This is a genomic window from Streptomyces sp. col6, from assembly GCF_008042035.1.
GTDB lineage: Bacteria > Actinomycetota > Actinomycetes > Streptomycetales > Streptomycetaceae > Streptomyces.
Map to the genome: position 1 here is coordinate 397,882 of NZ_RDBL01000006.1, position 54,965 is coordinate 452,846.

Sequence of the window (54,965 nt, forward strand, 5' to 3'; positions counted from 1 at the left end):
GGTCTATGTGTTCGAGCTGGAGCCCGCCACCGGCGCCTACACCTCGACTGGAATCTTCCACGACCGGATGAAGGTGTCGGTCCCGTTCACGGTCGACCTCGACCTCGGTGCCATCACGCCGCGCCGCCGGGCGGCGGACCTACTGCGGGTCCGCCGCCCGGCGGCGCGGCGTGATGGCACCGAGGTCGAGGTCGACCGTGAACGGGACCGACACCTTCATCCGGTCGTGGAAGATTCCAGTCGAGGTGTAGGCGCCGGTGGCGGGCTCCAGCTCGAACACATAGACCACGGCACGGCCGTCGTGGTTCTCCACCCGCCAGAAGTGCGGAATTTTCGCCCGCGCGTACTTCATCGGCTTGGTTTCCCGGTCACGCGACCGTGACTCCGGCGACACGACCTCGATGGCCAGCTGGACGGACGTGGCGGGGAAGCGGGTCTGATTCGGATCCTGGATGATCTCGCCGTCGACGACGATCACGTCGGGTTCGGGCCGGTTGTAGCGGTCGATGTCGATCGTGAACTCACGCACGACCTCCAGGCCGGGCGGTGCCAGTGACTGCAACTGCCAGTTGAAGAAGTCAACCGCCCGAGTATGGAAAAGGGTCTGCGGACTTACGAAGACAAGGCTCCCGTCGATCAGCTCCGTGTGCGGAGGCAGATTCGGGAGTGTGTCCAGGTCATCGGCGGTCCAGCCGCCCTCGGGCGGGACCGCCCACCGCGGTTCCGGGACCTCGGGTTCGACGCTCATCAGTGCTCCCATGGACGGAGTCTCGCGGGAGCTTTCAGCGTATCCGCCGGGAACCGGAAGCGGCTCCCCTGAACGTGTGAACGACTCACGCGCCCTTGACCGCCACCCCCCGCCCCGCATAAGCCCGCACATCCGCGTCCGGGTCCGAAACCGCCCCCGCCAGCGCCTCCCGGGCCCCCGGTGCGTCCCCGTGACGCAGCAGTGCCAGGACCGCCGCCTTGCGGACGTCCGCGTTCGGGTCGGCCAGCGCACCGGTCAGCGGGCCCACCGCGTGGGCCGGGTCCGCCGGGGTCAGGGCCCTCGCCGCGCCCGCGCGGACCTGCCAGGCCGGGTCGGTCAGGGCGGCCACCGCGCGCGCCGCGTACGGCTCCGGGCAGCCCGTCTCCGCGAGCGCGCCCAGGGCCGCCGCGCGGACCAGCGCGTCCGGGTCGTCGAGCAGCGGGGCGAGCGGGGCCGGGGTGGGGGAGTGGACGGCGGCCAGGCCCTTGGCCACCGCGACGCGCACCTCGCGGGCCGGGTCGCCCGCCGCACGGGACAGCTCGTCCACCGCGTCCACCGAGACCAGTGCCCGTACGGTCTCCACGCGTACGTCCAGGTCCGGGTCGTCCAGCGTGTCCGCGTACAGCTCCGCGTCGCCCAGGCGCAGGGCCCGCAGGGTGTCCAGGGCGGCGGCGCGGACCACCGCGTCGGGCGAGGAGAGCGCGGCGACCAGGGGGGTGCGCAGCTCCGGGGACGGGGGCAGGACCTCGACCAGTTCCCGCAGGGACGCGGCGACGGCGGCCCGGCGGACGGCGGGGTCGGGGTCGTCCAGGTAGGGCGCGAGGGCGGCCAGTTCGGCTTCGCCCTCGCTCAGGGCCAGCAGTTCCAGGATGCGCGGCGAGGTGGAGACGGCGGCTTCGGAAGCACCGGGCGCCGCCACCCGTACCGACGCCGACACCGGTGCCGCGTCCCGCGCCCCCGCCGTGCCCACCCCCTCCGGCTCCACCGTGCCGATCCGCCGCACCTGGCCCCCGGCCGGGGCGAAGCCCTCGACCGGGACCAGGTACGGCGCCACCGGGCGGGCGGTGAACTCCATCGCGCCGGACGGGGACTTGTACAGGTCAAGGTGGTGGAACCAGTCCGCGTCGTCCCGTTCCGGATGGTCCGTGCGCTCGTGGTAGAGCCCCCAGCGGGACTCCGTACGGGCGAGCGAGGAGCGCGCGGCCATCTCCGCGCAGTCCCGGATGAACGACACCTCCGCGCACCGCATCAGCTCGTGCGGGGTCGTCGCGCCCATCTCCGCGAGGTCTGTCCGCATGCGCTCGAAGGACTCCAGGGCGATCGACAGCCGGGCGCCGGACTTCGGCGGGGCCACGTAGTCGTTCACGAAGCGGCGCAGCTTGTACTCGACCTGGGGCTGCGGCGGCCCGTCCGGGTTGCGCAGCGGCCGGTAGATCAGCTCGTGGGCGTCCCGCAGCTGATCGGCCGGCAGCTCGCCCTCGTACGCCGTGAAACGGGCCGCGTCCGCGCCCGCCAGATCGCCGAAGACGAACGCGCCGATCATGTAGTTGTGCGGGACGCACGCCAGGTCACCGGCCGCGTAGAGGCGGTCCACCGTGGTGCGGGCGTGGTCGTCGACGCGGACGCCGGACGCGGAGTGGCCGCCGCACAGGCCGATCTCGGAGATGTGCATCTCGATGTCGTGGGTGCGGTAGTCGTGCCCGCGCCCGGCGTGGAATGTGCCGCGCGTCGGGCGTTCCGTGGAGTGCAGGATCGTCTCCAGCGCGCTGACGGACTCCTCCGGCAGATGGCTCAGCTTGAGGTAGACCGGCCCCCGGTCGGAGGCCACCTCGGCCGCGAACTCGGCCATCATCTGGCCCGACCAGTAGTCGGAGTCCACAAAACGCTCGCCGTGCCGGTTGACCTGGTAGCCGCCGAACGGGTTGGCGACGTACGCGCAGGCCGGGCCGTTGTAGTCCTTGATCAGCGGGTTGATCTGGAAGCACTCGATGCCGGTCAGCTCGGCGCCCGCGTGGTACGCCATGGCGTAGCCGTCGCCCGCGTTGGTCGGGTTCTCGTACGTACCGTAGAGGTAGCCGGAGGCGGGCAGGCCGAGGCGGCCGCAGGCACCGGTCGCGAGGATCACGGCGCCCGCGCGGACCGTGACGAACTGCCCGGTGCGGGTGTTGAAGCCGGCCGCGCCGATCGCCCGCCCGTCGTCGCCGGTGAGGACGCGCACGGGCATGACGCGGTTCTCGATGCGGATGCGCTCGCGCATCTCGCGCCGCCGCAGCTGCCGGTAGAGGACCTTCTTGACGTCCTTGCCCTCGGGCATCGGCAGCACGTACGAGCCGGAGCGGTGGACCTGGCGGACCGCGTACTCGCCGTGCTCGTCCTTCTCGAACTTCACCCCGTACGACTCCAGGCGCCGCACCATGCCGAAGCCCCGCGTCGCGGTCTGGCGGACGGTCGACTGGTCGACGATGCCGTCGTTGGCGCGGGTGATCTCGGCGACGTAGTCGTCGGGTTCGGCGCGGCCCGGGATCACCGCGTTGTTCACGCCGTCCATGCCCATGGCGAGCGCGCCGGAGTGGCGGACGTGCGCCTTCTCCAGCAGGAGCACGGAGGCGCCGTGCTCGGCGGCGGTGAGGGCCGCCATCGTGCCGGCCGTGCCGCCGCCGACGACCAGCACGTCGCAGGAGAATTCCTCGGCGTCGGCGAGGGCGGGGATCTGCACGGGGGTGCCTTTCAGTGAGATGTCAGAGGGTGGTGAGGGATTCCAGGACCTCGCGGCGCAGCGCGACCGTCGCCGGATCGGTGTGCGCGGCCCGTTCGCGCGGACGCGGCACCGGCAGCACCCGGCCGCCCGGCAGCAGGGCCACCCGGTCGCCGAGGAACAGCGCCTCGTCCACGTCGTGCGTCACGAACACCACCGTGGCGCCGCTGCCCCGGAGCACGTCGACGAGCAACTGCTGCATCCCGGCCCTGGTCTGGGCGTCCAGCGCGCCGAACGGCTCGTCCATCAGGACCGCCCGGGGCCCCGCCGCGAGGGCGCGGGCCAGCTGGACGCGCTGGCGCTGCCCGCCGGAGATCCGGTGCGGCAGCTTCGCCGCGTGCTCGGCCAGACCGACCCGGGCCAGCCACTCCTCGGCGCGAGTCCGCCGCTCGGCGCGCCCCACGCTCCGGATGGCCAGGGGCAGTTCGACGTTGGCGCGGACCGTGCGCCACGGCAGCAGCGCGTCGTCCTGGAAGACGAGGGCCCGTTCGGCGCGGGGCGCGGTGACGGGCTCGCCGTCCTCGGTGACCTCGCCGCCGAGGGCGGGGAGCAGTCCGGCCAGGGTGCGCAGGAGCGTGGACTTGCCGCAGCCGGACGGGCCGACGACGGCCAGGATCTCGCCGGGCACGACGTCCAGGTCGATGCCGTCGAGCACGGGCGCCCCGGCCCGGCCGAGCGCGGCGCCGCGCAACGTGAGCCGCAGCCCATGAGTCGTGTCAGCGGTCATGAGCGCACCCGTTCCTGTGCCGTACGGACCGTGGGGGCGGCGGTCGCCGCCGGGGCGGGGCGGCGGCGCACCGGGGCGGCCGGGCGGCTCTCCGTACGCGGCAGCCAGCGGGTCAGCCGGCGGCCCAGGAGTTCCACGGCCGTGGAGGTGAGCCAGCCGAGCAGGCCGATGGTGGCCATGCCGACGAAGACCCCGGGGTAGTCGACGACCGTGTAGTCCTGCCAGGTGCGGTAGCCGACCCCGTACTCGCCGGAGATCATCTCGGCGGAGATCACGCAGATCCACGACACCCCGATGCCTACGGACAGGCCGCCGAGGATGCCGGGGAGCGCGCCGGGCAGCACCACGGACCACAGGACGCGCCGCCGGCCGCCGCCCATGGTCAGGACGGCCTCCTCCCAGACCGGGGTCAGCGCCCGCACCGCGTGCCGGGTGGAGACCATGACGGGGAAGAACGCGGCGGTGCAGGTGATGAAGACGATGCCCTGCTCGTTGCTGGGGAAGAGCAGGATCGCGACCGGGACGAGCGCGATGGCCGGGACGGGCCGCAGCACTTCGAGGACCGGGCCGAGCAGATCGGCGGCGATCCGGGAGCGGGCGACGGCCGTGCCGACGGCGACCCCGAGGACGGCGGCCAGCGCGAAACCGGTGACGATCCGGGTCAGGCTGTCGGTCAGGTCCTGCCAGTACGCGTCGCCGGACACCCGGTCCGCGAAGGCGCGGGCGACCTCGGTGACCGTCGGGAACTGCTCGAAGCGCAGCCACAGATTGATGTCGTAGGAGGTCAGCGCCTGCCACAGCCCGAGGGCCGCGACCAGCGAGAGCACCCGCCGTACGAGGGACCACCGCCCGCTCATGACGCGGACCCGGCGCGTTTCAGCGCGGTGGCGTACGGGACGGTCCGGGCGCCGGGGTGGGCCGCGATGTCGGCGCGCGCCGCCGACTCGGTGACGTACGGCCGCAGTTCCGTCCCGTCCGCGACCCACACCGCGCGGTCCGCGAACCACAGCGTGCCGGTCTTCGCGTCCGGGACGTAGGCCGCCCGGACCGTGTCGCGGTGCGCGGCCACGTACCGCAGGACTTCGGCGGAGGTGGTGAAGGCGGTGGTGGTCTCCTTGCCCTTCAGCCACACCTCGCCCCCGCGCCGGGCGGGCGGCCCCGCGGCCAGCGCCTTCGCGTAGCCGGAGCCGTACACCCGCTTGATGTACCGGTCGTCGACGAAGGCGTCCACATCCACGTCACCGACGAGCTTCGCCGAGGTCAGCACCGGGACGTCCTTCTTCAGGGCGGCGATCAGCGCGGGCTTGAGCGTGGTGTCGAAGGTGGCGATGCCCTGGGCGCCGTTGTAGAGGTGGACGACCTCGGCGGGCAGGCCGGTGGCCTTCGCGACGGACTCGGATGCGGCGACCGGGTGCCCGTGCAGATAGGCCGTCGCCCGGCCCTGGGCGCGCAGGAAGTCCTCCACCACGGCGGACCGCTTCTCGGCGAAGTCCTCGCTCACGGTGACCCCGTGGAAGGTCGGCAGGTTCAGCTCGGCGCCGTCGTACAGCGCCTTGGCCCGGCCCTGGAAGGCGAGCAGCCCCGGCCAGGCCACGAACTGCGACAACGCGTCCGCACTGCCGGCCTGGAGCGCCGAAGCGCCCACGGCGGGCTGCTGGTTGAGCTTGCGGATGTCCTTCTCGGGGTCGAGCCCGGCCTGTTGCAGGGCGCGTACGAGGGTGCCGTCGGCGGCGGAGCCGACGCTCGTGGAGACCTTCTTGCCGCGCAGGTCGGTGAGCGTGCGCAGCTTCGAACCGGGGCCGGTGACCACGGTGTTGAGGCCGCCGGACAGGTTGTAGCCGGTGACCGAGACGAGCCGGGTGGGCCGCTTCAGCTGGACGCCCCGGGCCGCGTTGATCAGCAGCGGGAAGTCACCCATCGAGCCGATGTCGATCTTCCCGGCCGTCATCTGGGCGGTGATCGGGGCGCCGGTGGCGTAGTCCTGCCACTCCACCTTGTACGTGACACCGTCCCGCTTCCCGCGCTTGCGCAGCTCGTCCTCGAAGTAGCCGAGGGAGCGCAGCAGGGTGCCCGCGGTGACGGTGTTGATGGTCCGGGACTGGTAGCCGACGGTCACCGTGACCGTACCGCTGTCGTCCGCGCTGGCCCCGCCGCCGCAGCCCGTGGTGAGCGTGAGGAGCAGCGCGGCCAGGGCGCCGGATGCTGTGCGTCGCATGGGAGTCGGGGCCTTTCAGCGCAGGAGGTAGGGCATGCTGACGGTGACCGCGCCGGTGGGGCAGCGGGCGGCGCACGGGCCGCAGTACCAGCACTCGTCGACGTGCATGTACGCCTTGCCGCTGTCCTGGTGGATGGCCAGGGAGTCGAGCGGGCACATGTCGACGCAGAGGGTGCAGCCGTCGATGCACTTCGACTCGTCGATGGTCACGGGCACGTCGGCCCGCTGGGGCGCCAGAGGCATGGCGGGGCTCCAGGGAAGGGTGTGCGGGAGGGTGGGGTGGGTCAGCGGGACCGGTGCAGGACGCCGTCCATGCTGATGCGGTCGCCGCGGAAGCGGATGAACTCCAGGTCGACCGGCCGGCCGTCGGCGAGCCGGGTGAGGCGCTCCAGCATCAGGACGGCCGAGCCGCGCGGGATCTCCAGGACGGCCGCGGAGTGCGCGTCGGCGTTGACGGCCTCCAGGGTGATGTCGGCGTCGCCCAGCCGCTGCCCGGTCAGGGACTCCAGCAGCCGGAACACGTCGGTGTTCTCCAGGTCGGCGCCGAGCAGCCCGGCGCCGACGTCCATCGGGACGTAGGTGAGGTCGAGGGAGAGGGGCAGCCCGTTCAGCAGCCGGCGGCGCTCGATGTAGAGCACGTCGGTGTGCTCGGCGAGGCCGAGCCGCCGGGCGACCGGGGCCGGGGCGGGGACGGGGCCGACGGTGCGGACCTCGTTGGTGACCCGGCCGTGTTCGCGCAGGGTCTCGGCCAGGCCCTGGAGCCGGTCGAGCGCGTGCGGGTACTTCTCGGCGACGACGACGGTGCCGACGCCCGGCTGCCGTTCGACGAGCCCTTCGCCGCGCAGCAGGTCCAGGGCCTGGCGCACGGTGTTGCGGGAGACGCGGTAGTCGTGGCCGATGGTGTCCTCGTAGGGCAGGACACCGCCGGGGAACGCCCCCGTGCGCACCTGGTGGCGCAGCAGGTCGGCGAGGAGCCGGGCACCGTCCGCACGCAGCCGGCGCCGGCGGGCGGCGGCGACGGGCACGGTGTGCTCGCGGGTGCGTTCGGCTGGCATGCGCTGGACCATACCGACGGGGTGCGGGAGTTGGTGTTGCCGGAGTGTTGCGCCATCAAGGAGACCCGGCGGAACGCCTCTGACCTGCGGTGACGGGACCGGCCGAGGGAGGATCCGCCACCCGCCGGTCCGGCATGCGGACCGCGCCCGGCCGCACCCGGGACCGGGCGCGGCCGGGGCGCCGGGTCAGGCCGCCGGCACGACCCGGCCGGTGACCTCGCCGAGGCCGACGCGGGTGCCGTCGGGTCCGGGGGCCCAGGCGGTGAGGGTGACGGTGTCGCCGTCCTCCAGGAACGTCCGCTTGCCGTCGGGCAGTTCCAGCGGGTCGCGCCCGTTCCAGGTGAGTTCGAGCAGGCAGCCGCGCTGGGAGGGCTCGGCGCCGCTGACGGTGCCGGAGCCGTAGAGGTCGCCGGTGCGCAGCGAGGCGCCGTTGACCGTCATCTGGGCGAGCTGCTGGGCGGCCGTCCAGTACATCGTGGAGAACGGCGGCTCCGCGACGACGTGCCCGTTGACCGCGACGGAGATCCGCAGGTCGTAGCCGCCGGGCTCGTCCTCGTCCGCGTCGTCCAGATAGGGGAGGAGCGGGAGGTCGCGGGCGGGCGGGGCGGTGCGGGCGGCGTCCAGGGCCTCCAGCGGGGTGACCCAGGCGGAGACGGAGGTGGCGAAGGACTTGCCGAGGAACGGGCCGAGCGGGACGTACTCCCAGGCCTGGATGTCGCGCGCCGACCAGTCGTTGAGCAGCGAGACGCCGAAGACGTGCTCCCGGAAGTCGGCGAGCGGCACGGCTGTGCCCTGCGCGGACGGGGTGCCGACGACGAAGCCGACCTCCGCCTCGATGTCGAGCCGCACGGACGGGCCGAAGACGGGCGCCGGGTCGGCGGGTCCCTTGCGCTGGCCCGCCGGGCGGACCACGTCGGTGCCGGAGACCACGACGGTCCCGGCGCGCCCGTGGTAACCGATGGGCAGGTGCTTCCAGTTGGGGGTGAGCGGCGTCTCGGCGTCGGGCCGGAAGATCTGGCCCACGTTGGTGGCGTGGTGCTCGCTCGCGTAGAAGTCCACGTAGTCCGCGACCTGGTACGGCAGGTGCAGGGTGACCGCGTCCAGGGCGTGCAGCAGGGGCTCCATGTCCGCGCGGTGGGCGGGGACCGTCACCCACGCGGTCAGCGCGCGGCGCACATCGCGCCAGGCGGTGCGCCCGGCGGCGAGCAGGGCCGTCAGGTCGGGCTGCGCCAGCAGTTGGGCGTACGGCGAACCCAGGGCGAGCGCGGCGGCCCCGGCGTCCAGGACGTGGTCGCCGATGCGGACGCCGACGCGTGGCTCCGGCCGGTCGGGGGTGGAGAACACGCCGTACGGCAGGTTGTGTGGGCCGAAGGGATCGCCCTCGGCCACATCGAGCGGGCTGCTCTGCTCGGGCATCTGTCGCTGCCTCGCTTTCCGGTTCGCTTGGGTGACACGTTACGTCGGGGCCGTTGACCGGGCGGTGTGCCTGACGGCCGCCACCCGGACGGTGCCCCAACCATCCCCAGTGCCCCGGAAAGTACGCCTCACCTGTCGTGTCACCCGGACGTGCGCGGAATGCTCTTCTCCCAGGTCCGGTGGAAGACGACCTCGCCGCCCTCGGTGCAGACGACCTCGTTGACGGTGTGGAAGTCGTCCGCGTCTGCGGTGATCTCCGAGCGGGTGTCGATCTGCACGTCCCAGGACATCTCCGGCCGGTGCAGCCGGATCGTCCAGTCGGACCGGGTGCGCGCGGAGAGCGGGTCGTCCTCCTGGATCGTGTACGTCTCCAGCGCGTCCTCGGTGAATTCGAGACCGTCGGGGTAGACGCGCGTGCCGCCGTAGCGGGGGTCGACCTCCAGCTTCCACTCGCCCGCGGCGACATCGCGGACGACGAGGCGTTCGGGGCGCGGCGGGTCCAGCGTCTCCGGGAAGACCACACCCAGCGGTTCGGACTGCTCGGGTTCCTCGAAGCGGATCGCGGGGTCCTCGGTGTGCCGGCGCACGGGGAGTTCGAGGAGGCTGCCGTCGGCCTCCAGGGTGAAGCCCGCCGAGCCCGCCTGCGGCCAGATCCAGGGCCAGTACGAGGAGGAGAGGGCGAGCCGGATGCGGTGGCCGGGCGGGAAGGTGTGCCCGATGCCGTTCAGCTCGAAGGTCACGTCCTCGGTGGCGCCGGCCGGCCAGTCCTCGGTGCGGTCGCGGCCCTTGCGGGCGGCGAGGTTGAGGGCGCCGCGCGTGACGAGGGTGGAGGAGCCGTCGGGGGCGACGTCGCAGAGCCGGGCGACGGCCTGGCCGCGCTTCCCGTCCATCGTGATGCGCAGGCTGACCCTGGGCCGGCCCAGGATCTCGATCGGCGCGTCCGCGACGGGGAACTCGAAGCAGAGCGACTTGGCGTCCTCGTCGCGCTGGTCCGGCGGCAGGTCGGCGTCGTTGCCGAAGGGGAAGAAGCGCCCCGCGTCGAGCCCGGTCTGCTGGGGCGAGCGGACGATCTGCGGCCCGCCCTGGAGGGCGTACGCCACCGGGGTGACGTTCTCGGACGGCCAGCTGGTCTCCCCGACCCAGCGGCCGGGCAGCGTCTCGTAGACCGTGGCGGGCCGGTGCGACTCGCTGATCCAGGACCGCAGCAGCGGCTCCTCCATCACTCCGGTGTCCTCGTCCTTGAGGTGCTGGTCCCACCAGCGCAGGGTCTCCTGGAGGAAGCCGATGGCCGGTCCGGGCGGCAGCCCCCGGTCGGGGTACTGGTGCGACCAGGGGCCGATGATCCCGCGCACCTTCGCCGGGTCCAGGTGCTCGACGAGCCGGAGCACGGTGTCGCGGTACGGGTCGTGCCAGCCGCCGACCGCGAGGACGTTCGCCTTGATCGCCGAGTAGTCCTCGCAGACGCTGCCGTGCTTCCAGTAGGCGTCCCGGGTCTGGTGGGAGAGCCAGGTGTGGATGAAGGGGTCCACCGCTTCGAGCCGGTCCAGCCACATCTGCCGCCAGTCGTCGCCGACGTCCGCCGGATCGGGCGGGCGGCAGACGAAGGCCAGCATGGTGGCCGCCCAGGCGTGCATGTCCACGGCGAGGACCGAGCCGCCCATGTAGTGGACGTCGTTGTCGTACCGGTCGTCGGCCGAGCACACCGTGACGATCGCCTTCAGCGGCTCCGGGGCCAGCGCGGCGATCTGGAGCGAGTTGAATCCGCCCCAGGAGATCCCGAACATGCCGACCCGGCCCGAGCACCACTCCTGCTGGGCCAGCCAGTGGACGACCGCCACCCCGTCGGCGAGCTCCTGCGCGTCGTACTCGTCGCCCGGCATGCCCTCGCTGTTGCCGTGGCCGCGCACGTCCACCCGGACGGAGGCGTAGCCGTGTCCGGCGTACCAGGGATGGCGCTGCCAGTCGCGCGGCGCCGTCCAGTCGCTCAGCCGGTACGGCAGGTACTCCAGCAGGGCGGGCACGGGTTCGTCCGTGACCGGCCGCCAGATCCGCGCGTACAGCTGCGTGCCGTCCGGCAGCGGAATGTAGAGGTCCTCGTGGGTCGTCTCGTACGGGAACGCGGTCTGGATGTGCATGGGCGTACCTCAGTGGACGGGGTGCATGGTGCGCTTGAGCCAGGGGGCGGCGGCGATCACGGCCACACCGGCCGCCACCGCGACAGCGCCATTGACACCGAAGTAGGCGGGGTTGGACACCTCGCCGTACAGCTTCACGATCTGGGCCTGGATGCCGTTGGCGAGGGCCAGCGAGAGGAACCAGAGCGCCATGGTCTGGCTGGCGAACGCCTTCGGCGCGAGCTTGGTGGTCGCCGACATGCCGGAGGTCTCCAGCAGGATGTCGCCGAGCCCGAGCAGCAGATACGAGCCGACGATCCACCAGGCGGCCATCTTGTACGTGTCCGAGGCGTGCCCGGAGGTGGGCAGGACCATCAGCAGGAACGAAAGACCGCCGAGGATCACCCCGATCGCGATCTTGTTGGACGCGTGCGGCTGGCGCGGCCCCATCCTCGCCCAGACGGCCGCGACCACCGGAGCGAGCAGCACCTCGAAGGCGCCGAGCGCGGAGGCGTACCAGCTCGCCGGGAAGTGGAAGCCGAAGATCTCGGTACGGGCGTTGGTCGACGCGAGCAGCATCATCGTCGAGTACGCCTGGAAGAGGATGAAGTTGAACACCACGGAGGCCAGGAACAGCACCACGTACGGGCGCAGCCTGCCGCGCTCCTCGGGGGTGACCCGGGGGCTGCGGAACATCACCACGAAGTAGACGACCGGCGCGATCACCGAGATCAGCGTGAGCACGTCGACGAACCGGTCCATGGTCAGCCAGCCCGCCAGGGCCAGCGCGGTCGCCACCGCCGCGACCACCACGGCCCCGACGGCGATGAGCAGGACCGCGCGGCGCATGGGCCCGGGGGCCAGCGCGTATTCGGCGGCGTGCTTTCGCCCGGCCAGGTGACGGCGGCCCGCCACGTACTGGATGAGGCCCAGCGTCATGCCGAAGGCGGCGGCCGAGAAGCCCCAGTGCCAGCTCGCGTGGTCACCGAGCCAGCCGGTGATCAGCGGGCCGAGGAACGCGCCGATGTTGATGCCCATGTAGTAGAGGGCGAAGCCCGCGTCCCGGCGCTCGTCGTCGGTGCGGTAGAGCTTGCCGACCATGGTGGCCACGTTCGGTTTGAGCAGGCCCGTACCGGCGCTGATCAGCCCGAGGCCGACCCAGGTCATCGCGTCGGTGGGCACCGCCATGGCGTAGTGCCCGCAGGCGATCAGGATGCCGCCGTACAGCACGGCCCGGTACGAGCCCAGGATGCGGTCGGCCAGCCAGCCCCCGGCCACCGAGACCAGATAGACGAGCGTGCCGTACGCGGCCGAGACGGAGGCGGCGGTCCCGGCCTCCATGCCCATGCCGCCGTGGGCGACCGTGTCCGCGAAGTAGAGGACCAGGATCGCCTGCATGCCCAGGAACGAGAACCGCTCCCACACCTCCAGGCCGGACAGGGTCATCAGACCCCGTGGCTGGCCGAAGAACGCGTGGTCGTCGGCCGGGGGCGGCTGCGCCGGTTCGGTGTCTGCTGCTGTGTGGGACAAAGCGGCAACTCCTGATCGTATGAGCTGATCCCGAACATACCGGCGGTGGCGGGAAGGCGCCCACGGTGATCCAAAGGGGACCGGATACGCTGACTTGAGTGATGACAACGACACATCGACATTCCGTGTGATCGTCAGCAGACAGGAGATCCCCTCGTGACCGTCGTCGGGCCGTTCGGACTGAGCGTGCGGGACCAGGCTCTTGAAGCCGGTGTCCAGGCCGGTTTGGCTGCTGTCGAGTCGGGCCTGCTCGATGCCACCAAGAGCGACGTGCCGTTCATCACGGAAGCCGCCCAGCACCTGGTGCGCGCGGGCGGCAAGAGGTTCCGGCCGCTGCTCGCGATGCTGGCCGCCCAGTTCGGCGACGCCGACGCCCCGGGCGTGGTGCCCGCGGCCGTCGTCGTGGAGCTGACCCACCTCGCGACGCTGTACCACGACGACGTCATGGACGAGGCCGACGTGCGGCGCGGTGTCGCCAGTGCCAATTCCCGCTGGGGCAACTCGGTCGCCGTGCTGACCGGCGACTTCCTTTTCGCGCGCGCCTCGCACATCCTGGCCGACCTCGGCCCGGAGGCCGTCCGCATCCAGGCGGAGGCCTTCGAGCGCCTGGTCACCGGTCAGATCCTGGAGACTGCGGGACCGCGCGACGGCCGCGACCCCGTCGAGCACTACCTCGACGTGATGCGCGGCAAGACCGGCTCGCTGATCGCCGTCGCCTGCCGCTTCGGCGCGATGATGGCCGGCGCCGACGAGTCCACGACGAACATCCTCACCCAGTACGGTGAACGGCTCGGCGTCGCCTTCCAGCTCGCCGACGACGTCCTGGACATCGCCTCCGACTCCCACGAGTCCGGCAAGACCCCCGGCACGGACCTCCTCGAAGGCATCCCGACCCTCCCCGTCCTCCACCTCCGGGCGCAGGCCGAGGCCGACGGCAAGCCGGACGACCTCGCCCTCGTCGAACTGCTCGACGGCGACCTCAGCGACCCGGACACGCTCACCGAGGCGCTGCGCCTGCTGCGCGCCCACCCCGCGCTCGCCCGGGCCCGCCGGGACACCGTCCGGTACGCCCAGGAGGCGCGGGCCACGCTGAAGCCGCTGCCCGAGTGCTACGCGAAGCTCGCGCTGGAAGAGATGTGCGACGCGGTCGTCCACCGCGCCGGCTGAGGCCCCGGGGTCCATGGCGCCCCAACCCCTACTGGACGGCGGAGAATCGGGCCTCCGCCGTCATACCGAAGAGGTACGCGGAGTTGCTCCCGGGGGCTGACGCTTCGGGCCGCCCGATTTGGTCAGATGGAGAACAACCACTCCTGACCAAAACGGGTGAGAATGGCGGCACGGAGTGGACGAGTGCATCCCGACGGAAGCCGCCGACCACGGAGGTAGGGCACACATGGCACCGAACGACAGCGCGGAGACCAACGGCACGGCCGCCCGGCCCGGCCGCCGCAAGGCGGCGCGCTACATCGTCCCCGTAGCGGTGGCGGGGGTGGCGGCCGCGACGATCGGCCTGGTCCCGGCGCTCGCCAGCTCGGGCGACCCCGATCTGCCGAAGATCACCGCACAGGAACTCATCGAGAAGATCGCCGCGTCGGACACGGAGCAGTTCTCCGGCACGGTGAAGATCAGCACGGACCTCGGCATCCCGTCCATGGGCGGAATGGCCGACTCCTTCCTGTCCGGCGCGGCCAAGGGCGGCGACGGCGGCAAGGACGCGTCGAGCGCCGACCCGCAGGCCAAGCTCACCGAGCTGGCCTCCGGCACGCACACCCTGCGGGTGGCCGCCGACGGCCCCGACAAGCAGCGCCTCTCGGTCCTGGACGACACGTCCGAGTACAGCCTGATCCACAACGGCGACCAGGTCTGGGCGTACGACAGCGCGTCCAACGCGGTCTACCACGCCGAGGGCAGGGGCAAGGCGCCCCACGGCAAGGAGCAGGCCGCCCCCGAGGGCGTCCCCACCACGCCGAAGGCCCTGGCCGAGGAGGCGCTGAAGGCCGCAGACGGCACCACGTCCGTCACGGTGGACGGCACCGCGCGGGTCGCCGGGCGCGACGCGTACCGGCTCGTCCTGAAGCCCGAGCAGAAGGGCTCCACGGTCGAATCGGTCACCGTCGCGGTGGACGCGGAGAACGGCGTGCCGCTCAAGTTCACGCTCCGGCCCAGCAGCGGCGGCAAGGCGGTCGTCGACGCCGGGTTCACCTCGGTCGACTTCGGGAAGCCCGCCGCGTCCTCCTTCACCTTCACCCCGCCCAAGGGCGCGAAGGTCACCGAGGCGGACGACGCGAAGGCCAAGGGCCACGAGAAGGAGGCCCGGAAGGCCGCCGAGAGGGCACAGGGCGACCTGGGCACGTTCGAGGGCGAGGGCGCGCCGAAGATCATCGGCAAGGGCTGGAACAGCATCGCCGAGTTCAGGACCCCCGGCGGGGCGGCCCTGCCGTCCGAGGCGTCGAAGGACGTCCCGGCCGAGGCCCGGCAGTTCCTGGACGCGCTCGGCGACAAGGTCACCGGGAAGTTCGGCTCGGGCACGGTCTTCAAGACCCGCCTGATCAACGCGCTGATGACGGACGACGGCCGGGTCTACGTGGGCGCGGTCACCAAGGACGCGCTGGTCGCCGCGGCGAACGCGGGCTGACGCCGCGAGGTTCCTCCGCCCGCCCCGCCGTGCCCCGTGCACGGCGGGGCGGGCGCGACCGTACGACCAGTGGGGAGCACGTATGGCAGGGTCCGACGCCGAGCCCATCGGGCAGCCCGGGGCACCCGGCACCGTGCCCGTCATCGAGACGCGCGGGCTGACCAAGCGCTACCGGGGCGGGCAGCTCGCCGTGGACGGGCTCGACCTCAGCGTCCCCGACGGCAGCGTCTTCGGCTTCCTCGGGCCCAACGGCTCGGGGAAGACCACCACCATCCGGATGCTCATGGGCCTGATCGCCCCGACCTCCGGCACCGCGAGCGTCCTCGGCCGCCCCATGCCGGACGCCACGCGCACGGTGCTCCCGCAGGTCGGCGCGCTGATCGAGGGCCCGGCCCTGTACGGGTTCCTGAGCGGCCGGGACAACCTCCTGCGCTACGACAGGGCCGACCCCACCGCCGACCCGCGCACCCGCGCCGCCCGGGTCGGCGACGCCCTGGAACGGGTCGGGCTCGCCCCGGCGGCCGGCAAGAAGGCGCGCGCGTACTCGCTGGGCATGAAACAGCGCCTCGGCCTCGCCGCCGCCCTCCTGCGGCCGCGCCGGCTGCTCGTCCTGGACGAGCCGACGAACGGCCTGGACCCGCAGGGCATGCGCGAGATCCGCGCCCTGGTCCGCGAACTGGCGGCGGACGGCACGACGGTCTTCCTCTCCTCCCATCTCCTGGACGAGATCGAGCAGGTCTGCACGCACGCGGCGGTGATGGCCCGGGGCCGGCTCCTCACCCAGGGCCCGGTCGCGGGCCTCGCAACCGGCGGCCGGCTGGCCGTCACCACACCGGACCCGGCCGACGCCGCGCGCGTACTGAAGGAGCACGGCGTCACGGGCATCACGCTGGACGGTGACCGGGTCCGCGCCGACGCCCCGCCGGGCACGGTGGAACTGGCCGACCTGAACGCGGCCCTGGTACGGGACGGCGTACGGGTACGCGCCTTCGGCGTCGAACGGGCCTCGCTGGAGGACGCGTTCGTGGCTCTGACGGGAGAGGGATTCGATGTCGCAGGCTGAGGGGGCGGCCGGGGCCGCCGGGGAGCCGGCCGAGGGGGCCGGCGGCGAGGCCGCCGTGCGCAAGGGCGCCGTCCGCAAGCCCTTCCGGACGTTCGGCATCCTCCGCTCCGAGTGCACCACCACCCTGCGCCGCTGGCGCACGCTCGCCCTGCTGGGCGTGCTGGCCGCCGTTCCCGTACTGATCGGGATCGCGGTGCGCATCGAGACGGCCGACGGGTCGTCGGTGGGGGCCGGTGGCGGGGAGGGCGGACCGGCGTTCCTCTCCCAGGTGACCAACAACGGCCTCTTCCTGGTCTTCGCCGCGCTCGCCGCGACGCTCCCCGTCTTCCTCCCGATGGCGGTGGGCGTCATCGCGGGCGACGCGATCGCCGGCGAGGCCAACGCGGGCACCCTGCGCTATCTGCTGGTCGCCCCGGCGGGCCGGACCCGGCTGCTGCTCGCCAAGTACGCCGCCACGCTGGGGTTCTGCCTGGTCGCGACGCTCGTCGTGGCCGCCTCCGCGCTGGCCGTGGGCGCGCTGCTGTTCCCGGTGGGCGAGGTCACGACGATCTCGGGGACCACGATCGGTTTCGGCGAGGGACTGGTGCGGGCGGGGCTCGTCGCGGTGTGCGTGGCCGCGTCCCTGACCGGTTTCGCGGCGCTCGGCCTGTTCGTATCGACGCTCACCAACAGCGGCATCGCGGCCATGGCGGCGACGGTCGGGCTGCTGATCACCGTCCAGATCGTGGACACCATCCCGCAGCTGAGCGCGGTCCACCCCTACCTGTTCCCGCACCACTGGCTGTCCTTCTCGGACCTGCTGCGCGATCCCGTCCGCTGGGACGGGGTGGTGAAGAACCTGGAGCTTCAGGCGTTGTACGCGGCGGTGTTCGGCTCGGCTGCCTGGGCCCGGTTCACGACGAAGGACATCACGACCTGAAGCGGAGGCGGCACCCGTACCGTCGGCCGGCGAGCCGTCCCCCGATCGGCTCGTCGCGGCACGAACGGCACGAACGGTGCGAAAACAGAAGGAACGAGCCGACACGGTACGTTCCGTTTCCGCCAGAGCATTGTTCGACTTATAGCGACTACCTGTCAATAAGGTTTGGCTCAAACGCACCTATGCTCACCGAATGAACACATCGCCGAGTTCACTGCGCCGGAGCGAGAGCTCACGCAGGGCGACCCTGGACGCCGCCCTCGACCTCTGTACGGAGAGGGGATACGGGCGGGTCACGATCGAGGCGATCGCCGCGCGGGCGGGCGTGAGCAAGAAGACGATCTACCGCTGGTGGCCCTCGAAGAGCGCGGTGCTGCTGGAAGCGTTCACGGAGATGCTGGTGTCGGCCACTCCGTTCATCGACACCGGCGACATCGCGCAGGACATGCGCACCCACATCACGGGCGCGGTCCGCGTCCTCGCCGTACCCCCTTTCGGTCCGGCGTACGCGGGCATCCTCTCGGAGCTCCACCACGACGACGAGCTGGCCGAAACGGTACGCACCCAGCTGATCGATCCCCGCTTCGAGGAGGCGGTGGGCCGGCTGCGCAGCGCCCAGGAGCAGGGCCAGATCCCGCCGGGCGCGGATCTGCGCCTGGCGGTGGAGATGCTGTACGGCCCGGTGTACTACCGCCATGTCCTGCGCAAGCCGATGCAGGACGAGGAGGAGGTGGGCGCGCTGGTGGACCACGTGCTGCGGTCCCTGGGGGCGGTGGGCCGGCCGGCGTCTCAGCCGTAGAGGCGCTCCAGGACGACCGCTATGCCGTCGTCCTCGTTGGACAGGGTGACCTCGTCGGCCGCCGCGCGCAGCTCGGGATGGGCGTTGCCCATGGCGACGCCGTAGCCGCAGCTGCGGAACATCGGCAGGTCGTTGGGCATGTCACCGAAGGCGATCGCCGTGCGCGGGTCCACCCCCAGCTCCTCGGCGGCCAGCGCGATCCCGACGCCCTTGTCGATGCCGTACGGCTGGAGTTCGACGGTCCCGGGCCCGGAGTGCGTCACGGTGGCGAGGTCCCCGACGACCGCGCGGGCCTCGGCGGTCAGCGCCTCGTCGCTCAGTTCCGCGTGCCGGATGAGCACCTTGATCACGGGCTCGGCCCACAGCTCGTCGCGGTGCCGGGTCCGCTGCGCGGGCAGCGCGGGGTGCGGCAGCCGGTAGCCGGGCTCGATGAGTGTGCGCCCGTCGGCCCCGTCCTGGTCGACGGCCGCGAAGACCTGCCCCACCTGGGCCTCGATCTTCCCGAGCGCCGCGTCGGCAGCCTCCCGGTCCAGCGTGACGGCCCGGACGGTACGCCGCGCCCCGGCGTCGTACACCTGCGTCCCCTGCCCGCAGACGGCCAGGCCCTCGTACCCGAGCCCGTCCAGCAGCTCCCGCACGCCGGGCACCGGCCGCCCGGTGACGACGAGGTGCCGGGCCCCGGCGGACCGAGCCAGGGCGAGCGCGGCGCGGGTCCGGGGGCCGACGCTGTCGTCGCCGCGCAGCAGGGTGCCGTCCAGATCCGTGGCGACAAGGGCATATGCGGGTGGGATGGGCATGCGATCAAGCGTAGGCGCCGGCTCCCGGAGCCCGGCCGGAGTTGTGGCGGGGCGGGGGCGTGAGGTAGGGCGGCTACGGGACGGTGAGGACGACCTTGCCCCGGTTGAGCCGGTTCTCGACGGCCGCGTGGGCGAGGGCCGCGTCGGCGAGCGGGAACGCCGCGTGGACTGCGGGCCGCAGGCTTCCCTCGCCGCGCAGCGCCCACAGCGCCGCGATCCAGCCGGCGTACCGCGCGGGGTGGTTGCGGGCGATGTGCGCCACCTGGAAGCCGATGACGGACTTGCCGCCGACGAGGAGGTCGTACGCCTCGATCGTGCCGCCGCCCGAGCTGTACGCGACGAGCCGGCCGCCGGGAGCGACCGCGCGGACGGCTCGCGGGAGGAGGTCGCCGCCGACCGCGTCCAGCACGATGTCGCAGGGCTCGCCCCAGCTCTCGTCGGTGTACGTCACCACCTCGTCCGCCCCGAGCGACCGTACGAAGTCCGCCTTCGCCGGATCGCCCACGGCCGCCACGACCCGGGCGGCGCCCCGCAGCCGGGCGAGCTGGAGCGCGAGGTGCCCGACCCCGCTCGCGGCGGCCGTCACGAGCACCGACTCGCCCTTCCCGGGCCGCGCGGACTCCAGTGCCCCGAGCGCGACGACCCCGCTGCGGACGAGCGCGACGGCGTCCCGGGCGGTGGCCCCGGCGGGGACGGCGGACGCCATCGCCCGGTTCAGCACGGCGTACTCGGCGTACCCGTGCCCGAAGCAGAGCCCGGTGACCCGGTCGCCGACGGCGTACGCGTCGACGCCCTCCCCGAGCGCCGCCACCTCGCCGGCGACCTCGCCGCCGAGCGGGACGGGCTCCCGGCTCCCGCGGACCTTCCGCACCACGGGGAGGGTGACGCCGACCGCCTCGACCCTGACGAGGAGTTCGCCGGGGCCGGGCGTGGGGACGGGCGCGTCCTCCTCGAACAACACCTCGGGCCCGCCGCTGTGTTCGTACCGAATGCGCCGCATGGGCGATGACCTCCGACCGGCCGGGATTCGTTGGGAGTCCCAACGATAAGCCGGAAGTCATGGGGAAGTCCAACGATTTCCCGTTACGATGCGGCCCATGGCAGACAAGGCAACGGCGGCCCCGAGCCGCATCCGCCCGCTCCCGAGCTGGCTCCTGGGCCGGGCGGCGGCGAGGGGCCGGTCCCTGGTGGCCGACGCCCTGGCCGGGCACGGCATGAAGATGTGGCACCACGTGGTGCTGGCAGCGGTCGAGGACCTGGAACCGGTCGCCCAGGCGGACCTCGGCCGCGCGGTGGCCCTCGACCCGAAGGACCTGGTCGGCATCCTGAACGACCTCCAGGACGCGTCCCTGCTCGTCCGCGCCCCGGACCCGAAGGACCGCCGCAAGAACGCGGTCAGCCTGACGGCGGCGGGCCGCCACCGCCTGGAGGAGTGCACGGCGGCGGGCGACCGCGCCAACGCGGAACTCCTGGCCCCGCTGACCCCGGACGAGCGCGCCCGGTTCCTGGACATGCTGCGGCGGATCAGCGGCGTGGGTCCCGGCGGCGGGCCGGTGGGCTGACGGCGGTCGGGCCGGGCGGCCGTCAGACGCGCTGCCCGACGGCCGCCCGCCCCGCCCCGCTCGTTTCGCGGAGGAGGAGCAGACCGGCTGTCACGAGGAACGCAGAGGTCAGGCCATGGATGCCGAGGGCGGCGGCGAGGGGGCCGTGGTGCGCCAGCACGTTGAGCATGTCGCCGAACGGGGCGACGGCCTCCATGAGCAGGACCCAGCCCAGGGCGCGGCGGTGGCCCGTCAGCAGGAGGACGCCGAGGACCAGGCCCATCGCCAGTTCGCGGGTGCCCTTCATGATGAGGAAGCCGTCGCCGGCGCCTGCGGGCCACTTCGGCAGGCCGACGCCTTCCGTGGACGCCTCGGGGGCCAGGACGAAGGTCAGCCCAAGCCAGAGGACGAACAGGACGCAGATCGTGGTCAGGGCGGTGTTGACGTTCTTCAGTGACATGGCGGTTCTCCAGGGGGCCGGGGTGGTCCGGGCGGGGTGGGCGGCAGTCACGAACCGGCCCGGCCCGCGGTGAGGATTTCCATCAGGTGGCCGTCGGGGTCGCGGAAGTACGTGCCCCTGCGGCCCGGGGTGCGCTCGCTGCGGTAGATCTGTCCGGCCTCCCGGCACGCAGGGTCGGCGTAGTGGGCCGTTCCGCCCTGCCGGACACGGGCGAGGGCGGCGTCGAATTCCTGCTCCCCGAGCAGGAAGGCGTAGTGGTGCGGCTCGAAGTCGTCGCGCCGGTCGTATTCCAGGGTCACCTGGTTGGCCAGCTCGACCGGTGTGAAGTGTGCGAGCGGCGGGTCGACGCGCAGTCCGAGGATCGCGGCCAGGAATCCCGCCGACGTTTCCGGATCGCGGGCGGGAACGATCGTGTGGTTCAACTGCACGGTCATCGTTACTCCTCTTCGCCCCTTCGGGGGGCGTGGTACGAGTGGCGCCGGCTTTGCCAACACGTGTTGGCCAACGGGTGTTGGTCAACGTAGAACCGTTGCGCCTGGATTGTCAACGAGTGTTGGCCTACGCTTGTTGGCGTGACGGAGACCTCGGAGAACCAGCAGGCTGCGCGGCGTTCCGACGCCACCCGCGCCGCGATCCTCGCCGCCGCCCGCGAGCGGTTCGCGGCGGACGGCTACGAGAAGGCGACCATCCGGGCCATCGCGCGCGACGCGACGATCGATCCGTCGATGGTGATGCGCTACTACGGCAACAAGGCGGGCCTGTTCGCGGCGGCTGTGGCGATCGACCCGGGGCTGCCCGACCTGCCCGTCGAGTCGCACGAGGAGATCGGCCGCACCCTGGTGCGCCACTTCCTCGCCCTGTGGGAGGAGAACGAGGAACTCACCGCGCTGATGCGGGTCGGCGCCACCGACCCGCACGCCGCCGAGCGCATGCAGAGCGTGCTGCGCGAGCAACTGATCCCACTGGCCCGGCGCCTCGGCCCCGACCCGGAGCAGGCGCCGGCGCGAGCGGCCCTGTGCGCCTCCACCGTGCTCGGCCTTGCGCTGACGCGTTACGTACTGCGGTTCCCGGCGAGCGTGGCGCTCCGTCAGGAGGAGATCGTGGACTGGCTCGGCCCCACGCTGCAGCGATATCTCACCGCGCCGACCCCCTGACGGAGTCCGGGTGTGTGAACGCCCTCGCCGGATAGGCGAGTTGCGACATGACTACGACGGTGGCGCGGGTGATGGGGATGGTCCTGCTCCGGGGCGTCCTGATCGCGGTCCCGTACGGCTTCCGCAGCGCGGTCCTCGACTGGCGGGGCGAGCAGGTGACGGCCACGGTCGTCGAGGTGGAGCACGGGCCGCCCGCGTACAGCGGCAATGAGGACCACCGCTGCAAGGTCGAGGCGCGGGGGGACACCTTCTGGCTCAGGAGCACCGGCGGGTGCGACTGGTCCTCGCGGCCCGGCGACCGGTACGAGGTCCTGCGCGACCCCCACGACCTGGTGGGGCCACGGCGCCCGGCCCGCCGGTCGGCTTCCGGGTCCTCGTGCCGGTCGTGGCCGTGGTGCTGGTGCTGCTGGGCGTGGCGGGGGCACGGAGCCTGAGCCGCAAGCCGTCCTGACCGGCCGGCCGGCCCCTCGCCCCGGCGGCCCCTACTCCACGCAGAACTCGTTGCCCTCCGGGTCCGTGAGAACCGTCCACGTGCCGCCCTGCTCGGCGACCTCGCGCTGGACCTTCGCGCCCAGGCCCTCCAGCCGGGCCACCTCGGCCTCGCGGCGGTCCGGGCCCGCGTGGAGATCGAGGTGGAGGCGGTTCTTCACGGTCTTCGCCTCGGGGACGCGCTGGAACAGGAGGCGGCGGCCACGACCGGCACCACTCTGCTCGTCGTACGGGTCGTCCGGGTGCCGGACCGCCGCGAGATCGAGCCAGGCGCGGCGGCCGTGGGCCGTCGTCGTGACCGCTTCCGGTACGGCTCCGAGGCCCAGGAGGTGTTCGACCAAGGGGCTGTTGTCCTCGATCTCGTAACCGAGGGCCTGCGCCCAGAAGCCGGCCTGCGCGTGCGGGTCGGCGGCGTCGATGACGACTTTCCACTCAAGAGTCATGAGCGGCATTCTGTCCCGGAATAGTGGATTCCGCCCAGATTTCGGTCCCGCTCAGGTAGGCCGTGACCGCCTTCGCGTCGTCCGCCTCCGCGATCAGCCCCACGTGGTTGTCCGGCCGTACGAGAACCAGCAGTTCGTCGTCCGGGCCGATGCCGTACGCCGCCCGCGCGTGCCCCTCGTGGTCGGTCAGGCCGCCGTCCGCGTCGATCCCGTACGCCCGCAGGTCGTCGCCCCGGGCGGCCGCCGCCTCGCGCAGGGCCCCGGCCGTCCCCGTACCGAAGCCCAGGAGCGTGAAGTGCGGTCCGGCGAAGACCTCGAAGAGGCGGCGGGGTTCGCCGGTCGCCGCGTCCAGGCAGGGGGCGTCCGGGGCCCGGTCGCCCGCGCGCAGAAGGGGCGTGGCGAGCGGAGAGGTGGCCAGCGAGCTCCAGCGGTAGCCGCCGCACAGGCCGTTGGTGCCGGGGCCGACCGCCGAGTCGAGGCCGCCGCCGGGCTTCTTGATCGCCTCAAGCGTGGCCCGCAGGCGCTCCGCGCTGATGTCCAGGACCTGTGCGGCGACCGGCAGCCGCTCCTCCTCGTACGTGTCGAGCAGGGCGGGTCCGGCGAGCCCGGCGGCGACCCGGGCGAGCTTCCAGCCCAGGTTGTACGCGTCCTGGATGCCGGTGTTCATACCGAGGCCGCCCGCGATGGAGTGCACGTGGGCCGCGTCCCCGGCGAGGAGGACCCGGCCCACCCGGTAGCGCGCGGCCATCCGCTCGTTGACCCGGTACGTGGAGAGCAGCGTCGCCTCGGTGAGCCGGTCGCCGGGCAGGCCCGTGTGCTTGGCGAACAGGCGGCGGAACCCGGCGAGCGACGGCGCGAGCGGGGCGCCCGACGCGTCGGTCTCGGGCCCGGCCTGGAACCACCAGCCGGACCGGGTCCCCGGGATCGGGCAGAGCATCACGGCGCCGTCCTCGTCGAACCACTGGTGCCAGAACCCCCGGTCGAGCCCTTCCACCTCGACGTCCCCGCACACCATCAGCCGGGTCTCGTCGGTCTTCCCCTCGAAGGGGATGCCGAGCAGCTTGCGCACCGCGCTGTGGCCGCCGTCGCAGCCGGCCACGTACGAGGCCTCGATCGGTCCGCCGTCGGCGAGCGTGGCGGTCACGGACGCCTCGCCCTCGGCCAGGCCCACGAGTTCGGCGCCGAGTTCGACCCGTACGCCGTACTCCGCGAGCCGGGCCCGCAGCACCTCCTCCAGGCGCCACTGGGCCATCATGTGCGGCCGGTCGTACGGCGCGTCCGGGGTCGGCCGCTGGTCCGCGAAGGGCTCGGCGTCCGCGACGGCGACCCCGCCCCGGTACTTGCGCATCGGCAGCGGCCGGGCGCCGGCGGCCAGCACCTCGGCCAGGACGCCCAGGTCCTCCAGGACTTCGAGCGAGCGCGGGTTGGGGCCCTTGGCGCGGGACGTACGCGGGAAGGCGGGGGCCTTGTCGATGATCCGGACGCCGGCGCCCCGGCGGGCGAGGTCGATGGCCAGGGTCAGCCCGGTCGGGCCCGAGCCGACGACGAGTACGGGAAGCGGGGAGGAAGCGTGCATGGGTGCTCCTGGGGCCGGTCCGGCGTGACGGACCTCCAGGAAAACGTAACTGAGTTAAAAAAGCAACTAGGTTGTGCTTGAGGGGGTCTGGGTGCGGTCGGAGCCCGCGGGTGCTGCCGTGGCCACGGCGGCCAGGCGGGCCGCCTGCGCCTGGGCCCTGGTGCGGCGCGCGGTCCGCAGCGCGTCCCAGGTGAGCACGATCAGAGCCGCCCACACCAGGCCGAATCCGGCCCACCGCTCCGGCGGCATCTCCTCGTGGAAGTAGGCGACGCCCAGGATGAACTGGGCGACCGGGGTCATGTACTGGAGCAGCCCGATCGTCGAGAGCGGGATGCGGATCGCGGCGGCCCCGAACAGGATCAGCGGCACCGCCGTGACGACACCGGTCGACGCGAGGAGCGCCGTGTGCCCGGCGCCCTCCGAGGTCAGGGTCGCCGTGCCCTGGGCGCTCAGCCACACCAGATAGCCGAGCGCGGGCAGGAAGAGGACGGCGGTCTCGACGGTGAGCGATTCCAGGCCGCCCATGTCGACCTTCTTCTTGACCAGCCCGTACGTCGCGAAGGAGAAAGCCAGGATCAGCGAGATCCACGGGGGCTTCCCGTAGCCGACGGCCAGCACGAGCACCGCGGCGACGCCGGTGGCGACCGCCGCCCACTGGGCCGGGCGCAGCCGTTCGCCCAGGAGCAGGACGCCCATGGCGATGGTGACCAGCGGATTGATGAAGTAGCCCAACGACGCCTCGACCACATGGCCGCTGTTCACGGCCCAGATGTACAGGCCCCAGTTGACGGTGATCGTCAGGGCGGCGACGGCGAGCAGGCCCAGCTTGCGCGGCCGGCGCAGCAGCGGGCCGATCCAGGACCAGCGGCGCAGGGCGAGCAGCAGGAGCAGCACCACGCCGAGCGACCACACCATCCGGTGGGCCAGGATTTCGACGGCCCCGGCCGGCTTCAGCAGCGGCCAGTACAGCGGGACGAGGCCCCACATGCCGTACGCGGCGAACCCGGAGAGGAGCCCCGCCCGCTGGTCATTCGTCCCCTGCACGGGCCCTCCTGGTGGTGTCTGTCGTACGACCGTCAACCACACGAAGGTAGCGCCGCCGGGGCCCGGTGTCATGGCCGTATCGTCATACGGTCATGACACCGGGTGGGGTACGGGTCAGAGCGCGGCGACCGCGGCGGCGACGGTGTCGGACACCGGGGTCGTCGGGCGGCCGATCAGGCGGGACAGGTCGCCGCTGGTCCCGGCCAGGCGCCCGCGCCGGACGGCGTCGTCCACGTCGACCAGGATCGCCGCGAAGAACTCCGGCACGCCGGCGCCGGTCAGGATCTCCTTGTGGACGGCGGCCGGGACGTCCTTGTGGGCGATCTCCTTGCCGGTGGCCTTCGCGACCACGGCCGCGTAGTCGGCGTAGGACAGGGCGGTGTCGCCGCTCAGCTCGTACGCGCGGTTCAGGTGGCCCTCGCCGGTCAGGACGGCGGCGGCCGCGGCCGCGTAGTCGTCGCGGGAGGCGTAGGCGATACGGCCCTCGCCCGCGCTGCCGACGACCGCGCCGTGCGCCAGGACCGGGGCCAGGTTCTCGGTCTGGTTCTCCGTGTACCAGCCGTTGCGCAGGAAGGTGTACGGCAGGCCGGAGTCCAGGATCAGCTGCTCGGTCGCCCGGTGCTCGTCGGCCAGCGTGAAGTCCGCGTCGGGGCCGCCGAGGATGCCGGTGTACGCGAGCTGGGCGACGCCCGCCGCCTTCGCCGCGTCGATGACCGCCGTGTGCTGGGGGATCCGGCTGCCGACCGCGTTGCCCGAGATCAGCAGCACGCGGTCGCCGGAGCGGAACGCCCCGGCCAGGGTCTCGGGGCGGTCGTAGTCGGCGATGCGCAGCTCGACGCCCCGGGCGGCCAGACCGGCGGCCTTCTCCTTGTCGCGGACCACGGCGGCGACCCGGTCGGCGGGGACGGTGGTCAGCAGGTGCTCGACGACGAGACGGCCGAGTGCTCCGGTGGCTCCGGTGACGACGATGCTCATGGGGGGTTTCTCCTCTTTGTTCGCTTCGCTCTCACACCACCTTACGGAATGCGCTAACTAAAAGAAAGTGCTCTTGGCCACGGGTATACGAGAGCGCGCCGGTCCCGCCCGTGAGGGACAGGTCCGGCGCGCTCGCGCGGATCGGGGCGCCGGCGTCAGCCGACCACCGTCCAGTTGTCGTTCCCGGCGAGCAGCGCCGCCAGGTCGCCCTTGCCGTTCTGCTCCACGGCCGTGTCCAGCTGCTCGGCCATCAACGTGTCGTACACCGGCCGCTCCACACTGCGCAGCACCCCGATCGGGGTGTGGTGCAGGGTGTCCGCGTCGGCGAGTCTCGACAGGGCGAACGCCGTGGTCGGGCTCGGGGCGTGCGCGTCGTGGACGAGGATCTGCGCCTTGTTGTCCTCGGTGACCGCGACCACCTTCAGGTCCCCGGTCAGCGAGTCCCGTACGACACCCTTCGCGCCGTCCGCGCCGAAGACGATCGGCTGCCCGTGCTCCAGGCGGATCACCGCCTCCTGCGCCTGGTCCTTGTCCTTCAGGACCTCGAACGCGCCGTCGTTGAAGATGTTGCAGTTCTGGTAGATCTCCACCAGCGCCGTGCCCGGGTGGTCGGCGGCGGCCCGCAGCACGCTCGTGAGGTGCTTGCGGTCGGAGTCGACGGTCCGGGCGACGAACGACGCCTCCGCGCCGATCGCCAGCGACACCGGGTTGAACGGGGCGTCCAGCGAGCCCATCGGCGTCGACTTGGTGATCTTGCCGACCTCGGAGGTGGGGGAGTACTGGCCCTTGGTCAGCCCGTAGATCCGGTTGTTGAACAGCAGGATCTTCAGGTTCACATTGCGGCGCAGCGCGTGGATCAGGTGGTTGCCGCCGATGGACAGCGCGTCGCCGTCACCCGTGACCACCCAGACGGACAGGTCGCGCCGCGAGGTGGCGAGGCCGGTCGCGATGGACGGGGCGCGGCCGTGGATCGAGTGCATCCCGTACGTGTTCATGTAGTACGGGAAGCGCGAGGAGCAGCCGATGCCGGAGATGAAGACGATGTTCTCCTTCGCCAGACCGAGGTCGGGCATGAAGCCCTGCACGGCGGCGAGGACCGCGTAGTCGCCGCAGCCGGGGCACCAGCGCACTTCCTGGTCGGACTTGAAGTCCTTCATGGACTGCTTGGCCTCGGCCTTGGGCACCAGCTGGAGCAGTTCGTTCGTCTCAGGCATCGATGGCCTCCTCAAGAGCTGTCGCGAGCTGCTCGGCCTTGAACGGCATGCCGTTGACCTGGTTGTAACTGTGGGCGTCCACCAGGTACTTGGCGCGGATGAGCGTGGCCAGCTGCCCGAGGTTCATCTCGGGGACGACCACCTTGTCGTAACGCTTCAGAACCTCGCCGAGATTCCGCGGGAACGGGTTGATGTGGCGCAGATGGGCCTGGGCGATGGAGCGCCCGGAGGCGCGCAGTCGGCGCACGGCCGCCGTGATCGGGCCGTACGTCGAACCCCAGCCCAGTACCAGCGTCCGCGCCTCGGCCGGGTCGTCGACCTCCACGTCCGGGACCTCGATGCCGTCCACCTTGGCCTGGCGGGTGCGGACCATGAAGTCGTGGTTGGCGGGGTCGTACGAGATGTTGCCCGTGCCGTCCTGCTTCTCGATGCCGCCGATGCGGTGTTCGAGGCCGGGCGTGCCCGGGACCGCCCACGGACGGGCCAGCGTCTGCGGGTCGCGCTTGTACGGCCAGAACACCTCGGTGCCGTCGGCCAGTTCGTGGTTCGGGCCGCCGGCGAACTGGACGCGCAGGTCCGGCAGCCGGTCGAGCTCCGGGATGCGCCAGGGCTCGGAGCCGTTGGCCAGGTAGCCGTCCGAGAGCAGGAAGACCGGGGTGCGGTAGGTCAGGGCGATCCGGGCCGCGTCCAGCGCCGCGTCGAAGCAGTCGGCCGGGGTGCGCGGGGCCACGATCGGCACCGGGGCCTCGCCGTTGCGCCCGTACATCGCCTGGAGCAGGTCGGCCTGCTCGGTCTTGGTGGGCAGGCCGGTGGACGGGCCACCGCGCTGGATGTCGATGATGAGCAGCGGCAGTTCGAGCGAGACCGCCAGCCCGATGGTCTCCGACTTCAGGGCCACACCGGGCCCGGACGTCGTCGTCACGGCGAGCGACCCGCCGAACGCGGCGCCCAGCGCGGCCCCGATGCCCGCGATCTCGTCCTCGGCCTGGAAGGTGCGCACGCCGAAGTTCTTGTGCTTGCTCAGCTCGTGCAGGATGTCCGAGGCCGGGGTGATCGGGTACGAACCGAGGTAGACCGGCAGGTCCGCCAGGCGGCCGGCCGCGATCAGTCCGTAGGACAGGGCGAGGTTCCCCGAGATGTTGCGGTACGTGCCGGTGGGGAAGGCCTGCGAGGCCGGGGCGACCTCGTAGCTGACGGCGAAGTCCTCCGTCGTCTCGCCGAAGTTCCACCCGGCCCGGAAGGCCGCCACGTTCGCCTCGGCGATCTGCGGCTTCTTGGCGAACTTGGCCCGCAGGAACGCCTCGGTGCCCTCGGTCGGCCGGTGGTACATCCAGGACAGCAGCCCGAGCGCGAACATGTTCTTCGAGCGCTCGGCCTCCTTGCGGGAGAGCCCGAAGTCCTTCAGCGCCTCGATCGTCAGGGTGGTCAGCGGCACCGGGTGGACGTTGTACGCCTCCAGCGAGCCGTCCTCCAGCGGGCTGCTCTCGTAGCCCACCTTGGCCATCGGCCGCTTGGTGAACTCATCGGTGTTCACGATGATCTCGGCACCGCGCGGCACATCGGCGATGTTCGCCTTCAGCGCCGCCGGGTTCATCGCGACCAGCACGTTCGGCGCGTCGCCCGGGGTCAGGATGTCGTGGTCGGCGAAATGCAGCTGGAACGACGAAACCCCCGGCAGGGTGCCTGCGGGGGCGCGGATCTCGGCGGGGAAGTTCGGCAGCGTGGACAGGTCGTTCCCGAAGGACGCCGTCTCGGAGGTGAACCGGTCACCCGTGAGCTGCATGCCGTCACCCGAGTCACCCGCGAAACGGATGATCACCCGGTCCAGACGGCGGATCTCTTTCGCGCCGGTGCCGGCGGACTGGGGGGCGCGCTGTCCCCCTACGAGCGCCTCACCGGCTTCGTCGGCCTGTTCGGCTGGGCTACTGACCTGGCTGGTCACTTACTGGACCTCCCTCGGACGGCGGCTCGGAACCGTCCGGCCCGCCGGAGGTCCCCCGCCCACCCTACGTCCGTGAGGGTCGCCTTCCTGGGGCCGATCACATGATGGACGGCATTTTGAGACGCTGTGATTCTGGATGCTGAGACGTTTCCCGGCGCTGTTCCGTCATGATTCACCAGCCACCTGGTTCCCCGTCGGACCCTCGCTGGAGACACACCCGGGCGCGTGGTTCCGACGGGCCGTGAGAGGGGCCGCGGGCCTCAGGAGTTCAGATACGTCAGCACCGCGAGCACCCGCCGGTGGTCGCCCTCGCTCGGGGCCAGCCCCAGCTTCTGGAAGATGTTGCTGACGTGCTTCTCCACCGCACCGTCGCTCACCACCAGCTGCTTGGCCACCGCGGAGTTCGTACGCCCCTCCGCCATCAGGCCCAGCACCTCGCGCTCACGCGGCGTCAGCCCGGCCAGCACGTCCTGCTTGCGGCTGCGGCCCAGCAGCTGCGCCACCACCTCGGGGTCCAGCGCCGTACCGCCCTGCGCCACCCGGACCACCGCGTCCACGAACTCCCGGACCTCGGCGACCCGGTCCTTCAGCAGATACCCGACGCCCCGGCTGGACCCGGCCAGCAGCTCGGTGGCGTACTGCTCCTCCACGTACTGGGAGAGGACCAGCACCCCGATCCCCGGGTAGTCCCGGCGCAGCCGCACCGCCGCCCGCACGCCCTCGTCGGTGTGCGTCGGCGGCATCCGTACGTCCGCGACCACCACGTCCGGCAGCGCGTCCTGCCCGGCGAGGTCGCCGATCGTCTTGATCAGCGCCTCCGCGTCCCCGACGCCCGCGACGACGTCGTGCCCGAGATCCGTCAGCAGCCGGGTCAGTCCCTCCCGGAGCAGTACCGAATCCTCGGCGATGACCACACGCACCCTGTCCTCCACCACGACGCTGTTTCCCCCACTGCTCGCTCGCCGGCACGACTCGTACGCCGTCCAGCATCCCAGTAACGGCAGGGACGTCGCGAGCATGCGGGGGGTTGAGAGCCGCTGCGGTCCGCCGGGGCGCGGTGCCGGTCAGCCGCGCCAGGGCAGCTCGGCGGTGATCCTGGTCGGGCCGCCCACCGGCGAGTCGACGACCAGGACCCCGTCCACCGCGTCCAGCCGCTCGGTCAGCCCGGCGAGCCCACTGCCCGTCGCCGGGTCCGCGCCGCCGCGCCCGTCGTCGGTCACCTGGAGCAGCAGCCGGTCCTCGGTGCGCCACACGTCGACCGAGGCGGTACGGGCTCCGCTGTGCTTGCTGACGTTCTGGAGGAGTTCGGAGACGGTGAAGTACGCGATGCCCTCGATGGCCTGGGCCGGCCGCGACGCGAGGTCCACCTCTACGGTGACCGGGACGGTGCAGCGCGAGGCGATGGCGGAGAGGGCCGCGTCCAGGCCCCGGTCGGTGAGGACGGCGGGGTGGATGCCCCGGGCGAGGTCGCGCAGTTCCTGGAGGGCCACCTTCACCTCGCCGTGCGCCTCGTCCACCATCTTCGCGGCGGCCTCCGGGTCGGCGGTCAGCTTCTCCTTCGCGAGGCCCAGGTCCATGGCGAGGGCGACGAGCCGGGCCTGCGCCCCGTCGTGCAGATCGCGCTCGATGCGGCGCAGGTCGGCGGCGGCGGTGTCCACGACGACACCCCGGTCGGACTCCAGCTCCGTGACGCGCTCCGCCAGCCGGGACGGGCCGAGCAGCCCGGTCACCATCAGCCGGTCCACGGTCGCCAGGCCCCGGATCACCCAGGGGGAGAGGAGGACGATGCCCAGGCCCAGGCCGGCGGTCAGCGCGAGATCGACGCCCGAGTCGAGGTACACCTCGTGCTGGGTGTCCCCGTACAGCTGGATGCCCGAGACACCGGCGTGCGAGGGGACGGCCCAGTGCCACAGCGGGTAGGTGAGCGCCGCCCAGCCCCACGCCTGGAGCGTCAGCGAGACGCAGAACGCGAAGACCGCCCACGGGAAGTGCAGCAGCGCGTACAGCAGGTGGCGCCAGGACACCCCGCTCTTCAGGACCGCGCCGACCCAGGACATCAGCCCGCTCTTCCGGCCGCGCACCGGCGCCGGATCGGCCACGTCCACCCGCAGCAGGGCGCGCGCCCGGGTCCGCTCCAGCATCCCGAAGCCCCGGCACATGACGAGCCCGGCCGCCATCACCGGGATGCCCAGGAAGGTCACGAGCAGCCCCGCGCCCAGCGAGACCATGGTGATCGCGAAGGTGAACAGCACGATGCTGATCGGCAGGCTCAGCAGCAGATAGCAGAACTCGCGCCAGGTCCTGCCCTCCAGGGGCGCCCGCAGCACGGCCGGCAGCATGTGCCGCTTCGCGGGACGGCCCCCGAGGCCGCTTCCCGACCGCTGGGGGTCCCGGGTGTCCGGTCCGTATGCCGTGGCCATGGGTTCCGTCCGTTTCTTCTGCTGCGTGCGGGTCGGCTGGGGGGCTGTGCGTGATGCTTCAAGACTGCTGGTCCGGGAGGCGCCGCACCATGAGGACGGTTCCCGTCCCGGGCGGGGGGTTTTCCCTACCTCGGGCGGCCGGCCGGGCTCTTCCCGGCCTCCCGGTCGCGCCAGGGCAGTTCCGCCGTGACGGTCGTCGGGCCGCCGGCGGGGGAGTCGAGGACGAAGACCCCGTCGACGGCGTCCAGCCGCTCCGCGAGCCCCGCCATCCCCGTACCGCCGTCCATGGAGGCCCCGCCCCGGCCGTCGTCGCCGACCTGGATCAGCAGCCGGTCGCCGGAGCGCCACACGTCGACGGAGGCGGTACGGGCTGCGCTGTGCTTGCTGACGTTCTGGAGGAGTTCGGAGACGGTGAAGTACGCGATGCCCTCGATGGCCTCGGCCGGCCGCCCCGGAAGATCCACCCGTACGGTGACGGGCACCGTGCAGCGCGAGGCGATGGCGGACAGCGCGGCGTCCAGGCCGCGGTCGGTGAGGACGGCCGGGTGGATGCCCCGGGCCAGGTCGCGCAGTTCCTGGAGCGCGACCTTCACCTCGCCGTGCGCCTCGTCCACCATGCGCGCCGCCGCCTCGGGGTCGTCGGTCAGCTTCTCCTTGGCCAGGCCGAGCCCCATCGCGAGGGCGACGAGCCGAGCCTGCGCCCCGTCGTGCAGATCGCGCTCGATACGGCGCAGGTCGGCGGCGGCCGTGTCGACGACCACGCCCCGGTCCGACTCCAGTTCGGCGATGCGGCGTTCGAGGTCGTCGGAGGGGGAGAGCAGCCCGCGCACCATCGCCCGGTCCGCGTTGGCCATGAGCCGTGACGTATAGGGGAGCGCCGGCCACACGATGAGACAGACGAGCGTCACGGCGAAGGTGAGGATGCCCCACGGCAGCCGTACGAACGAATACAGCGCCGCCCGCCAGGCCACCGGGTCCGCCAGGCTCGACCACAGCCAGGCGAAGAACCCCTCCTCGCGGCGGCTGCGGGCCACCGGGCTCGGCTCCTCGACACGGACGCCGAGCAGCTTGCGCGCCCGGCCCCGCTCGGCCCGCCCGATCAGCCGGGAGCCCTGGAGCCCGGCGGCGAGCAGCGGCAGACCGACCACGGTGACCGCGAGGCCCACCCCGATGGCCACCATCAACACTGTGTAAACAAATCCGAGGATCGCCATCGGCAGATTGGCGAGGAGGTGCGCGACCTCCTTCCAGGTCCACCGGCCGAAGGCGAAGCGGACAGGCGGCGGCCCGTCATCGAGGGGCAGCTGAGGGCTCGTGGTCATGGGACCAGCCTGCCGGGCGCCACCTGCGGATGCCATGGGGCTCGTGGGTGAGGCGAAGTAGGGATATCCCCACCCGTGCTCCACTCGTTCCCCGTCCGTTGCCCGACGCAACTGCTTACCCGCCCTTTACAGGGCCTAGACTCCCGTGCGTACAGATCGTCGAACGGGTGAGGGAGCGAGGGGCGGACGTGGCCGACGTGACGGACCTTCCTGGTGCGGCATCGACACCGGCGCGGACCGTGCTCGCGTCGTCGGAGTACTTCCACAGCTACTCGGTCGTCGGACTGCTCGCCGTCGTCGGCGTCCTGTTCGTCGCCGTCGCCTTCGGAGCCGGCCGGCTGCTGCGCCCCGTGGTCCCGACGCCGGAGAAGCTCCTCACGTACGAGTGCGGCGTGGACCCCGTCGGCGAGGGCTGGGCCCACACCCAGGTCCGCTACTACGTCTACGCGTTCCTGTACGTGATCTTCGCCGTCGACTCGATCTTCCTGTTCCCCTGGGCGACGGTCTTCGCGGCGCCGGGCTACGGCGCGACCACGCTGGTGGAAATGTTCATCTTCCTCGGTTTCCTGGCCGTGGGACTGCTCTACGCATGGAAGAAGGGCGTCCTCGAATGGACGTGACGAGCCCGTCGTCCGCCGGGGCGGGGGACGAACCCGCCGCCGTACCCACGTTCCTCCCGGAACCGAAGCGCCTGGGCGTCCTGTCCCGGCTCGCCCCGGAACCGATGAAGGTGGTCCTCAACTGGGGCCGCCGCTACAGCCTCTGGGTCTTCAACTTCGGACTCGCCTGCTGCGCCATCGAGTTCATCGCCGCGTCCATGGCGCGCCACGACTTCATCCGGCTCGGCGTCATCCCCTTCGCGCCGGGCCCGCGCCAGGCCGACCTCATGATCGTCTCCGGCACGGTGACGGACAAGATGGCCCCGGCGGTCAAGCGCCTGTACGAGCAGATGCCCGAGCCCAAGTACGTCATCTCCTTCGGCGCCTGCTCCAACTGCGGCGGCCCGTACTGGGACTCGTACTCCGTCACCAAGGGCGTCGACCAGATCATCCCCGTCGACGTCTACGTCCCCGGCTGCCCGCCCCGCCCCGAGGCGCTGCTCCAGGGCATCCTGAAACTCCAGGAGAAGATCGCCCGCGAGTCGCTGGGCGAGCGTTACGCCGATGCCGCGGGCGCCCGCCCGTCCACGGCGGCCCTGCGCAGCGGCCTGGTGACACCGCCTCCGGCCGCCGGGGAGGAGGACGAGAAGTGACCGACTCCTTCGACCGGCTCCCGGACGCCGTGACCGAGATCTTCGGCGAGGACGCCACGGCCGAGCAGGCGTACGACCTCCTCACGGTCGACGTCCCGCCCACCGCGTGGATCACCGCCCTGGAAACGGCCCGCGACACCCTCGGCTGCACCTACTTCGACTGGCTGAGCGCCGTGGACGAACCGGGCACGGGCTTCCGGGTCTGCGCGCATGTGGCGGCGCTGCCGTCCGGCGGTTCCGGCGTCCGCCGCCTCCTCGTCCGTACGACGGTGCCGCACGAGGCCCCCGTCCTGCCGACGGCGATCGGCGTGTACGAGGGCGCCGCCTGGCACGAACGCGAGACGCACGAGATGTTCGGCGTCGACTTCGAGGACCACCCGCACCTGGTCCCCCTGCTCCTCCCCGAGAACTTCGAGGGCCACCCCCTGCGCAAGGACTTCGTGCTGGCCGCCCGCGTGGCGAAGGCATGGCCGGGCGCGAAGGAACCGGGCGAGTCCGAACACGGCGGCCCGAAGCGCCGCACGATGCTCCCGCCGGGCGTCCCGGACCCGAACGAGTGGGGCCCGCTGAAGGGCCAGCTCCCGCCGGCGCCGGCGCGGCCGGCCCGAGGGGCGCGGGCCGCGGGGGAACGGCCGGTGCGGCGTACCCGCACGGCGGGCGAGGCGACGCCGACGACTCCGGCGGAACCCCGTCGCACCCGCAGCGCCTCCCAGGGCTCGGCGAGCCAGCAGGGGGCGGACGCCCCGTGGCACACGGCGGGCGACGATCAGCCCCTCCGGCGTTTGAGGAGCGGGGGCCCGGGGGCGGAGCGGGGGCCCGGGGGCGGAGGACAACGACCCCACCCCCGACAACGGAGGCGATCACGAGTGAACGACGCACTGGACGTCGCCCTCCGCCTCGTCATCGTGTTCGCCGTCTTCATGGTTCTCCCCCTCGTCGTCGGCCAGACCGAACACAAGGTCATGGCCCACATGCAGGGCCGCCTCGGTCCCATGTACGCGGGCGGCTTCCACGGCTGGGCCCAGCTCGTCGCCGACGGCGTGAAGTTCGCGCAGAAGGAGGACATCGTCCCGGCGGGCGCCGACCGCAAGGTCTTCCGCCTCGCGCCGGCCGTCGCCCTCCTCCCGTATCTGCTCGTGCTCGTCGCGATCCCGGTCGGCCCCGGCGAGGGCGCCGTCGGCCAGGTCATCGACGCCGGCATCTTCTTCGTGCTCGCGGTGATGGGCGTCGGCGTACTCGGTTCGCTCATGGCCGGCTGGGCCTCGGCCAACAAGTTCTCCCTGCTCGGCGGCCTCCGTACCGCCGCCCAGCTGCTCGCGTACGAGCTGCCGATGCTGCTCGCCGCCGCCTCGGTGGCGATGGCGGCGGGGACGGTGTCACTGCCCGGCATCCTGGACGCGTTCGAGTGGTGGTGGCTGCCCTGGCAGATCACCGGCGCCCTGGTCTTCTTCGTGGCCGGGCTCGCCGAACTCCAGCGCCCGCCCTTCGATATGCCGGTCGCCGACTCGGAGATCATCTTCGGCGCGTACACCGAGTACACCGGCCTCCGCTTCGCGCTGTTCCTGCTCGCCGAGTACGCCGGGATCGTCGTGCTCTGCGGGCTGACCACCGTGCTGTTCCTCGGCGGCTGGCACGGACCGCTGGGCGCCGACGGACTCGGCTGGGTCTGGACCCTGCTGAAGACCGGCATCCTCGCGTTCGTCGTGATCTGGCTGCGGGTCAGCTACCCGCGCCTGCGCGAGGACCAGCTGCAGAAGCTCGCCTGGACGACCCTCATCCCGCTCGCTCTCGCGCAGATCGCGCTCACCGGCATCGTGAAGGTGGCGATCAACTAGTGCCCCCGATCCCCGGCTCAGGCCTGGCCAAGGGCCTCGCCGTCACCCTGCGGACGATGACGAAGAAGACCGTCACCGCGCAGTACCCGGACGTGCAGCCCGAACTCCCGCCCCGCTCCCGGGGCGTCATCGCGCTGTTCGAGGAGAACTGCACGGTGTGCATGCTCTGCGCCCGTGAGTGCCCCGACTGGTGCATCTACATCGACTCCCACAAGGAGACGGTGCCGGCAGCGGCCCCGGGCGGCCGCGAGCGCAGCCGTAACGTGCTCGACCGCTTCGCGATCGACTTCTCGCTCTGCATGTACTGCGGCATCTGCATCGAGGTGTGCCCCTTCGACGCGCTGTTCTGGTCGCCGGAGTTCGAGTACGCGGAGACGGACATCCTCGACCTCACCCATGAGCGCGACAAGCTGCGCGACTGGATGTGGACGGTCCCGGAGCCGCCCGCGCTCGACCCGCACGCCGAGGAGCCGAAGGAGATCGCCGCCGCCCGCAAGACGGCCGACAAACTCCGCGCCCAGCAGGAGCAGCAGGCACAAGAGGCCCAGCAGGCCCAGGAAGCCGCCGCAGAGGAAGAGGAGGGCAAGGCATGACCCCCGCCCTCGCGGCCGCCTCCGCGACCCCCGGCTTCCTCTCCCCGGCCGGCGTCGAGATCGCCTTCGTCCTCGTCGGCATCGCGACCCTCGGCGCGGCCCTGGTGACCGTCACGACCAGGCAGCTGGTGCACGCCGCCCTCTGGCTGATCGTGGCGCTCGGCGGCCTCGCCGTCGAGTACCTCCTGCTCACGGCGGAGTTCATCGCCTGGGTGCAGGTACTGATCTACGTGGGTTCCGTCGTCGTCCTCCTCCTGTTCGGCCTGATGCTCACCCGGGCCCCGATCGGCCGCTCCCCGGACGCCGACTCGGAGAACCGGTGGGTTGCCCTCGCGGTCGCCGTCGCCTCCGCCGGCGCCCTGGTCTGGGTCGTCGTGGACGCCTTCCGTACGACGTGGATCGACCTGGACGGGCCCGCCCAGGGCTCCACGAAGGCCACCGGCGCCTTCCTCTTCCGGAACTGGGTCCTCCCCTTCGAGGCGCTCTCCGTCCTGCTGCTGGCCGCCCTGGTCGGCGCGATCGTCCTCTCCCGCAAGGGCCGGACCACCGCACCCGTCGACGGCGGCCCCGCGGCCGCCCCGGACCGAGAGGACACGCGCTGATGCACCTCGCCTATCCCGCCGTGCTCGCCGCCCTCCTCTTCTGCACCGGGCTGTACGGAGTCCTCGCCCGCCGCAACGCGATCCTCGTGCTGATGTCCGTCGAGCTGATGCTCAACGCCGTCAACCTCAACCTGGTCGCCTTCGACGTCTGGCTCCGCGACCGCCTCCACTCCGGCCAGGCCCTGACCCTGTTCACCATCGCCATCGCGGCGGCGGAGATCGGCATCGGCCTGGCGATCGTCCTCGCCGTGTACCGCAACCGCGGCAGCTCCGCCGTCGACCGCCTGCGCGACACCGCCGAGACCGACGAGGCCGAGACCGTCCCGGCCGGCGACGACGAGGACGACGACCGCGCCCGACCCGAAGACCAGGCCACTGCTGCGGCAGGGAAGGCAAAGAAGGCAGAGGCCACCCCGTGACCACCACGACCCTCGCCGTCCTCGTCCCCCTCCTCCCGTTCCTGGGCGCGGCGGCCGGTCTGCTCATCGGCCGCACCGCGCCCGGGTTCGTGCGCCCGCTCGCCGTCCTGCCCTCCCTCGTCTCGCTCGTCCTCGCGGCTGTGGTGGCCTCGCGCCAGGGCGGCGGCCGGGCCATCGACGCGGCGACCCAGCTCACCCCCACCGGCTCCGTCCCCATCGACCTCGCGCTGCACCTCGACGGCTTCGCGGTCCTCGTCGCCGTGCTGGTCGCGCTGGTCGCGAGCTGCGTGCAGATCTACTCGACCGCGTATCTGCGCGACGACCCCCGCTACCCCTCGTACGCGGCGCTCGTCTCCCTCTTCACCTCCGCGATGCTGCTCGTCGTCTACTCCGGCGACCTGATGGTGCTGCTGGTCGGCTGGGAGGTCATGGGCATCTGCTCGTACTTCCTGGTCGGCCACTACTGGGAGACGCCCGAGGCGCGCGCCGCGTCGCTGAAGGCGTTCCTGGTCACCAAGCTGGGCGACGTCCCCTTCCTCATCGGCCTGTTCGCGCTCGCCGCCGACACCGGCTCCTTCCGCATCACCCGCATCCTGGGCGCCGTGGCCCACGGCGGCCTCGATCACCCCACCGTCATCGCGCTCCTGCTCCTGGCCGGGGTCGCGGGCAAGTCCGCGCAGTTCCCGCTGCACACCTGGCTGCCCGACGCCATGGCCGGCCCCACCCCCGTCTCGGCACTGATCCACGCGGCCACGATGGTCGCCGCCGGCATCTACTTCGTGGCCCGGCTCCTCCCCGTCTTCGCGGCCTCCGGCGCCGCCCTCGTCGTCCTCGCCGTGATGGCGGCCGTCACGATGATCGGATCCGGGCTCGCCGCCCTCGCCCAGGACGACATCAAGCGCGTCCTCGCCTACTCGACGATCGGGCAGCTCGGCTACATGTCCGGCGCCCTGGCCGTCGGCGACCGCGGGGCCGCCGTCTTCCACCTCATCTCGCACGGTGCCTTCAAGGCGGTCCTCTTCCTCGCGGCCGGCGTCGTCATCCACGCCGCCGGCACCAACTCACTGGCCGCCATGTCCCGGATGGGCGGCCTCGCCCGCCGCATCCCGGACGCCTACTGGACGATGACCGTCGCCCTGCTCGCGCTGGCCGCCATCCCCCCGTTCGCCGGCTTCTTCTCCAAGGAAGCCGTCCTCGTCGCCGCCGAGCACACCGCGCTCGGCCACCGGCACGTCGCCCCGGCCGCCGCCGGCTGGACGGTCCTCGTCGCCGGGCTGCTGGCCGCCGTGCTCACCGCCGCCTACGCCACCCGGCTCTGGCTCCTCGCCTTCCGGGGCCGGGGCGCCGAGGCCCCCGACCACGGCAGGCAGCCCGTCGCCATGACCGCCGTCCTGTGGGTGCTGGCCGTCCCGACCATCGCCCTCGGGCTGAGCGTCGGCGTGATCGGCGACTGGTTCGACGGCCACCGCCTCGTCCCCTCGCTGACCACCGCCGTCCTGTCCACCGGTGTCGGCCTCGTCGGCGGCCTGGTCACCTACGCGGCCTGGCGCCACACCACCGCGCTCGCCGCCCGCGTCCCCATGGGCTCCGTCGTCGCCCACCCCGACGCCGAACCGGCCCTCGTGGAGATCGAGGCCATCGAGGCCCGCACCGCCGCCTACGGCCCGGCCGGGGACGCACCCGACCCCGCCGACCCCGGACGCCTGCTGCTCGGCCCGCTCCACCGCCACGCGGCCACCGGCTTCCACCTGGACGCCCTGTACGCGGCGCTGTTCGTCCGCCCTGTCCAGGCCGCCGCACGCCTCGTCCGCTTCCTGGACCGCGAGGTCGTCGAGACCTACGTACGCGGCTCCGCCACCGGCGCGCGCCGGCTCGGCACCGCCGTCCGCCGCGCCCAGACCGGCAACGTGCAGACCTACCTCAGCGCACTGCTGGCCGGTTCCCTGGTCCTGGCGGTCGCCGCCGTCGTCTTCGCCAACGTCAACGCGGGGTCCTGAGCCGTGATCGATATCAGCGCATCCGTGATGCAGTTCCTTCTGGCGTTCGTCGTCGTCGGCCCGCTCATCGGCGCCGTCGCCGCCCTGCTCCCCGCCCCGCCCGGACTGAAGGGCCGCAGCCCCGACCAGGCCGTGCTCCGGCACGGCGTGACGGTCACCGGGGTCGTCCTCCTGGCGACCCTCGTGCTGGCCGCCGGCTTCGACCACGACCACCCGTCGAAGATGCAGGCCACCAGCGACATCAGCTGGATCCCCGCGCTGGACGTACGCATCCACCTCGGCATCGACGGCATCTCGCTCCCCCTGCTCGTACTGACCGCGCTGCTGACCTTCCTCTGCGCGCTCTACAGCTACTTCAAGCTGCCCGAAGGACCCTCCCCGAAGGCCTTCGTCGCGCTGATCCTCGTCCTGGAGTCCGGCACCCTCGCCACCTTCGCCGTCCTCGACCTGATCCTGTTCTTCCTGGCGTTCGAGATGGTGCTCATCCCGATGTACTTCCTCATCGCCCGATGGGGCGGTGCGCAGAGGCAGGCGGCCGCCTGGAGGTTCATCCTCTACACCCTGCTCGGCTCGGTCGTCATGCTGCTGGGCCTGCTCCTCATCGGACTGAAGAGCGGCACCTTCGACATGGTGGCACTCGCCACTGACAACGGCCGCGGGCTCACCTCGTCCGTGCAGGTCACCGCCGTTCTGGCGATCGGCATCGGCCTCGCCGTGAAGACCCCGATGTGGCCGCTGCACAGCTGGCTGCCCGACGCCCACACCGCCGCCCCCACGGTCGGCTCCGTGCTCCTCGCGGGCGTCCTGCTGAAGATGGGCACGTACGGGTTCGTCCGTATCCTGCTCCCGGTCGCCCCGGACGGGATGCACACCTTCGCCCCGTATCTCGCGGCCTTCGCCGTCGCCGGGATCGTCTACGGATCGCTCGCCTGCCTGGCGCTCGCCCGGCCCGGCGCCAAGGGCGACCTGAAGCGGCTCATCGCGTACTCCTCCGTCGGACACATGGGCTTCGTCCTCCTCGGCATCGCGAGCATGACCCCCACCGGCGTCAACGGCGCGCTGTTCGCCAACATCGCCCACGGGCTCATCACCGGCCTGCTGTTCTTCCTGGTCGGCGCGGTCAAGGACCGGTACGGCACCGCCGACCTCGACACCCTCGCCGGAGCCACCGGCGCCGCGCTCTACGGCCGCGCGCCCCGCCTCGGCGGCCTCCTCGCGTTCGCCGCGGTCGCCTCCCTCGGCCTGCCCGGACTCGCCGGCTTCTGGGGCGAGATGCTCGCCCTGTTCGGCGCGTTCGACCCGGCCGCCGGGCTGAGCAGGCCCGCCTTCCTGACGTTCATGTCGATCGCCGCGTTCGGCACCCTGCTCACCGCGGCGTACCTGCTGATCGTCGTCCGCCGCGTCTGCATGGGCGCCCACCGCGACGAACCGCGGCAGATCGCCGACGTCCAGAGCTACGAATTCGCCGCCTGGACCCCCCTCGCGGCCCTCACCGTCCTCGCCGGCCTGTGGCCCGCCGTCCTCCTCGGCCTCACCGACCCGGCCGTGCAGAAGCTCCTCGCAGGAGGCAAGTCGTGACCACAGCGGCCGAGAGCGCCACCAGCCTCGTCCAGTCCGTCGACTGGCTCGCCATCGCGCCCCCGCTCACCGCCGCGGCCGTCGCCCTCGTCGTCCTGGTCGCCGACCTCTTCGTCGCCGAGGCCCGCAAACCGCTCCTCGGCTACGGGGCCGTCGCCGGACTCGTAGCCGCGCTCGCCCTGATCGTCCCCCTCCACGCGGGCGACCGCTCCACCTTCTGCCTCACTGCGGGCAGCCGCGCCTGCAGCTACACCGCCGACCACTTCACCCTGGTCATCCAGGCCCTCGTGCTCGGCGGCGCCCTGCTCACCGCGCTGCTCTCCATCGGCGACACCCGCAAGCTCCCGGCCGGCGAGTTCTGGTTCCTGCTGCTGTCGTCCGCCGCCGGCGCCGCGCTGCTGCCCGCCTCCCGCGACCTCGCCACGCTGGTCGTCGCCCTCGAAGTCGCCTCGCTGCCCGCCTTCGCCCTCGTCGGTATCAAGCGGGGCGACCGGCGCTCCTCCGAGGCCGCGCTGAAGTTCTTCCTGTCCTCCGTCGTCGCCACCGCAGTGATGCTCCTCGGCGTCAGCTTCGTGTACGCGGCCACCGGCACCCTCCACCTCACCGACCTGGCCGGCCGCCTCGGCCACGTCGACCCGGCGCTCTCCACCCTCGCCGGGGCGGGCGTCGCGCTGACCCTCGTCGGCTTCGCCTTCAAGACGGCCGCCGCGCCGTTCCACTTCTGGGTGCCCGACACCTACGTCGGCGCCCCGCTGCCCATCGCCGCCTATCTCTCGGTCGTCGGCAAGGCGGTCGGCTTCTCCGGCCTCATCCTCGTCACCGTGGTCGCCTTCCCGGCGTACGCGGAGGTTTGGGGCCCCGCCCTCGCGGTCCTCGCCGCGCTCACCATGACCGTCGGCAACGTCGCCGCGCTGCGCCAGAGCGCTTCCCGCGCACGCAGCGCCGTACGCCTGCTCGCCTGGTCCTCCGTCGCCCAGGCCGGGTACCTGCTCGTCCCCGTGGCCGCCGCCGCGTACGCGGGGGAACGCCGGATCGGGTCCACCGTCGCGTACGCCCTGATGTACGCCGTCGTGAACCTCGGCGCGTTCGCGGTGGCCGCCCTGGTCGCCCGTACCCGCCCCGGCAACCGGCTCGACGACTACCGCGGCCTGTACGCCACCCGGCCCCTGGCCGCCCTCGCGCTCGCCTTCTTCCTGCTCTGCCTGGCCGGTCTGCCGCCGGGCATCATCGGCCTGTTCGCGAAGGTCACGGTCTTCTCCGCCGCCGTCGACGCCGGCCTCGGCTGGCTCGCCGTCGTCATGGCCGTCAACGTCGTGGTCGCGCTGTACTACTACCTCCAGTGGACCGCCGCGCTCTTCCGCGGCCCCTCCGAAGAGGAGGCCACGCCCGCCGTACGGCACCGCACCCCGGCCCCTCTGACCGCCGCGATCGTCCTCACCGCCGTCGCCGGCATCGTCCTGTCGGGCGCCCCGCAGACCGTCCTCAGATTCGCCGCCGTCAACCTCTTCTGAGGTCGTTCAACAGTTCGAGCGACGGCAAGATCGGTTTGCCCCCGGCGGCCCGCACAGGGCAGGGTCATGCCCGCGCACGGGCGCGTACGACTTTCACATCACCACAGAGGAGCAAGAGCAGTGCTGAGCGGGTTCAAGGACTTCATCCTGCGCGGAAACGTCATCTCCATGGCGGTCGGTCTCGCCGTCGGAGCCGCTTTCACCGCAGTCGTCACCGGGTTCAGCAACGGATTCATCGTCCCGCTGATCGGCATCATCACGCGCGGCACCGGCGACTTCAGCAAGGCGCACTTCAAGGTCGACGGGGTGGACTTCCCGTACGGCCTGTTCATCAGCGCCGCCATCGCCTTCATCATCACCGCCGCCGTCCTCTACTTCGGCGTCGTCATGCCCATGGCCAAGGTGCAGGACCGCTTCACCGCCAAGAAGGCGGACGAGCCCGTCGACATCAAGGCCGCCCTGCGCGACTGCCCCCGCTGCTACACCGAGATCCCGGCCATCGCCTCCCGCTGCGCCCACTGCACCAGCGAGGTCGAGCCGGACCCCGTGGCCCTGGAACTCGCGAAGCTCCCCGCCCAGCGCTGAACGCGCGGCGCGCCTCCACCCGTACGGCCCAGCGCCCGCCCGCCGCGGGGACGGCGGGGGCGGCGGGGCCGTCCGGCCGTCCGCACCAGGGAACTCGCTCTCGCCGCCTGGCGTTGACCAGTACGGGAGGCTCCACTGGGGAGTGGAGCCGCAAGGGTTCTCCCGCTGGACGATTTGGAGGGCGTACCGTGCACCGCCGGCACAACGGGCTCAGAACCGCCGTACTCCTCGGGGGCCTGTCCGCACTCATCATCGTCATCGGCAGCTTCTTCGGGCGTACGGGCCTGATCGTCGCGCTCGTGGTGGCGGTCGGCACCAACGCGTACGCGTACTGGAACAGCGACAAGCTGGCGCTGCGGGCCATGCGCGCCCGCCCGGTGAGCGAGTTCGAGGCGCCCCAGCTCTACCGCATCGTCCGTGAGCTCTCCACGTCGGCGCGCCAGCCCATGCCCCGCCTGTACATCTCCCCGACCCAGGCGCCCAACGCCTTCGCGACCGGCCGCAACCCGCGCAACGCGGCGGTCTGCTGCACCGAGGGCATTCTGAGTCTCCTGGACGAGCGCGAGCTGCGCGGCGTCCTCGGCCACGAGCTGAGCCATGTCTACAACCGGGACATCCTGATCTCCTCGGTCGCCGGAGCCCTGGCCTCCGTCGTCATGTTCCTGGTCAACTTCGCCTGGCTGATCCCGGTCGGCCGGTCCAACGACGACGAGGGCCCCGGTCTCCTCGGCATGCTGCTGATCATGATCCTGGGCCCGCTCGCCGCCTCCGTCATCCAACTGGCCGTCAGCCGCTCCCGGGAGTACGAGGCGGACGCCTCGGGCGCCCGGCTGACCGGAGACCCGCTGGCCCTGGCCGGAGCCCTGCGGAAGCTGGAGACGGGGACGCAGCAGCTTCCGCTGCCCCCGGAGCCGAGGATCGAGACGGCGAGCCACATGATGATCGCTAATCCGTTCCGCGCGGGGCAGGGTATGTCCAGGATGTTCTCCACCCACCCGCCGATGGCGGAGCGCATCGCCCGACTCGAGCAGATGGCAGGTCCTCGCCCGTGAAAACCATTCTGAACGTCATTTGGCTGATCCTGTGCGGATTCTGGATGTTCCTCGGCTACCTGCTCGCGGGACTCCTGCTCTGCATCACGATCATCGGCATCCCCTTCGGCCTGGCCGCCTTCCGGATCGGCCTGTACGCCCTGTGGCCCTTCGGCCACCGGGTCGTCGACCGCCGGGACGCGGGCGCGCCGTCCTGCGTGGGCAACGTGCTCTGGCTGGTCCTCGCCGGCTGGTGGCTGGCGCTCGGCCACATCACCACGGGCATCGCCCTGTGCCTCACGATCATCGGAATCCCCCTGGGGATCGCCAACTTCAAGCTGATCCCGGTGTCCCTGATGCCGTTCGGCAAGGAGATCGTCAGCACCGACGAGCCGTTCGCCGGCTGGTAGCCGGACCCGGGCCGACCGGCCCTTCGCGCAACCGCCCGCCCGTCACGGACGTCCTGGATTCCAGGAACGAGTGACGGGTAGGTTCGCACGCATGACCATTATCGGCTGGATCATTCTCGGGCTCGTCGCGGGCGTCATCGCCAAGATCCTGCTGCCGGGGCGCGACCCCGGCGGCCTGGTGGGCACGACCCTCATAGGTGTCGTCGGCGCCTTCCTCGGTGGCTGGATATCGTCGCGCTTCCTGGACCGCGAGATCTCCAAGGACTTCTTCGACCCGGCGACCTGGGTGGCGGCCATCGGCGGCTCACTGGTCCTGCTGATCGCCTACCGCCTGCTCTTCGGCAACTCCCGCGAACGGCGCTGACGTCAGCCCCTCAGCCCCGTCTCACGCAACGTCACATTGAGCCGGCCGCCGCTCATCCCCGTACCGGGAGGGGCGGTGCCGGGCCGGACCGAGGGCACCCCGTGGAACGCCCGGCGCGCAGGCCCGCCGAACACGAACAGATCCCCGGACATCAGCTCCACGTCCGTCCAGGGCCGGCCCCGGCCCTCCGCGTTGCCGAAGCGGAAGACACACGTGTCACCGATGCTGAGCGACACCACGGGCGCCCCGGACCGCTCCTCGTTGTCCTGGTGCAGGCCCATCCGGGCCGAGCCGTCGTAGAAGTTGACCAGCGCGGCGTCCGGCTCGTACGCCTCCGCGCCGCCCCCGGGCCCGTACGCCTCCGCGACCGCCGCCCGCCCGAGATCCGCCAGCCACGCGGGAAAAGGGGCCACCGCCGCCCCGTTCACATCGTCCGCCGTACGGGAGTAGCGGTACGGCTGCCAGTGCCACCCCAGGCACACCGTCCGCACCGACATCACCCCGCCGCCCGGCAACGCCGTGTGCCGCAGCGGTACGGGCCCCCGCGCCCACTCCCGGCACGCCGCCACCAACTCCCGCTGCCGCTCCGGCGACAGCCAGTCGGGCACATGAACGGCCCCCGGCGCGACGACCGCGCGCGACCGGGGGAAGAGCCCGTCCATCAGCGCGCGACGAGGGCGGCGCCTTCGAGCCCCAGCAGCCGTTCCTTGCGCTCCAGCCCGCCCGCGTACCCGCGCAGCGCGCCGTCCGCACCGATCACCCGGTGACACGGCCGCACCACCAGCAGCGGATTGCGCCCGATCGCGGTGCCCACGGCCCGTACCCCGGCCCCGCTCGCGCCGACGCGCTCGGCGATCTGCCCGTAGGACACCGTCTCCCCGTACGGAACGGCCTCCAGGGCGGCCCAGACGCGCCGCTGGAACTCGGTGCCCCGGCCCTGCGCGTACACCAGCTCGAAGCGCGTCCTGCGCCCCTCGAAGTACTCCCGCAGCTGGGCGGCGGCCCCGGCGAACGCCGAGGGGGCGTGCACCCAGCCGTCCTGGACGACCGCGGCGCCCTTCTGGCCCGGCAGGGAGAGCGAGACGAGCGCAATGCCCGCCGCACCGGGGGCCTCTTCCCCGACCAGCAGCAGTTCGCCCAGCGGGCTGTCGACCGTCGCGTACATGGTCATGACCGGTCCCTCTCCTCGTCCGTCCGACCGGCCGGAACGCCGGCCGTCACGGACCAGTCTGCTGCGCCCGAACCGCCACGACCGGCGGTATTCGGACATGTAGTCCGGGCGCGGAACGAAGCCCTCCGCACCCGGACCACCCTGCTCTAGCGGTAGTTCGCGAACTGCACGTCGAAGTCGAAGTCCTGGGCCTTCAGCAGCGCCTGCACGGCCTGCAGGTCGTCCCGGCTCTTCGAGGTGACCCGCAGCTCCTCGCCCTGGACCTGGGCCTTGACGCCCTTGGGGCCCTCGTCGCGGATGATCTTCGCGACCTTCTTGGCGTTCTCCTGGGAGATGCCCTCCTCGATCGAGGCGAACAGCTTGTACTCCTTGCCGGACAGCTGCGGCTCACCGGCGTCCAGCGACTTCAGCGAGATCCCGCGCTTGATCAGCTTGGACTGGAAGATGTCGAGGATGGCCTTGACCCGCTCCTCGCCGTTCGCCTGCATCAGAATCTTCTCGCCCGACCACGCGATCGAGGCGTCCGTGCCCTTGAAGTCGTAGCGGGTGGAGATCTCCTTGGCGGCCTGGTTGAGGGCGTTGTCGACCTCCTGCCGCTCGACCTTCGAGACGATGTCGAAACTGGAGTCGGCCATGACGTGTGGCTCCTTGGATCGGGGGTGCTGGAATGTACGTGCGCGAGCGGCGGCCGCGTGACCCGCGGGCCCTGCCGCCCGGCAAAGCCTAGCCACCCGGGGGCGCCCGAGCCGCCGAACAATCCGGTGGCGTAGCACCCTCGGTCATCAGGTATTGTTTACGTCGTTGCCAGAGAGCGCCGCGGGAAACCCGGACTCGAAGGCGGCATCCCTTGGCGGTGTGCCCGAGTGGCCAAAGGGAGCAGACTGTAAATCTGCCGGCTCAGCCTACCCAGGTTCGAACCCTGGCGCCGCCACAAGCAAGGCCCCCGTCCTTTCGGACGGGGGCCTTCTTTGTCGTGTGGGTCAGTTGCCCGCGATGTCCTTCACCGCGACCGCCAGGGGCATGTTGCCCGCGATCAGTTCGAGGGTGAGGCCCGCCGTGGCCGGGGTGTCCAGGAGTTCCAGGAGCGTTGCCGCCACGTCGTCGCGGGGGACCGGGCCCCGGCCCGTGGAGGCGGCGAGGAGGACCTGGCCGGTGCCGGCGTCGTTGGTGAGCATGCCGGGGCGCAGGATCGTCCAGTCCAGGCCCGAGCGGGACCGTACGTCCGCGTCCGCCGCCCCCTTGGCCCGCAGGTACACGTCGAACACCTCGTCCCCGGGGTGGTCCGGGTCCGCGCCCATGGACGAGACCACGACGTAGCGCCGCACCCCCGCCCGTTCCGCCGCGTCCGCGAAGAGCACGGCCGCGCCCCGGTCCACCGTGTCCTTGCGGGCCGTACCGCTGTTGGGGCCCGCACCGGCCGCGAAGACCGCCGCGTCGGCGCCGCGCAGCACCTCGGCGGCCTGCTCGACCGTGGCCGATTCCAGGTCCAGCACCACCGGTTCGGCGCCCGCCTTCCGGAGGTCGTCGCTCTGTTCGGGGTTGCGGATGATGCCGGCCGCCTCATCCCCGCGCGCAGCGAGCAGCCGCTCCAGCCGCAGCGCGATCTGACCATGTCCACCTGCGATGACAATGCGCATGCACCCGACGGTACGCCGGAGCGGGCCGGGACGCTCACGGCCCGCCGGTGGATTCCGGCCGTCCCTGGCGCGGCAGTCCGGGGCCGCCGCCCGTCTCCGAGTCGCAGTACTCGCGCACCGCGCTGGTCCGGGCCACCACCCGCCCCCGGTGCACCACGATCCGGCTGTACGCGAGCGACAGCGCCCCGGCGAGCCCTTCTCCCCGTACGGCGAGCAGTTCGGCCGGGAAGCCCGCCTCGACGCGGACCTCGGGGAGCCCCATGGCGTGGCGGGCCTCGGCGGAGACCGCCGCGTACGCGTCCCCGGGGCGCAGCCCGTCCTGCGAGGCCAGCAGGAAGGCGGCCTCCAGCGGGTCGCCCCGGCCCACCGGATTGGCCGGATCGCGCAGCGCCCCGCTGCCGGCCGCGACCCGGACCCCGGCCTCGCGCAGCAGTCGTACGGGGGCGGGGCCCCGGTGTTCCGCGCCGCAGCACGAGCCCTGGGGGAGGCAGACGACGCCCACGCCGGAGGCGGCCAGCCGGGCCGCGACCCCGGCGGCGGCTTCGGGGGGGAGGCGGGTGAGGCCGACGCAGGGGCCGATGGTGACCCGCTGCCGCATCCCGCCGGCCAGCGCGGCGAACCGGGCCAGCCGGACGGGGTCGTCACCGTCCGTGTGCAGGTCGACGGGGCAGCCGTGCTCCGCGGCGACCTCCAGGACGGCCTCGACGTATCCCGACGGGTCCGGGTCGAGGTCCGGGCAGCCGCCGACCGCCGCGGCGCCCATCTTCACGGCGTCGCGGAGCATGGCCAGGTTGTCCGCCCCGGCCACACCGGTGAGCAGCCGGGGGACGGCGACCGGGGTGAGGTCGGCCAGGCCGCGCAGGGAGCGCCGGGCCTGGAGGACGGCTTCGAGAGCCGCGAGGCCCTGTACGTCGCCGATCCGTACGTGGGAGCGCAGCGCCGTCGCGCCGTGGCCGAGCTGGAGCAGCGCGGCCTCGGTGGCGCGCCGCTGGATGTCCTCGGGGCGCTGGGACGCGGGCCCGTCGATGTCGGCGGTGAGGGCGGTGTCGCTGTGGGTGTGCGGCTCGGCGGGTGCGGGGAGCAGCAGGTGGCCGCGCAGGTCCAGCCGGGCGCCGGGGGCGGTGAGGCTGCCCGCAGTACCGACGGCCTCGATACGTCCGCCGCAGACCCGTACGTCCACGACGCGGCCGTCGGCGAGGCGGGCACCGCAGAGCGTCAGCGCGGGGCTCTCCGGGCCGCCGGTGGTGTCGGCCGCGTGGTCGTCGGGCCGCCGCGGCTGGCTGTCGGGCATCGGGCTCCTGGGAAGGGGGCAAGATCACGCAGAGTGAGTAGAGCCTAGGGGTGTGCCCGGTCCGGTTCGAGGAGGAGCGCAATAGTCGTACCGGTGCGGCCTTGCTGATCAGCGGTGTGCGGGCGGCCCGAGCGGGGTACGGGACGGGGTCGGGCGGGTGCCGCGAAACGGATTTGGGCGATCGGCGACCGAGCGTGTAATGTCTTCATCGCTCGCCCCAATAGCTCAGTCGGTAGAGCGTCTCCATGGTAAGGAGAAGGTCTGCGGTTCGATTCCGCATTGGGGCTCTGGTGATCGGGAACCCCGCTTCGGCGGGGGGACCAGTCATCAAAGCGGTGTAGCTCAGTCGGTAGAGCAAGCGGCTCATAATCGCTGTGTCACCGGTTCAAGTCCGGTCACCGCTACTAACAGTAGCCGATTGTGGGGTCGGTCCTTCGATCGGCTACTCTTTTTTGCGTTCATCCGTCCATCGTCCGTCCAAGGAGCACTCACGTGGCTGCCACCGACGTCCGCCCGAAGATCACGCTGGCCTGCGTGGAGTGCAAGGAGCGGAACTACATCACCAAGAAGAACCGGCGTAACAACCCGGACCGTCTTGAGATGAAGAAGCACTGCCCGCGCTGCAACTCGCACACTGCGCACCGCGAAACGCGCTGAATCAGGCTCGTACACGAGGCCGTCCCCTTCGGGGGGCGGCCTCGTGTCGTTGTGCGGCGGGTTTGGCGTTGAATGGTGCCGGACGCCGCCACAGGCCGGCCCAGTCGTTCTTTCTTCAGGAGGTTGCGAGTTCATGGCGCTCGACCAGTCCTTCGTGGGACGGACCTATCCGCCCACCGCGCCGTACGAGGTCGGACGGGAGAAGATCCGCGAGTTCGCCGAGGCCGTGGGCGACGCCCACCCCGCGTACACCGACCCCGAGGCCGCGAAGGCGCTCGGCCACAGTGATGTGATCGCGCCGCCGACCTTCGTGTTCTCGATCACGTTCAAGGCCGCCGGCCAGGTCATCGAGGACCCCCAGCTGGGCCTGGACTACAGCCGGGTGGTGCACGGCGACCAGAAGTTCGTCTACGTGCGCCCGGTGCGCGCGGGCGACCGGCTGTCGGTCACCTCGACGATCGAGGCCGTGAAGTCCATGGCGGGCAACGACATCCTGGACGTCCGCGGCGATGTCCACGACGCGTCCGGTGAGCTGGTCGTGACCGCCTGGACGAAGCTGGTGGCGCGCGCCGCCGAGGAGGCGTGATGACGGCGAAGGTGAGTTACGAGGCGGTCGAGGTCGGTACGGAGCTGCCGGCGCGGTCCTTCCCCGTCACCCGGGCGGCGCTCGTGCAGTACGCGGGCGCCTCGGGCGACTTCAACCCGATCCACTGGAACGAGCGCTTCGCGCGCGAGGTCGGGCTGCCCGATGTGATCGCCCACGGAATGTTCACCATGGCCGAGGCGATCCGGGTGGTCACGGACTGGGCCGGCGACCCGGGCGCGGTCGTGGAGTACGGGGTGCGCTTCACCAAGCCGGTCGTGGTCCCCGACGACGACAAGGGCGCGCAGATCGAGGTCAGCGGCAAGGTGGCCGCCCTGCTGGACGACCGCCGGGTGCGCGTCGACCTGACGGTCATGAGCGACGGCAAGAAGGTCCTGGGCATGTCCCGGGCCGTGGTGCAGCTCGCCTGACACCCGCTCCGGTCCCGGCGTGAGGGGCACGGTCCATGGGGCCGTGCCCCTCACGCGTACCCCCGCTCGCGACCCGTCCCGGCGCCCGCTTGACGAAGTTAGTGATTGAGTACTAACTTAGGGGCATGGCAAGGATGAGTGCAGATGAGCGGCGTGAGAGCGTCATCCGCGCGGCGGTCACCGAGTTCGCCCGCGGCGGGTACAGCGCCACCTCCACCGAGGCGATCGCCAAGCGTGTGGGTGTCTCGCAGCCGTACCTCTTCCGCCTCTTCCCCAACAAGCAGGCGATGTTCCTCGCGGCGGCCGAGCGCTGTCTCGTGGAGACGCGGCAGGTGTTCGAGGAGGCGGCCGACGGGCTGGAGGGCGAAGAGGCGCTCCACTCGATGGCCCGCGCCTACCAGCGGCTGATCGCCGACGACCCCGACAAGCTGCTCATGCAGATGCAGGTGTACGCGGCCGTCGCCGCCGCCGAGGCGGCCGGTGACCACGCGTTCGGCGAGTCGGTGCGGGCCGGCTGGCTGGAGCTGTTCGACTCCGTCAATCTCGCGCTCGGCGCCGATGTCAATGACGCCACCACATTCCTCGCGTACGGCATGCTCGCCAACACGCTGACCTCGCTCGGCTTCCCGGCCGGACACCGGATCTGGTCCGGTTTCTACACCTCCGCCCAGCCGGTCACCTGAAAGACGCCCCACCCGGGTTCGGCCCGGTTTTCTGCCCGCGAAAGTTAGTAATCAATAACTAACCCTCCAGGGGGAGCAGTGAACCAGCAAACGACCGGCCGCGCAGGAGCGGCCTGGGCCCTCGTCATCACCAGCGTCGCCGGCTTCATGGCGGCCCTCGACAACCTCGTCGTCACCACCGCCCTGCCGTCCATCCGCGAGAGCCTCGGCGGAGAGATGGAGGAGCTGGAGTGGACGGTCAACGCCTACACGCTGACCTTCGCCGTGCTGCTGATGTTCGGCGCCGCCCTCGGTGACCGCTTCGGCCGCCGCCGGCTCTTCCTCGCCGGGCTCTCCGTCTTCACCGCCGCGTCCGCCGCGGCCGCCCTCTCGCCCGGGATCAACGAACTGATCGCCTTCCGCGCGGTCCAGGGCGTCGGCGCCGCGATCATGATGCCGCTCACGCTCACCCTGCTCACGGCCGCCGTGGAACCCGCCCGCCGGGGCATGGCGCTCGGCATCTTCAGCGCCGCCACCGGTCTCGCCGTGGCCAGCGGGCCCCTGATCGGCGGCAGCCTCACCGAGCACATCTCCTGGCAGTGGATCTTCTGGCTCAACGTGCCGATCGGCCTGCTCCTGCTGCCGCTCGCCCGCTTCCGTCTCGCGGAGTCGTACGCCCCCGACGCCCGGCTCGACATCCCCGGCACCCTCCTGGTCAGCGGCGGCCTCTTCGGCATCGTCTACGGGCTCGTCAACGCCAACGCCGACGGCTGGACCGACCCGACCGTCCTGACCTCGCTCATCGCCGGCGCCGCGCTCATCGGGGCGTTCATCCGCCACGGCTTCCGGGGCCGCAAGCCCATGCTGCCCATGCGCCTCTTCCGGGACCGCGGCTTCTTCGGGATCAACATCTCCAGCATGCTGATGTACCTCGGGATGTTCGGCTCGATCTTCCTGCTCAGCCAGTACCTCCAGGGCGTCCTCGGCTACTCGCCCACCGAGGCCGGACTGCGGATGCTGCCCTGGACCGGGATGCCGATGCTCGTCGCCCCCATCGCCGGAATGCTCTCCGACCGGTTCGGCGGCCGTCCGGTGGTCGTCACGGGGCTCGCCCTCCAGGCCGCGGGCCTCGGCCTGTTCGCCATGGCCATCTCCCCGGACGCCTCCTACGTCTCGCAGCTGCCCGGCCTGATCGTCGGCGGCATCGGGATGGCCCTGTACTTCGCCCCGGCCGCCAGCCTGGTGATGTCCAGCGTCCGCCCCGGTGAGCAGGGCATCGCCTCCGGCGCCAACAACGCCCTGCGCGAGGTCGGCGGCGCCCTCGGGGTCGCCGTGCTCACCACCGTCTTCGCCTCGCAGGGCGGCCTCGAATCCGCGCAGTCCTTCACCGACGGGACCGTGCCGGCCGTCTGGATCGGCTCCGGAGTGGTCGCCCTGGCCGCGCTCGTCGCCCTGATGATCCCCGGCCGCCGCGCCGCCGCGACGTCCGAGCCCGCCACGGAGGCGGACGAGAACCAGGAGCGCACCGAGGAGCGGGTCTCCGTTCCCGCCTGACGCGCCCCGTACACCCCGTACGGTCCGTGGCCCCGCCCAGCGGCGGGGCCACGGACCGTACTCTTGTCCCCGTGCAGGAACTCCACGATGCCCCCCTCGCCCCCCTGACCACCTTCCGGCTCGGCGGCCCCGCCACCCGTCTCCTCACCGCCACCACGGACGCCGAGGTCGTCGACGCCGTGCGCGAGGCCGACGACAGCGGCACCCCGCTCCTGATCATCGGCGGCGGCAGCAACCTGGTCATCGGCGACAAGGGCTTCGAGGGCACCGCCCTGCGCATCGCCACCAAGGGCTTCGTGCTCGACGGCGGCTCCCTGGAACTGGCGGCCGGCGAGGTGTGGACCGACGCCGTCGCCCGCACCGTGGAGGCCGGTCTCGCCGGCCTCGAATGCCTGGCCGGCATCCCCGGCTCCGCGGGCGCCACCCCGATCCAGAACGTCGGCGCGTACGGGCAGGAGGTGTCCTCCACCATCACGGAGGTCGTCGCCTACGACCGGCGCACCCGCGAAACGGTCGTCCTGCCCAACTCCGAGTGCGCGTTCTCCTACCGGCACAGCCGCTTCAAGGCCGAACCCGACCGGTACGTGGTGCTGCGCGTCCGCTTCGGCCTGGAGGAGTCCGGGGGCCTGTCGGCGCCCCTGAAGTACCCCGAGACCGCGCGGGCCATGGGCGTCGAGGAGGGCGACCGCGTTCCCGCGGCCGCCGCCCGCGAAACCGTGCTCCGGCTGCGCGCCGGCAAGGGCATGGTGCTGGACCCCGAGGACCACGACACCTGGTCGGCCGGGTCCTTCTTCACCAACCCGATCCTGGAGCGGGCCGAGTTCGACGCGTTCCTGGCCCGGGTCGCGGACCGGCTCGGCCCCGAGGTCACGCCCCCCGCCTTCCCGGCCGGTGAGGGGCGGACCAAGACCTCCGCCGCCTGGCTCATCGACCGGGCCGGCTTCACCAAGGGCTACGGCACCGGGCCCGCCCGCATCTCCACCAAGCACACCCTCGCCCTCACCAACCGGGGGGCGGCGACCACCGAGGACCTGCTGGCGCTGGCCCGCGAGGTCGTCGCCGGGGTGCACGCGGCCTTCGGCGTCACCCTCGTCAACGAACCGGTGACGGTGGGCGTGAGCCTGTAGCGGGCCTCCGGGGGCTTCAGTACGCCACGCCCACGCCCTGCTTCACCGACGCCGGGTCGTCGATCAGCGCCAGCATCGCGTGCGCCACGTCGGCCCGGGAGATGGACCGGCCGCTGCGCGGGTTGCTCCCGACCACCGTCCGGTACGTGCCCGTCAGCGGCCCGTTCGTGAGCTTCGGGGGCCGCACCGACGTCCAGTCCGTGGCGGAGGCCGCGAGCGCCGCCTCCATCGCGGTGAGGTCCGCGTACACCTCCTTGAGGATCGCGCCGATCATCGAGAGCATCATCCGGTCGAGCAGCGGGTCGTCGGCGGGCTCCGGGGC

At 72.1% G+C, this 54,965-nt stretch carries 56 protein-coding genes, 3 tRNA genes and 2 pseudogenes (1 of these 61 running past the window's edge); 32 read left to right on the forward strand and 29 right to left on the reverse strand.

Going from position 1 to position 54,965, the window contains the following annotated elements; translation table 11 throughout:
- A pseudogene (locus tag EAO73_RS36365) lies at positions 1-139 on the forward strand (Uma2 family endonuclease); the annotation flags it as partial.
- On the opposite strand, the gene EAO73_RS05805 reads toward EAO73_RS36365, so the two are convergent.
- From EAO73_RS05805 to EAO73_RS05850, 10 genes are all read right to left on the reverse strand, one after another.
- Entirely contained in the window at positions 140-748 is a 609-nt protein-coding gene (locus EAO73_RS05805) for a Uma2 family endonuclease (protein ID WP_147970387.1), read from the reverse strand.
- Positions 749-833: 85 nt separating this feature from the next.
- Entirely contained in the window at positions 834-3,464 is a 2,631-nt protein-coding gene (locus EAO73_RS05810; protein WP_147970388.1) for a fumarate reductase/succinate dehydrogenase flavoprotein subunit, read from the reverse strand.
- A 22-nt stretch (positions 3,465-3,486) separates the two neighbouring features.
- Positions 3,487-4,230 (reverse strand): ABC transporter ATP-binding protein, encoded by a 744-nt coding sequence (locus EAO73_RS05815; RefSeq protein ID WP_147970389.1) that lies wholly within the window; start codon positions 4,228-4,230, stop codon positions 3,487-3,489.
- Positions 4,227-5,087, reverse strand: a complete 861-nt coding sequence (locus tag EAO73_RS05820; protein ID WP_147970390.1) for an ABC transporter permease — start codon at positions 5,085-5,087, stop codon at positions 4,227-4,229. Before EAO73_RS05820 ends, EAO73_RS05815 begins: the two co-directional genes overlap by 4 nt.
- A complete protein-coding gene (locus EAO73_RS05825; protein WP_147970391.1) occupies positions 5,084-6,445 on the reverse strand; it encodes an ABC transporter substrate-binding protein in 1,362 nt (453 codons plus the stop codon). Before EAO73_RS05825 ends, EAO73_RS05820 begins: the two co-directional genes overlap by 4 nt.
- 15 nt (positions 6,446-6,460) lie before the next feature.
- Positions 6,461-6,688 (reverse strand): ferredoxin family protein, encoded by a 228-nt coding sequence (locus EAO73_RS05830; protein ID WP_147970392.1) that lies wholly within the window; start codon positions 6,686-6,688, stop codon positions 6,461-6,463.
- A gap of 41 nt (positions 6,689-6,729) precedes the next feature.
- Positions 6,730-7,500: a GntR family transcriptional regulator gene (locus tag EAO73_RS05835; RefSeq protein WP_224756188.1), complete on the reverse strand. Its 771-nt coding sequence runs from the start codon at positions 7,498-7,500 to the stop codon at positions 6,730-6,732.
- 186 nt (positions 7,501-7,686) lie between these two features.
- Positions 7,687-8,916: a fumarylacetoacetase gene (gene fahA, locus EAO73_RS05840; RefSeq protein ID WP_147970394.1), complete on the reverse strand. Its 1,230-nt coding sequence runs from the start codon at positions 8,914-8,916 to the stop codon at positions 7,687-7,689.
- Positions 8,917-9,056: 140 nt separating this feature from the next.
- Positions 9,057-11,051: a CocE/NonD family hydrolase gene (locus tag EAO73_RS05845; protein ID WP_147970395.1), complete on the reverse strand. Its 1,995-nt coding sequence runs from the start codon at positions 11,049-11,051 to the stop codon at positions 9,057-9,059.
- 9 nt (positions 11,052-11,060) lie between these two features.
- Complete coding sequence (locus tag EAO73_RS05850; protein ID WP_147970396.1) at positions 11,061-12,560, reverse strand: peptide MFS transporter; 1,500 nt, start codon at positions 12,558-12,560, stop codon at positions 11,061-11,063.
- 156 nt (positions 12,561-12,716) lie between these two features.
- Between EAO73_RS05850 and EAO73_RS05855 the strand changes: the two genes are divergently transcribed.
- From EAO73_RS05855 to EAO73_RS05875, 5 genes are all read left to right on the forward strand, one after another.
- On the forward strand, positions 12,717-13,727 hold the full coding sequence (locus EAO73_RS05855; RefSeq protein ID WP_147970397.1) for a polyprenyl synthetase family protein: 1,011 nt from the start codon (positions 12,717-12,719) through the stop codon (positions 13,725-13,727).
- Positions 13,728-13,953: 226 nt separating this feature from the next.
- Positions 13,954-15,195 (forward strand): LolA family protein, encoded by a 1,242-nt coding sequence (locus EAO73_RS05860; RefSeq protein WP_147970398.1) that lies wholly within the window; start codon positions 13,954-13,956, stop codon positions 15,193-15,195.
- Positions 15,196-15,277: 82 nt separating this feature from the next.
- Positions 15,278-16,258: an ABC transporter ATP-binding protein gene (locus tag EAO73_RS05865; protein WP_147970399.1), complete on the forward strand. Its 981-nt coding sequence runs from the start codon at positions 15,278-15,280 to the stop codon at positions 16,256-16,258.
- The gene (locus EAO73_RS05870; protein ID WP_147970400.1) at positions 16,245-17,177 is read left to right on the forward strand and encodes an ABC transporter permease; all 933 of its coding nucleotides are present in this window, start codon (positions 16,245-16,247) and stop codon (positions 17,175-17,177) included. The genes EAO73_RS05865 and EAO73_RS05870 overlap by 14 nt, the downstream gene beginning before the upstream one ends.
- 193 nt (positions 17,178-17,370) lie before the next feature.
- A complete protein-coding gene (locus EAO73_RS05875; protein WP_147970401.1) occupies positions 17,371-17,976 on the forward strand; it encodes a TetR/AcrR family transcriptional regulator in 606 nt (201 codons plus the stop codon).
- Here EAO73_RS05875 and EAO73_RS05880 read toward each other — a convergent pair.
- The gene (locus EAO73_RS05880; RefSeq protein ID WP_147970402.1) at positions 17,967-18,773 is read right to left on the reverse strand and encodes an HAD family hydrolase; all 807 of its coding nucleotides are present in this window, start codon (positions 18,771-18,773) and stop codon (positions 17,967-17,969) included. The two genes, EAO73_RS05875 and EAO73_RS05880, sit on opposite strands and share 10 nt — an antisense overlap.
- Positions 18,774-18,846: 73 nt before the next feature.
- The gene (locus EAO73_RS05885; RefSeq protein WP_147970403.1) at positions 18,847-19,773 is read right to left on the reverse strand and encodes a quinone oxidoreductase family protein; all 927 of its coding nucleotides are present in this window, start codon (positions 19,771-19,773) and stop codon (positions 18,847-18,849) included.
- 88 nt (positions 19,774-19,861) lie between these two features.
- Here EAO73_RS05885 and EAO73_RS05890 point away from each other — a divergent pair, with 88 nt between their 5' ends.
- Positions 19,862-20,335 (forward strand): MarR family winged helix-turn-helix transcriptional regulator, encoded by a 474-nt coding sequence (locus tag EAO73_RS05890; protein WP_147970404.1) that lies wholly within the window; start codon positions 19,862-19,864, stop codon positions 20,333-20,335.
- A 22-nt stretch (positions 20,336-20,357) separates the two neighbouring features.
- Here EAO73_RS05890 and EAO73_RS05895 read toward each other — a convergent pair whose 3' ends face one another.
- The gene (locus EAO73_RS05895) at positions 20,358-20,774 is read right to left on the reverse strand and encodes a DUF4267 domain-containing protein (protein WP_147970405.1); all 417 of its coding nucleotides are present in this window, start codon (positions 20,772-20,774) and stop codon (positions 20,358-20,360) included.
- A gap of 47 nt (positions 20,775-20,821) precedes the next feature.
- Complete coding sequence (locus EAO73_RS05900; RefSeq protein ID WP_147970406.1) at positions 20,822-21,208, reverse strand: VOC family protein; 387 nt, start codon at positions 21,206-21,208, stop codon at positions 20,822-20,824.
- Positions 21,209-21,346: 138 nt separating this feature from the next.
- On the opposite strand from EAO73_RS05900, the gene EAO73_RS05905 reads away from it, so the two are divergent.
- Positions 21,347-21,928 (forward strand): TetR family transcriptional regulator, encoded by a 582-nt coding sequence (locus EAO73_RS05905; protein WP_147970407.1) that lies wholly within the window; start codon positions 21,347-21,349, stop codon positions 21,926-21,928.
- A 47-nt stretch (positions 21,929-21,975) separates the two neighbouring features.
- Complete coding sequence (locus tag EAO73_RS05910; RefSeq protein WP_147970408.1) at positions 21,976-22,362, forward strand: hypothetical protein; 387 nt, start codon at positions 21,976-21,978, stop codon at positions 22,360-22,362.
- 48 nt (positions 22,363-22,410) lie between these two features.
- Here the strand turns inward: EAO73_RS05910 and EAO73_RS05915 are convergent, their stop codons facing one another.
- From EAO73_RS05915 to EAO73_RS05955, 9 genes are all read right to left on the reverse strand, one after another.
- On the reverse strand, positions 22,411-22,869 hold the full coding sequence (locus EAO73_RS05915; RefSeq protein WP_147970409.1) for a VOC family protein: 459 nt from the start codon (positions 22,867-22,869) through the stop codon (positions 22,411-22,413).
- Complete coding sequence (locus EAO73_RS05920) at positions 22,850-24,436, reverse strand: FAD-dependent monooxygenase (protein WP_147970410.1); 1,587 nt, start codon at positions 24,434-24,436, stop codon at positions 22,850-22,852. Before EAO73_RS05920 ends, EAO73_RS05915 begins: the two co-directional genes overlap by 20 nt.
- Positions 24,437-24,502: 66 nt before the next feature.
- Positions 24,503-25,480 carry an EamA family transporter RarD gene (gene rarD / locus EAO73_RS05925; protein WP_147970411.1) on the reverse strand — a complete coding sequence of 326 codons (978 nt, stop codon included), beginning with the start codon at positions 25,478-25,480 and terminating at the stop codon, positions 24,503-24,505.
- A gap of 114 nt (positions 25,481-25,594) precedes the next feature.
- Entirely contained in the window at positions 25,595-26,455 is an 861-nt protein-coding gene (locus tag EAO73_RS05930; protein WP_147970412.1) for an SDR family oxidoreductase, read from the reverse strand.
- A 155-nt stretch (positions 26,456-26,610) separates the two neighbouring features.
- Positions 26,611-27,669 carry a 2-oxoacid:ferredoxin oxidoreductase subunit beta gene (locus tag EAO73_RS05935; RefSeq protein WP_147970413.1) on the reverse strand — a complete coding sequence of 353 codons (1,059 nt, stop codon included), beginning with the start codon at positions 27,667-27,669 and terminating at the stop codon, positions 26,611-26,613.
- Positions 27,662-29,611 (reverse strand): 2-oxoacid:acceptor oxidoreductase subunit alpha, encoded by a 1,950-nt coding sequence (locus tag EAO73_RS05940; protein ID WP_147970414.1) that lies wholly within the window; start codon positions 29,609-29,611, stop codon positions 27,662-27,664. The genes EAO73_RS05935 and EAO73_RS05940 overlap by 8 nt, the downstream gene beginning before the upstream one ends.
- 260 nt (positions 29,612-29,871) lie before the next feature.
- Positions 29,872-30,531, reverse strand: coding sequence for a response regulator transcription factor (locus EAO73_RS05945; protein WP_026171285.1), 660 nt, complete (start codon positions 30,529-30,531; stop codon positions 29,872-29,874).
- A gap of 144 nt (positions 30,532-30,675) precedes the next feature.
- Positions 30,676-32,031 (reverse strand): sensor histidine kinase, encoded by a 1,356-nt coding sequence (locus EAO73_RS05950; protein WP_147970415.1) that lies wholly within the window; start codon positions 32,029-32,031, stop codon positions 30,676-30,678.
- Positions 32,032-32,156: 125 nt separating this feature from the next.
- Positions 32,157-33,353, reverse strand: coding sequence for a sensor histidine kinase (locus EAO73_RS05955; RefSeq protein WP_191133952.1), 1,197 nt, complete (start codon positions 33,351-33,353; stop codon positions 32,157-32,159).
- A 188-nt stretch (positions 33,354-33,541) separates the two neighbouring features.
- Between EAO73_RS05955 and EAO73_RS05960 the strand changes: the two genes are divergently transcribed.
- From EAO73_RS05960 to EAO73_RS06020, 14 genes and pseudogenes are all read left to right on the forward strand, one after another.
- Positions 33,542-33,973, forward strand: coding sequence for an NADH-quinone oxidoreductase subunit A (locus tag EAO73_RS05960; RefSeq protein WP_191133953.1), 432 nt, complete (start codon positions 33,542-33,544; stop codon positions 33,971-33,973).
- Entirely contained in the window at positions 33,964-34,605 is a 642-nt protein-coding gene (locus EAO73_RS05965) for an NADH-quinone oxidoreductase subunit B (RefSeq protein WP_147970416.1), read from the forward strand. The genes EAO73_RS05960 and EAO73_RS05965 overlap by 10 nt, the downstream gene beginning before the upstream one ends.
- A gap of 29 nt (positions 34,606-34,634) precedes the next feature.
- Positions 34,635-35,000, forward strand: a pseudogene (locus tag EAO73_RS36370) (NADH-quinone oxidoreductase subunit C); the annotation flags it as partial.
- 471 nt (positions 35,001-35,471) lie between these two features.
- Positions 35,472-36,440, forward strand: a complete 969-nt coding sequence (locus EAO73_RS36375; RefSeq protein ID WP_224756243.1) for a complex I subunit 1/NuoH family protein — start codon at positions 35,472-35,474, stop codon at positions 36,438-36,440.
- The gene (locus tag EAO73_RS05975; RefSeq protein WP_147970418.1) at positions 36,440-37,033 is read left to right on the forward strand and encodes a NuoI/complex I 23 kDa subunit family protein; all 594 of its coding nucleotides are present in this window, start codon (positions 36,440-36,442) and stop codon (positions 37,031-37,033) included. Before EAO73_RS36375 ends, EAO73_RS05975 begins: the two co-directional genes overlap by 1 nt.
- The gene (locus EAO73_RS05980; RefSeq protein ID WP_147970419.1) at positions 37,030-37,635 is read left to right on the forward strand and encodes an NADH-quinone oxidoreductase subunit J; all 606 of its coding nucleotides are present in this window, start codon (positions 37,030-37,032) and stop codon (positions 37,633-37,635) included. The genes EAO73_RS05975 and EAO73_RS05980 overlap by 4 nt, the downstream gene beginning before the upstream one ends.
- The gene (gene nuoK, locus EAO73_RS05985; protein WP_147970420.1) at positions 37,635-38,054 is read left to right on the forward strand and encodes an NADH-quinone oxidoreductase subunit NuoK; all 420 of its coding nucleotides are present in this window, start codon (positions 37,635-37,637) and stop codon (positions 38,052-38,054) included. The genes EAO73_RS05980 and nuoK overlap by 1 nt, the downstream gene beginning before the upstream one ends.
- Entirely contained in the window at positions 38,051-40,051 is a 2,001-nt protein-coding gene (locus EAO73_RS05990) for an NADH-quinone oxidoreductase subunit L (RefSeq protein ID WP_147970421.1), read from the forward strand. Before nuoK ends, EAO73_RS05990 begins: the two co-directional genes overlap by 4 nt.
- 27 nt (positions 40,052-40,078) lie before the next feature.
- On the forward strand, positions 40,079-41,629 hold the full coding sequence (locus tag EAO73_RS05995; protein ID WP_147971412.1) for a complex I subunit 4 family protein: 1,551 nt from the start codon (positions 40,079-40,081) through the stop codon (positions 41,627-41,629).
- Positions 41,626-43,140, forward strand: coding sequence for an NADH-quinone oxidoreductase subunit N (locus EAO73_RS06000; protein WP_147970422.1), 1,515 nt, complete (start codon positions 41,626-41,628; stop codon positions 43,138-43,140). Before EAO73_RS05995 ends, EAO73_RS06000 begins: the two co-directional genes overlap by 4 nt.
- Positions 43,141-43,260: 120 nt before the next feature.
- Positions 43,261-43,725, forward strand: coding sequence for an MscL family protein (locus tag EAO73_RS06005; protein WP_147970423.1), 465 nt, complete (start codon positions 43,261-43,263; stop codon positions 43,723-43,725).
- A gap of 188 nt (positions 43,726-43,913) precedes the next feature.
- Positions 43,914-44,777 (forward strand): zinc metalloprotease HtpX, encoded by an 864-nt coding sequence (gene htpX / locus EAO73_RS06010; protein ID WP_147970424.1) that lies wholly within the window; start codon positions 43,914-43,916, stop codon positions 44,775-44,777.
- Complete coding sequence (locus EAO73_RS06015) at positions 44,774-45,166, forward strand: YccF domain-containing protein (RefSeq protein ID WP_147970425.1); 393 nt, start codon at positions 44,774-44,776, stop codon at positions 45,164-45,166. Before htpX ends, EAO73_RS06015 begins: the two co-directional genes overlap by 4 nt.
- Positions 45,167-45,257: 91 nt before the next feature.
- Positions 45,258-45,530, forward strand: a complete 273-nt coding sequence (locus tag EAO73_RS06020; RefSeq protein ID WP_018519338.1) for a GlsB/YeaQ/YmgE family stress response membrane protein — start codon at positions 45,258-45,260, stop codon at positions 45,528-45,530.
- A 2-nt stretch (positions 45,531-45,532) separates the two neighbouring features.
- On the opposite strand, the gene EAO73_RS06025 is transcribed toward EAO73_RS06020, so the two are convergent.
- From EAO73_RS06025 to EAO73_RS06035, 3 genes are all read right to left on the reverse strand, one after another.
- Positions 45,533-46,192 (reverse strand): alpha-ketoglutarate-dependent dioxygenase AlkB family protein, encoded by a 660-nt coding sequence (locus tag EAO73_RS06025; RefSeq protein ID WP_147970426.1) that lies wholly within the window; start codon positions 46,190-46,192, stop codon positions 45,533-45,535.
- A complete protein-coding gene (locus tag EAO73_RS06030) occupies positions 46,192-46,701 on the reverse strand; it encodes a methylated-DNA--[protein]-cysteine S-methyltransferase (RefSeq protein WP_147970427.1) in 510 nt (169 codons plus the stop codon). The genes EAO73_RS06025 and EAO73_RS06030 overlap by 1 nt, the downstream gene beginning before the upstream one ends.
- A 146-nt stretch (positions 46,702-46,847) precedes the next feature.
- Entirely contained in the window at positions 46,848-47,336 is a 489-nt protein-coding gene (locus tag EAO73_RS06035; RefSeq protein ID WP_018101275.1) for a YajQ family cyclic di-GMP-binding protein, read from the reverse strand.
- A gap of 214 nt (positions 47,337-47,550) precedes the next feature.
- On the opposite strand from EAO73_RS06035, the gene EAO73_RS06040 reads away from it, so the two are divergent.
- Positions 47,551-47,632: transfer RNA gene (locus EAO73_RS06040), tRNA-Tyr, on the forward strand.
- Positions 47,633-47,681: 49 nt separating this feature from the next.
- Here the strand turns inward: EAO73_RS06040 and EAO73_RS06045 are convergent.
- Both EAO73_RS06045 and EAO73_RS06050 read right to left on the reverse strand, forming a co-directional pair.
- Positions 47,682-48,338 (reverse strand): SDR family oxidoreductase, encoded by a 657-nt coding sequence (locus EAO73_RS06045; RefSeq protein WP_147970428.1) that lies wholly within the window; start codon positions 48,336-48,338, stop codon positions 47,682-47,684.
- 34 nt (positions 48,339-48,372) lie between these two features.
- Positions 48,373-49,629, reverse strand: coding sequence for an amidohydrolase family protein (locus tag EAO73_RS06050; protein WP_147970429.1), 1,257 nt, complete (start codon positions 49,627-49,629; stop codon positions 48,373-48,375).
- 214 nt (positions 49,630-49,843) lie between these two features.
- Between EAO73_RS06050 and EAO73_RS06055 the strand changes: the two genes are divergently transcribed.
- The 8 genes from EAO73_RS06055 (at position 49,844) to EAO73_RS06090 (ending at position 54,643) form a co-directional block, all read left to right on the forward strand.
- Positions 49,844-49,916 (forward strand) — tRNA-Thr (locus EAO73_RS06055).
- A 44-nt stretch (positions 49,917-49,960) separates the two neighbouring features.
- Positions 49,961-50,033, forward strand: a tRNA-Met gene (locus tag EAO73_RS06060).
- Between the two features lie 88 nt (positions 50,034-50,121).
- Positions 50,122-50,286 (forward strand): 50S ribosomal protein L33, encoded by a 165-nt coding sequence (gene rpmG / locus EAO73_RS06065; RefSeq protein WP_003956487.1) that lies wholly within the window; start codon positions 50,122-50,124, stop codon positions 50,284-50,286.
- A gap of 133 nt (positions 50,287-50,419) precedes the next feature.
- Complete coding sequence (locus EAO73_RS06070) at positions 50,420-50,872, forward strand: MaoC family dehydratase N-terminal domain-containing protein (RefSeq protein ID WP_147970430.1); 453 nt, start codon at positions 50,420-50,422, stop codon at positions 50,870-50,872.
- Positions 50,872-51,300: a MaoC family dehydratase gene (locus EAO73_RS06075; protein WP_147970431.1), complete on the forward strand. Its 429-nt coding sequence runs from the start codon at positions 50,872-50,874 to the stop codon at positions 51,298-51,300. The genes EAO73_RS06070 and EAO73_RS06075 overlap by 1 nt, the downstream gene beginning before the upstream one ends.
- A 134-nt stretch (positions 51,301-51,434) precedes the next feature.
- Positions 51,435-51,983 carry a TetR/AcrR family transcriptional regulator gene (locus EAO73_RS06080; protein ID WP_147971413.1) on the forward strand — a complete coding sequence of 183 codons (549 nt, stop codon included), beginning with the start codon at positions 51,435-51,437 and terminating at the stop codon, positions 51,981-51,983.
- 78 nt (positions 51,984-52,061) lie between these two features.
- Positions 52,062-53,516, forward strand: coding sequence for an MFS transporter (locus tag EAO73_RS06085; protein ID WP_147970432.1), 1,455 nt, complete (start codon positions 52,062-52,064; stop codon positions 53,514-53,516).
- Positions 53,517-53,587: 71 nt separating this feature from the next.
- A complete protein-coding gene (locus EAO73_RS06090; protein ID WP_191133954.1) occupies positions 53,588-54,643 on the forward strand; it encodes a UDP-N-acetylmuramate dehydrogenase in 1,056 nt (351 codons plus the stop codon).
- A gap of 16 nt (positions 54,644-54,659) precedes the next feature.
- On the opposite strand, the gene EAO73_RS06095 is transcribed toward EAO73_RS06090, so the two are convergent.
- Positions 54,660-54,965, reverse strand: the 3' portion of a protein-coding gene (locus tag EAO73_RS06095) for an NAD(P)-dependent oxidoreductase (protein WP_147970434.1). It continues 330 nt past the right edge of the window; only the last 306 of its 636 coding nucleotides appear in the window; the start codon falls outside the window, past its right edge; it ends in the stop codon at positions 54,660-54,662.

Coding starts and splice junctions, on each gene's coding strand:
- EAO73_RS05805 (WP_147970387.1), bottom strand. CDS start 748: ATGAGCGTCGAACCCGAGGTCCCGGAACCGCGGTGGGCGGTCCCGCCC.
- EAO73_RS05815 (WP_147970389.1), bottom strand. CDS start 4,230: ATGACCGCTGACACGACTCATGGGCTGCGGCTCACGTTGCGCGGCGCC.
- EAO73_RS05820 (WP_147970390.1), bottom strand. CDS start 5,087: ATGAGCGGGCGGTGGTCCCTCGTACGGCGGGTGCTCTCGCTGGTCGCG.
- EAO73_RS05825 (WP_147970391.1), bottom strand. CDS start 6,445: ATGCGACGCACAGCATCCGGCGCCCTGGCCGCGCTGCTCCTCACGCTC.
- EAO73_RS05830 (WP_147970392.1), bottom strand. CDS start 6,688: ATGCCTCTGGCGCCCCAGCGGGCCGACGTGCCCGTGACCATCGACGAG.
- EAO73_RS05835 (WP_224756188.1), bottom strand. CDS start 7,500: ATGCCAGCCGAACGCACCCGCGAGCACACCGTGCCCGTCGCCGCCGCC.
- fahA (WP_147970394.1), bottom strand. CDS start 8,916: ATGCCCGAGCAGAGCAGCCCGCTCGATGTGGCCGAGGGCGATCCCTTC.
- EAO73_RS05845 (WP_147970395.1), bottom strand. CDS start 11,051: ATGCACATCCAGACCGCGTTCCCGTACGAGACGACCCACGAGGACCTC.
- EAO73_RS05860 (WP_147970398.1), top strand. CDS start 13,954: ATGGCACCGAACGACAGCGCGGAGACCAACGGCACGGCCGCCCGGCCC.
- EAO73_RS05865 (WP_147970399.1), top strand. CDS start 15,278: ATGGCAGGGTCCGACGCCGAGCCCATCGGGCAGCCCGGGGCACCCGGC.
- EAO73_RS05870 (WP_147970400.1), top strand. CDS start 16,245: ATGTCGCAGGCTGAGGGGGCGGCCGGGGCCGCCGGGGAGCCGGCCGAG.
- EAO73_RS05875 (WP_147970401.1), top strand. CDS start 17,371: ATGAACACATCGCCGAGTTCACTGCGCCGGAGCGAGAGCTCACGCAGG.
- EAO73_RS05880 (WP_147970402.1), bottom strand. CDS start 18,773: ATGCCCATCCCACCCGCATATGCCCTTGTCGCCACGGATCTGGACGGC.
- EAO73_RS05885 (WP_147970403.1), bottom strand. CDS start 19,773: ATGCGGCGCATTCGGTACGAACACAGCGGCGGGCCCGAGGTGTTGTTC.
- EAO73_RS05890 (WP_147970404.1), top strand. CDS start 19,862: ATGCGGCCCATGGCAGACAAGGCAACGGCGGCCCCGAGCCGCATCCGC.
- EAO73_RS05895 (WP_147970405.1), bottom strand. CDS start 20,774: ATGTCACTGAAGAACGTCAACACCGCCCTGACCACGATCTGCGTCCTG.
- EAO73_RS05900 (WP_147970406.1), bottom strand. CDS start 21,208: ATGACCGTGCAGTTGAACCACACGATCGTTCCCGCCCGCGATCCGGAA.
- EAO73_RS05910 (WP_147970408.1), top strand. CDS start 21,976: ATGACTACGACGGTGGCGCGGGTGATGGGGATGGTCCTGCTCCGGGGC.
- EAO73_RS05915 (WP_147970409.1), bottom strand. CDS start 22,869: ATGCCGCTCATGACTCTTGAGTGGAAAGTCGTCATCGACGCCGCCGAC.
- EAO73_RS05920 (WP_147970410.1), bottom strand. CDS start 24,436: ATGCACGCTTCCTCCCCGCTTCCCGTACTCGTCGTCGGCTCGGGCCCG.
- EAO73_RS05930 (WP_147970412.1), bottom strand. CDS start 26,455: ATGAGCATCGTCGTCACCGGAGCCACCGGAGCACTCGGCCGTCTCGTC.
- EAO73_RS05935 (WP_147970413.1), bottom strand. CDS start 27,669: ATGCCTGAGACGAACGAACTGCTCCAGCTGGTGCCCAAGGCCGAGGCC.
- EAO73_RS05950 (WP_147970415.1), bottom strand. CDS start 32,031: ATGGCCACGGCATACGGACCGGACACCCGGGACCCCCAGCGGTCGGGA.
- EAO73_RS05955 (WP_191133952.1), bottom strand. CDS start 33,353: ATGACCACGAGCCCTCAGCTGCCCCTCGATGACGGGCCGCCGCCTGTC.
- EAO73_RS05965 (WP_147970416.1), top strand. CDS start 33,964: ATGGACGTGACGAGCCCGTCGTCCGCCGGGGCGGGGGACGAACCCGCC.
- EAO73_RS05980 (WP_147970419.1), top strand. CDS start 37,030: ATGACCCCCGCCCTCGCGGCCGCCTCCGCGACCCCCGGCTTCCTCTCC.
- nuoK (WP_147970420.1), top strand. CDS start 37,635: ATGCACCTCGCCTATCCCGCCGTGCTCGCCGCCCTCCTCTTCTGCACC.
- EAO73_RS05995 (WP_147971412.1), top strand. CDS start 40,079: ATGCAGTTCCTTCTGGCGTTCGTCGTCGTCGGCCCGCTCATCGGCGCC.
- EAO73_RS06020 (WP_018519338.1), top strand. CDS start 45,258: ATGACCATTATCGGCTGGATCATTCTCGGGCTCGTCGCGGGCGTCATC.
- EAO73_RS06025 (WP_147970426.1), bottom strand. CDS start 46,192: ATGGACGGGCTCTTCCCCCGGTCGCGCGCGGTCGTCGCGCCGGGGGCC.
- EAO73_RS06030 (WP_147970427.1), bottom strand. CDS start 46,701: ATGACCATGTACGCGACGGTCGACAGCCCGCTGGGCGAACTGCTGCTG.
- EAO73_RS06035 (WP_018101275.1), bottom strand. CDS start 47,336: ATGGCCGACTCCAGTTTCGACATCGTCTCGAAGGTCGAGCGGCAGGAG.
- EAO73_RS06045 (WP_147970428.1), bottom strand. CDS start 48,338: ATGCGCATTGTCATCGCAGGTGGACATGGTCAGATCGCGCTGCGGCTG.
- EAO73_RS06050 (WP_147970429.1), bottom strand. CDS start 49,629: ATGCCCGACAGCCAGCCGCGGCGGCCCGACGACCACGCGGCCGACACC.
- EAO73_RS06070 (WP_147970430.1), top strand. CDS start 50,420: ATGGCGCTCGACCAGTCCTTCGTGGGACGGACCTATCCGCCCACCGCG.
- EAO73_RS06075 (WP_147970431.1), top strand. CDS start 50,872: ATGACGGCGAAGGTGAGTTACGAGGCGGTCGAGGTCGGTACGGAGCTG.
- EAO73_RS06080 (WP_147971413.1), top strand. CDS start 51,435: ATGAGTGCAGATGAGCGGCGTGAGAGCGTCATCCGCGCGGCGGTCACC.